This is a genomic window from Pseudomonas allokribbensis (assembly GCF_014863605.1).
In the GTDB taxonomy this organism is placed as follows: Bacteria; Pseudomonadota; Gammaproteobacteria; order Pseudomonadales; family Pseudomonadaceae; genus Aquipseudomonas; species Aquipseudomonas allokribbensis.
Map to the genome: position 1 here is coordinate 6,129,904 of NZ_CP062252.1, position 55,527 is coordinate 6,185,430.

A 55,527-nucleotide genomic window follows, 5' to 3' on the forward strand; every position below is an offset into this window, starting at 1 on the left:
GGTTCTGGTTGAAGGCGTTGACCCGAAAACGCGCCACGCCGGGCACTTCGAAGGAAAAGTCGGTTTCCAGATGTTTCTCAAACTCCACCCGTTGGGTGTCGTTCATGATGTCGTAGATCAGCTCATGCACCTGCTTGTGATCCAGCGCCGGCAGATTGATCCGTCGCACATCGCCATCCACGCGGATCATCGGCGGCAGTCCGGCCGACAGGTGCAGGTCGGAAGCGCCCTGTTTGGCGCTGAAGGCCAGCAGTTCAGTGATATCCATAGCGTTCCTCAATTCCAGTAGAATGCCGCGAACCTACAGACCGCTGGCGCCTCTTGATGTCCACGATAGCAGACAACATCTCACTGGTTAGTTCGCGCATTCAGGCAGCCGTCAAAGCCGCCGGCCGCGATGAAAACAGCGTCCAACTGCTGGCCGTGAGCAAGACCAAACCCGCCGAAGCCCTGCGCGAAGCGTACGCCGCCGGCCTGCGCGACTTTGGCGAGAACTATCTGCAGGAAGCCCTGGGCAAACAGCTCGAACTGGCCGACCTGCCCTTGATCTGGCACTTCATCGGCCCCATTCAGTCGAACAAGACCCGCTCGATTGCCGAGCATTTCGCCTGGGTGCATTCCGTGGATCGCCTGAAAATCGCCCAACGCCTGTCCGAACAACGCCCGGCGGAGCTGCCGCCACTGAATATCTGCATTCAGGTCAACGTCAGCGGTGAAGCCAGCAAGTCCGGCTGCACCCCGGCCGACCTGCCGGCGCTGGCCCAGGCCATCAGCGCCCTGCCGCGCCTGAAGCTGCGCGGGCTGATGGCGATTCCCGAGCCGACCGACGATCGCGCCGAGCAAGACGCCGCATTCGCCGCTGTTCAGAAGCTGCAGGCCAGCCTCGATCTGCCGCTCGACACACTTTCCATGGGCATGAGCCACGACCTCGAGTCGGCCATTGCCCAGGGCGCCACCTGGGTCCGTATCGGTACGGCCCTGTTTGGCGCTCGCGACTACTCCCAATCTTGATGATTTCCAGATAAGGACCTGACATGAGCAACACGCGTATTGCCTTTATCGGTGCCGGCAACATGGCCGCCAGCCTGATCGGCGGCCTGCGGGCCAAGGGTCTGGAAGCCGCATCGATCCGCGCCAGCGATCCGGGCGAAGAGACCCGCAACCGGGTCAGCGCCGAGCACGGCATCGAAACCTTCGCCGACAACGCCCAGGCCATCGACGGTGCCGACGTTGTCGTGCTGGCGGTCAAGCCACAGGCCATGAAAGCCGTGTGCGAAGCGATCCGCCCGAGCCTGAAACCGAATCAACTGGTGGTGTCGATTGCCGCCGGCATCACCTGCGCCAGCATGACCGCATGGCTCGGCGAACAACCAATCGTGCGCTGCATGCCCAACACCCCGGCGCTGCTGCGTCAGGGCGTGAGCGGCTTGTACGCCACCAGCGAAGTGAGCGCCGAACAGCGCCAACAGGCTGAAGAGCTGCTGTCCGCCGTGGGCATCGCCCTGTGGCTGAACGAAGAGCAACAACTGGACGCGGTCACCGCTGTCTCCGGTTCCGGCCCGGCGTACTTCTTCCTGCTGATCGAAGCCATGACCGCCGCTGGCGTCAAACTCGGTCTGCCGAAGGAAACCGCCGAGCAACTGACCCTGCAAACCGCACTGGGCGCCGCGCACATGGCCGTGTCCAGCGACGTCGACGCCGCCGAACTGCGCCGCCGCGTGACCTCGCCAGCGGGCACCACTGAAGCGGCGATCAAATCGTTCCAGGCCGGCGGCTTCGAAGCCCTGGTGGAAAAAGCACTCGGCGCCGCCGCGCACCGCTCGGCCGAAATGGCCGAACAACTGGGCAAATAAGGAGCCTTACATGATTGGATTGAACACTGCAGCGGTCTACGTGCTGCAAACCCTCGGCAGCCTGTACCTGCTGATCGTGCTGCTGCGCTTTGTCCTGCAACTGGTGCGGGCGAACTTCTACAACCCGCTGTGCCAGTTCGTGGTCAAGGCTACCCAGCCGCTGCTCAAGCCACTGCGCCGGATCATCCCGAGCGTCTTCGGCCTCGACATGTCGTCGCTGGTGCTGGCAATCCTCGTGCAACTGGCACTGATGGCGCTGACCCTGCTGCTGACCTACGGCACCACCGGCAACCCGCTACAACTGTTCATCTGGTCGATCATCGGCGTGACCGCGCTGTTCCTGAAGATTTTCTTCTTCGCCCTGATCATCAGCGTGATCCTGTCGTGGGTCGCTCCGGGCAGCCATAACCCGGGCGCCGAGCTGGTGAACCAGATTTGCGAACCTGCCCTGGCGCCGTTCCGCCGCTTCCTGCCGAGCATGGGCGGTCTGGACCTGTCGCCGATCTTCGCCTTCCTCGCGCTGAAGCTGATCGACATGCTGGTGATCAACAACCTCGCGGCGATGACGATGATGCCGGAAATTCTGCGCCTGTTGATGTGAGCTGGTTTCGTTGGGACGGTGACGACTTGATCCTCGAGTGTCACCTGCAACCGGCAGCCCGCAGCGATGATTTCTGCGGGCTGCACGGCGACCGCTTGAAGATCCGCCTGACCGCGCCGCCGGTCGAGGGCAAGGCCAATGCGTACCTGATGGGGTTTCTGGCCAAGGCTTTTGGAGTCTCCAAGAGCCAGGTCAGCCTGATCAGCGGTGAGTTGAACCGGCAGAAACGTGTGCGCATCCACGCCCCCAAAAAACTGCCGGATTTGCCGGGGCTTCAACACCCCTGATCGTTGCTTGCCGCTGGGGGCAGCGGTCTTTAGACTTACGCCTCATTTCAACGAGAGCAGGGTCGATGCCAGCTGCCTTTCCCCCCGATTCTGTTGGTCTGGTGACGCCGGAAACGGCGCACTTCAGCGAACCGCTGGCCCTGGCCTGCGGCCGTTCGCTGGCCGCTTATGACCTGATCTACGAAACCTACGGCACGCTGAACGCGCAAGCGAGCAACGCCGTGTTGATCTGCCACGCCTTGTCCGGCCACCACCATGCCGCCGGCTACCACAGCGTCGACGACCGCAAGCCCGGTTGGTGGGACAGCTGCATCGGCCCCGGCAAACCGATCGACACCAACAAGTTCTTCGTGGTCAGCCTGAACAACCTCGGCGGCTGCAACGGCTCCACCGGCCCGAGCAGCCTCAACCCGGAAACCGGCAAACCGTTCGGCGCCGACTTCCCGGTGCTGACCGTGGAAGACTGGGTGCACAGCCAGGCACGCCTCGCCGACCTGCTCGGCATCGGCCAGTGGGCCGCAGTGATCGGTGGCAGCCTCGGCGGCATGCAGGCGCTGCAATGGACCATCACGTATCCGGATCGCGTGCGCCACTGCCTGGCCATCGCCTCGGCCCCCAAGCTGTCGGCGCAGAACATCGCCTTCAACGAAGTGGCGCGCCAGGCGATTCTCACCGACCCGGAATTCCACGGCGGCTCGTTCCAGGAACAGGGCGTGATCCCCAAGCGCGGGCTGATGCTGGCGCGGATGGTCGGGCACATCACCTACCTGTCCGACGACTCCATGGGCGAGAAATTCGGCCGTGGCCTGAAGAGCGAAAAGCTCAACTACGACTTCCACAGCGTCGAGTTCCAGGTCGAAAGCTACCTGCGCTATCAGGGCGAAGAGTTCTCCGGGCGCTTCGATGCCAACACGTATCTGTTGATGACCAAGGCGCTGGATTACTTCGATCCGGCGGCGAACTTCGACGATAACCTGGCGAAAACCTTCGAAGGTGCCAAAGCGAAGTTCTGCGTGATGTCGTTCACCACCGACTGGCGCTTCTCCCCGGCCCGATCGCGGGAACTGGTGGACGCGCTGATGGCCGCGCGCAAGGACGTCAGCTACCTGGAAATCGATGCGCCGCAGGGCCACGACGCCTTCCTGATTCCGATCCCGCGCTATTTGCAGGCGTTCGGCAATTACATGAACCGCATTACGTTGTGAGAAAGCCATGAGAGCTGATCTGGAAATCATCCAGGAATGGATCCCCGCCGGCAGCCGCGTGCTCGACCTCGGCTGCGGTGACGGCGAGTTGCTGACCTGGCTGCGCGACCACAAGCAGGTCACCGGTTATGGCCTGGAAAACGACCCGGACAACATCGCCGAGTGCGTGGCCAAGGGCATCAACGTCATCGAACAGGACCTGGACAAGGGCCTGGGCAACTTCGCCAGCAACAGCTTCGACGTGGTGGTGATGACCCAGGCCCTGCAAGCCGTGCACTACCCGGACAAGATCCTCGACGAAATGCTGCGGGTCGGTCGCCAGTGCATCATCACCTTCCCCAACTTCGGCCACTGGCGCTGCCGCTGGTACTTGGCGAGCAAGGGCCGGATGCCAGTGTCCGAGTTCCTGCCGTACACCTGGTACAACACGCCGAACATTCACTTCTGCACCTTCGAAGACTTTGAAGAACTTTGCCGCGAACGTGAGGCGAAGGTCATTGATCGGCTTGCCGTGGATCAACAGCACCGCCACGGGTGGGCCAGTAAGCTATGGCCTAATCTGTTAGGTGAGATCGGTATCTACCGCGTCAGCAGCCCGGGGCTGCAGGATCACAGAATCGCGGTCTGAACCACGACATTGCGAGGAGAACGAACATGGGACGCTTGATTACCGCGCTATTGGCCGCCTGCCTGAGCCTGTCGGCCATCGCTGCCGACGTCATCAAGGGCGAGCGCCAGGAAACCTTCGGCGACGTGACGGTGCACTACAACACCTTCAACTCGACCTACCTGCAACCGGACATTGCCAAGGCCGCCGAGCTGATTCGCAGCAAGAATCAGGGCGTGATCAATGTCTCGGTGATCAAGGACGGCAAGCCGTTGATCGCCAATGTCACCGGCACGGTCAAAGACCTGACCAGCCAGAGCGTGCCGCTGAAATTCCGCCAGATCACCGAACAGGGCGCGATCTATTACATCGCCCAGTACCCGGTGGAACAGCAGGAAACCCGCACCTTTGAAATCAAGGTGCAGAACGGCGACAAGATCAACACCATCAATTTCAACCAAGAGCTTTTCCCCGGCGAATGATGAACCTCAAGCAACTCGTACTGGCCAGCCATAACGCCGGCAAACTCAAGGAACTCCAGGCCATGCTCGGCGAATCGGTGCAATTGCGCTCGATCGGCGAGTTCAGCAGCGTGGAGCCGGAAGAGACCGGCCTGTCGTTCGTCGAGAACGCGATCCTCAAGGCCCGCAATGCCGCGCGCATCTCCGGGCTGCCGGCGCTGGCCGACGATTCGGGGCTGGCGGTGGATTTCCTCGGCGGTGCGCCGGGCATCTACTCGGCGCGCTACGCCGACGGCAAGGGCGACGCGGCGAACAACGCCAAGCTGCTCGACGCCTTGAAGGATGTGCCGGAAGCCGAGCGCGGCGCGCAGTTCGTCTGCGTGCTGGCCTTGGTGCGTCACGCTGACGATCCGCTGCCGATTCTTTGCGAAGGCCTGTGGCACGGGCGCATCCTGACCGCCGCCAGCGGTGAACACGGTTTCGGCTATGACCCGCTGTTCTGGGTCCCGGAGCGTAACGTGTCCAGTGCCGAGCTGAGCCCGAGCGACAAGAACCAGATCAGCCACCGCGCCCGTGCAATGGATCTGCTGCGCCTGCGTCTGGGCTTGAAATGACCGATAGCTCCTCCGCGTCGTCGCTGATCATCGGCGGCGCCGCCTCCTCGTCTCGGGCGCCGTTGCCGACGCTGCCGCCCCTGGCGCTGTACATCCACATCCCGTGGTGTGTGCGCAAATGCCCGTATTGCGACTTCAACTCCCACACCGCCAGCCCGGTGCTACCAGAGCAGGAATACGTCGACGCGATGCTGGCCGACCTCGACCAGGATCTGCACGCGGTGTATGGCCGTGAGCTGAGTTCGATCTTCTTTGGCGGCGGCACACCGAGCCTGTTCAGTGCCGAAGCCCTCGGCCGCTTGCTCGAAGGCGTGAAACAGCGCATTCCGTTTGCCGATGACATCGAAATCACCCTGGAAGCCAACCCCGGGACTTTCGAGCAAGAGAAGTTCGTCGCCTACCGCAAACTGGGGATCAATCGCCTGTCGATCGGTATCCAGAGCTTCCAGCAGGAAAAGCTCAAGGCCCTCGGCCGCATCCACAACGGCGACGAAGCCATCCGCGCCGCCGGCATGGCGCGCCAGGCCGGGTTCGATAACTTCAACCTCGACTTGATGCACGGCTTGCCGGATCAGTCGCTGGACGATGCCTTGAGCGATCTGCGTCAGGCGATCGAGCTGAAGCCAACGCACATTTCCTGGTATCAGCTGACACTGGAGCCGAACACCGTGTTCTGGAACCAGCCGCCAGTGCTGCCGGAAGACGACACGCTGTGGGACATTCAGGAGGCCGGACAGGCGCTGCTGGCCGAACACGGTTACGCGCAGTACGAAGTCTCCGCCTATGCGCAGCCCGGTCGCCCGGCGCGGCATAACCTCAATTACTGGAGCTTCGGCGACTTCATCGGTATCGGCGCCGGCGCTCACGGCAAACTCAGCCACCCGGACGGGCGGATCGTGCGCACCTGGAAGACGCGCTTGCCGAAGGACTACCTCAACCCGGCCAAAAGCTTTCAGGCCGGCGAGAAAGCCCTGACTAACGACGAGATGCCGTTCGAGTTCCTGATGAACGCCCTGCGCCTGACTGCCGGCGTCGAATCACGCCTGTACCCCGAGCGCACCGGCCTGCCGCTGGAGAGCCTCGACGAACACCGCCGCGAGGCCGAACAAAGCGGTCTGTTGCAGGTCGAACCGTCACGTCTGGCGGCCACCGAGCGCGGACAACTGTTCCTCAATGACTTGCTGCAGAAATTTCTGAACTGAGCCCAACGCCCAACGGCAGCCCCAAGGAAAAACCATGGATTTGATTCTCGACCTGCTCGCCACCGTGTCCCGCTGGAGTCGCAGCAACCTCTCGGAAATCGCGCTGGCCCTGGTGGGCTGCCTGCTGGTGCTGTTCGGCGCTGACTTCAAGGCCTGGGTCGACCAGCGCCTGGGCAGCATCGCCGGCGCCCTGCGCGTCCCGCTGATGGCCCTGCTCTGCCTGATCGGCAGCGGCGCGGCACTGATCTACGCCACGCCTTGGGTGGTGAAGGGCTTGAGCCAGTTCAACAACTACAGCCTGGCACCGGTGTTGTTGGTGGTGCTCGTTTTGATCGGCGTAGTCGCGGATCGCCGCTGACCGCGCATTGAAAACAGACAGGGAAGTTCATGAGCAAGAAACTGTTGGACGAAACAAGCAAATTTCTCAGCTTCGTGCTGCGTCATGAGCCACAGGCGATCGGCCTGACGCTGGATTCCGAAGGCTGGGCAGACATCGACGCCTTGATCAATGGCGCGGCGCGGGACGGCAGAACGCTGGATCGCACGCTGATTGAAAACGTCGTGGCGAGCAGTGACAAGAAGCGCTTTTCGATCTCCGCCGACGGTCAGTCGATTCGTGCGGTTCAGGGACACTCGACGAAAAGCGTGGAGCTGCAGTTCGAAGAAAAGCAGCCTCCGGAAACGCTGTATCACGGCACGGCGACACGTTTCATGGACTCGATCAACGAGCAGGGATTGATCCCGGGATCACGCCATCACGTGCACCTTTCTCAGGAAACCGCTACCGCCTCGGCGGTTGGGCAACGTTACGGAACGGTGGTGATTCTGAAGGTTGCAGCGCGGCAGATGCAGGAACAGGGTTTCAAGTTCTATCAGGCCGAGAATGGCGTCTGGCTGACCGAGCGGGTTCCGGCTGAATTTCTTTCAACGGTGTAACTTCCGAGTACCGCTAAAACAACTGTGGGAGCCAATGGCTCCCACAGTTTTATTGCGTGATGCTTAAGCGAGCTTTTCGAACTTCAGATCCCACACGCCATGCCCAAGACGTTCGCCGCGGCGTTCGAACTTGGTGATCGGGCGTTCGGCCGGGCGTGGCACGCACTTGCCGTCTTCGGCGAGGTTGCGATAGCCCGGGGCGACGTTCATCACTTCCAGCATGTATTCGGCGTACGGTTCCCAGTCGGTGGCCATGTGCAGAATGCCGCCAACCTTCAGCTTGCTGCGCACCAGCTCAGCGAAGGACGCCTGAACGATGCGGCGCTTGTGGTGACGGCTCTTGTGCCACGGGTCCGGGAAGAACAGCATCAGGCGATCGAGGCTGTTGTCGGCGATGCAGCGATTGAGCACTTCGATCGCGTCGCAATCGTAGACCCGCAGGTTGGTCAGGCCCTGCGTCAGCACGCCATTGAGCAGCGCACCGACACCCGGACGGTGAACTTCGACACCGATGAAATCCTGTTCCGGCGCAGCGGCTGCCATTTCCAGCAGCGAGTGGCCCATGCCGAAACCGATCTCCAGCGAACGCGGCGCGGAACGGCCGAACACCTGGTCGTAATCCACCGGCGCATCGGCCAGCGGCAGGACGAACTTCGGCGCGCCCTGATCCAGGCCGCGCTGCTGGCCTTCGGTCATGCGCCCGGCGCGCATCACGAAACTCTTGATGCGGCGGTGTTGGCGCTCGTCGCCTTCTTCCGTCTGGATTGGCGTGTCGTTCGATTCAGTCATCAATAGCTCTTACTTGATCAGACCATCCAGCGGCGAAGAGGCGCTGGCATAGAGTTTTTTCGGCATGCGGCCGGCGAGGTAGGCCAGGCGGCCCGCGACGATCGCGTGTTTCATGGCTTCAGCCATCATGATCGGCTGCTGGGCGTGGGCGATGGCCGAGTTCATCAGCACCGCATCACAGCCCAGCTCCATGGAGATGGTGGCGTCGGAAGCGGTGCCGACACCGGCATCCACCAGCACCGGAATTTTTGCTTCTTCGAGGATGATCTGCAGGTTGTACGGGTTGCAGATCCCCAGGCCCGAACCGATCAGACCGGCCAGCGGCATCACTGCGATGCAGCCGATTTCAGCCAGTTGACGGGCGATGATCGGGTCATCACTGGTGTAAACCATCACGTCGAAGCCTTCCTTGACCAGCACTTCGGCGGCCTTGAGGGTTTCGATCACGTTGGGGAACAGGGTTTTCTGGTCGGCCAGCACTTCCAGCTTCACCAGGTTATGGCCATCAAGCAGCTCACGGGCCAGGCGGCAGGTGCGCACAGCCTCGACAGCGTCGTAGCAGCCAGCGGTGTTCGGCAGGAAGGTGTAGCGATCCGGTGACAGCACATCGAGCAGGTTCGGCTCGCCTTCGATCTGGCCCAGGTTGGTACGGCGCACGGCGAAGGTGACGATCTCGGCACCCGAGGCTTCGATGGCCAGACGGGTTTCTTCCATGTCACGGTACTTGCCGGTACCGACCAGCAAACGCGACTGGTAAGTACGACCGGCCAGAACGAAAGGCTTGTCGCTACGAACGATGCTCATGGGAAATCCTCTGTTGGGGTGAGGGTCTTGCAGAATTCTCGGCCCATACAGGCCTGGCGACTAGCCGCCGCCGATGGCGTGCACCACTTCGACGTTGTCGCCGTCGTTCAAAGTCGTGTCGGCATGCTGGCTGCGCGGGACGATATCCAGATTGAGTTCGACCGCCACCCGGCGTCCGGTCAGGTCCAGACGGGTCAGCAGGGCCGCAACGGTTTCACCGTCGGGCAGTTCAAGGGATTCGCCGTTCAACTGAATGCGCATGCCGGATGCCGCCATCATTTTTAGGGGGTGGCATTCTAGCCCGATCATGACCTAAAGGTCAGCACCAAGCGTCAAGCGGTTGGCTGCAGGCGCCAGGCGGCGAGTCCGAGGCACAACCAGCCGATCAGGAACGCCAGGCCACCGAACGGGGTGATGATGCCGAGCTTGCCGATGCCGACGGTGGTCAGCAGGTACAGGCTGCCGGAGAACAGCAGGATGCCGATGCTGAACGAGATACCGGCCCAGGCAACCAGTCGCCCCTGAAGCTGCGTGGCCAGCAGTGCCACGCCGAACAACGCCAGCGCATGCACCAGTTGATAGGTGACGCCGGTGTGGAAGATCGCGAGGTACTCGGGGGTCAGGCGGTTTTTCAGGCCATGGGCGGCGAATGCGCCGAGGCCGACACCGGTAAAACCAAAGAAGGCAGCCAGCATCAGAAAGCTACGCAGCATGTAGAACTCCAGTCAGACTCGATCGGCAGGGTCTGTATAATGGCCCGCTCAACCGGTTCGGCCAAGCCATCTCTATGCTGCGTTTATTTCTCCGTCGTTTCACGAAGGCTCTGCTCTGGTTCGCGGGCGGCAGCGTATTGCTGGTGTTGGTGTTTCGTTTCGTGCCGCCACCGGGCACGGCGCTGATGGTCGAGCGCAAGATCGAATCCTGGGTCGACGGCGAGCCGATTGATCTGCAGCGCACCTGGAAGCCGTGGGACGAGATCTCCGATGACCTGAAGGTCGCGGTGATTGCCGGCGAAGACCAGAAATTCCCCGAGCATTGGGGTTTTGACCTGAGCGCGATCAAGGCCGCACTGGCCCACAACGAACTCGGCGGCTCGATTCGCGGCGCCAGCACCTTGAGCCAGCAAGTGTCGAAGAACCTGTTCTTGTGGTCGGGTCGCAGTTATCTGCGCAAAGGCCTGGAAGCGTGGTTTACCGCGCTGATCGAAGTGTTCTGGCCCAAGCAGCGGATTCTTGAGGTGTACCTGAACAGTGTCGAGTGGGATGACGGCGTGTTTGGTGCCGAAGCGGCGGCAAGGCATCACTTTGGCGTAGGCGCCAAGTCTTTGTCCCGGCAGCAGGCGAGTTATCTGGCGGCTGTATTGCCCAATCCCCGGGTCTGGAGCGCCAGCCACCCGACCTCCTATGTTTCACGCCGGGCGGGATGGATTCGCCAGCAGATGAGCCAACTGGGTGGCGACAGCTATTTGCTGACACTCAATGATTCGCGGCGGGCACCCTGGGCTCAATGACTTACTGACAGGCAAACAAAAACGCCCCGATCATCACTGATCGGGGCGTTTTTTATTGTCGGACTACCGGTTACGCGGCAATCGACAACTTGAGCTTGTTCATCGCGCTCTTCTCGAGCTGACGGATCCGCTCGGCCGACACGTTGTACTTCTGCGCCAGGTCGTGCAGCGTGGCTTTCTCTTCTGCCAGCCAGCGCTGGTAGAGGATGTCGCGGCTGCGTTCGTCCAGCACTTCCAGCGCTTCGTGCAGGTTGTGATTGGAGTTGTCGCTCCAGTCGGCATCTTCCAGCTGACGCGCCGGGTCGTACCGGTGGTCTTCCAGGTAGTTGGCCGGCGACTGGAAAGCACTGTCGTCGTCCGCTTCGGCAGCCGGGTCGAAGGCCATGTCATGGCCGGTCAGGCGACTTTCCATCTCACGCACTTCACGCGGCTCGACGCCGAGGCTTTCCGCCACACGGTGGACTTCCTCGTTGTTCAGCCAGGCCAGACGTTTCTTCTGGCTGCGCAGGTTGAAGAACAGCTTGCGCTGGGCCTTGGTGGTCGCGACTTTCACGATCCGCCAGTTGCGCAGGATGAACTCGTGAATTTCGGCCTTGATCCAGTGCACCGCGAAGGACACCAGACGCACGCCCATTTCCGGGTTGAAACGCTTCACGGCCTTCATCAGGCCGACGTTGCCTTCCTGGATCAGGTCAGCCTGAGCCAGACCATAGCCGGAATAGCTACGGGCAATGTGTACGACAAAACGCAGGTGGGCGAGCACCATCTGCCGAGCCGCCCCCAAATCCTGCTCATAGTAGAGACTCTCGGCCAGTTCACGCTCCTGCTCCGGCGTCAGCAATGGAATGCTGTTGACGGTGTGTACATAGGCTTCCAGGTTTGCGCCCGGAACCAATGCATACGCAGGTTGCAAAGAATTGGTCATACGAAAAAACCTCCGACTTACATACTCGCGCCTTTCGGCACTGCGAAAAATTGACCGGGAACTCAAGTACAAGTTCCCTAAAAACCGTAAGGTCAATCACGCGCAAAAAAAGATTCTACTTCGGCGCCAGCTCCCTGAGATGACGTGCGACTGCAATCCATGCACCGATATAACCCAACAGCACCGCGCCAAGCAAGAGCGACAGACCGTCGGCAACTGGCACTCCGGCCAGCGCAAAATCACTGCCGTACAAGCCGGCCAGCCCAACCACCGCGTCGTTCAGCCAGTTCAGGCCGAACGCCAGCACACCCCAGGACAGCAGCCCCGCACCGAAACCATACAACGCGCCCATATAAAGGAAGGGACGACGTACATAGCTGTCAGTGCCGCCGACGAGTTTAATCACTTCTATCTCGGTGCGGCGGTTTTCAATATGAAGACGAATGGTATTGCCTATCACCAAAAGTAATGCGGAAACCAGCAACACCGTCAGACCGAAGACAAAGCGGTCGCCGAGCTTGAGGATGGCAGCCAGACGCTCGACCCAGACTAGATCAAGTTGCGCCTGTTGTACCTTGGGCAGCTCGGAAAGTTTTTGTCTTAATGCTTCCAGCGTCGACTTGTCGACCTCGTTCGGCGTGACCAGCACCACGCCCGGCAGCGGGTTTTCCGGCAGCTCGCGCAGGGCTTCGCCCAATCCGGACTGCTGCTGGAACTCTTCCAGTGCCTGATCGCGGCCGACATATTCAGCATCAGCTACACCAGGCATGCCTTTGATCTGATCGCGCAGTTTCTCGCCCTGAGCCGGACTGGCTTCGAGCTCCAGGTACAGCGAGATCTGTGCCGCACGCTGCCAAGAACCACCCAGGCGCTCGACGTTGTTCAGCAACAGCGACAGCCCCATCGGCAGACTCAGTGCGACCGCCATCACCATGCAGGTGAAGAAGCTGCCGATCGGCTGCTTGCCGAGGCGGCGCAGGCTGTCGAGCAGACTGGCACGGTGGTTTTCCACCCAGGCACGGAACAGCGTGGCGAAATCCGGGCCATCGTCATCGTCGTGCTTTTTCTTTTTTGGCGGCTGCGGATCGGCGGCTTTCGGGGCCACACGCTCGGAAACCTTCGGACTACGTGTCGCACTCATTCGCCAGCCTCCCCGTCACCGATCAATCGGCCGCGTTGCAGGGTCAGCATGCGATGGCGCATGCGCGCAATCAGGGCCAGGTCGTGACTGGCGATCAGCACGCTGGTGCCCAGACGGTTGATGTCTTCGAACACACCCATGATTTCGGCTGCCAGACGCGGGTCGAGGTTACCGGTCGGTTCGTCCGCCAGCAGCAGGGCCGGACGGTGAACGATGGCGCGGGCAATGCCGACGCGCTGTTGCTGACCGGTGGACAGGTCGCCGGGGTACAGATCGGTCTTGTCCGACAGCGCCACGCGCTCCAGCGCCGAATCGACGCGCTTGGCGATTTCCGCCTTGGACAGCCCGAGGATCTGCAACGGCAGCGCGACGTTGTTGAACACCGTGCGATCGAACAACAGTTGATGATTCTGGAACACCACGCCGATCTGCCGGCGCAGGAACGGAATCTGCGCATTGCTGATGGTGCTCAGGTCTTGCCCGGCCAGCAGCAGTTTGCCGCTGGTCGGACGCTCCATCGCCAGCAGCAGGCGCAACAACGTGGATTTACCGGCACCGGAATGGCCGGTGACAAACAGGAACTCGCCGCGACGGACTCGAAAGCTCAGCTCATGCAAGCCGACGTGACCGTTCGGGTAGCGTTTACCGACCTGTTCGAAACGAATCATGAACGCTCCCGCTCGGCAAACAGTGCCTGGACAAAGGGTTCGGCTTCAAAGGTACGCAGATCGTCGATGCCTTCACCGACGCCGATGTAGCGGATCGGCAGGCCGAATTGCTTGGCCAGGGCGAAAATCACCCCGCCCTTGGCGGTGCCGTCGAGCTTGGTCAGCGCCAGGCCAGTCAGTTCGACGGTCTGGTTGAATTGCTTGGCCTGGTTGATGGCGTTCTGACCGGTACCGGCGTCGAGCACCAGCAGCACTTCGTGCGGCGCATCGGCGTCGAGCTTGCCGATTACCCGGCGAACCTTCTTCAGTTCTTCCATCAGGTTGTCTTTGGTGTGCAGACGACCGGCGGTGTCGGCGATCAGCACATCGATGCCACGGGCCTTGGCGGCCTGCACGGCGTCGAAGATCACCGAGGCCGAGTCAGCGCCAGTGTGCTGGGCGATCACCGGAATCTTGTTGCGCTCGCCCCAGACCTGCAACTGCTCGACCGCCGCCGCACGGAAGGTGTCACCGGCGGCGAGCATGACTTTCTTGCCTTCCAGTTGCAGCTTCTTCGCCAGTTTGCCGATGGTGGTGGTTTTGCCGGCACCGTTGACGCCGACCACGAGGATCACGAACGGCTTGTTCTGCGAAACGATCTTCAGCGGCTGCTCGACCGGCTTGAGCATCGCAGACAGCTCGGCTTGCAGGGATTTGTACAGTGCGTCGGAATCGGCCAATTCCTTGCGTGCGACCTTCTGGGTCAGACGCTGGATGATCACCGACGTGGCTTCGACGCCGACGTCAGCGGTCAGCAGACGGGTTTCGAGGTCGTCGAGCAACTCGTCATCGATGGCTTTCTTGCCGAGGAACAGACTGGCCATGCCCTCGCCGATGCTGGCACTGGTCTTCGACAGGCCTTGCTTGAGACGGGCGAAGAAGCCGGCCTTGGTTTCTTCGGTGCGAGGCGCAGCGACCGGAGTTTCGACGACCGCGACAGGCGCAACGACGACCGGTGCAGGTGCAGGTGCAGGTGCAGGTGCAGGTGCAGGTGCAGGTGCAGGTGCAGGCTCGGGGATTTCGATAGCCGGAGCAACCGGAGCAACCGGAGCAACTGCGACAGGCTCTGCAGGAACCGGTGCGGTCTCGATCACAGGCTCGGCCGCCGGAACGGGAACCGGCTCAGGCACCCAAGCAACCGGCGCAGGAATTACCGGCGTCACATGCGGTGCAGCCTCTTCAACCAGTGCCACCGGCTCTTCGGCCACCGGCAAGGTCAGCCACGGCTGGGCAACCGGAGTCAGCGGCAGTTCGGCGGCAGCCGGCATTTCAGGTTCGGCCTCAGCCACCGGTTGCAACACAGGCTCGGCAATCGGCAGCACAACCGGTGCCGGCACTTCTTCTATGACAGGTGCTGGTGCCGGGGAAGGCTCAGGAATGGCCGTCGGCTGTTCGACGACGGGTTCCTGCGGTTTCTTGCGCAGCCATCCGAACAGGCTTTTCTTCTCGCCAGCCGCAGCTGGGGTCTTCTTGTCGTCGTTGGAACCAAACATGGAGGACGGCTATCTCACGGTAGCGACGCGCCACAGGGGCGCCCCGGCAAATAAATATTCGATGCAGAACAGACTGCGTTTCACCCAGCTTGTTCACGCGCAACATTTTGTCGAAGCGCCAACGGCACCTCAAAGGAATCGTTTTAATGAAGGACTAGCCGGCAAAATCGGCGAAAAAGCGAAGTTTAGCTGATAAACCAAGGCCTTCTGCCGCAAACCCATACAACCTGATCAAGTTTCAAAACCGGATAGGCGTGGTCGCCGGTAAAACGGATCAGTATCCTAGCACCTCCTCGCCCGCCTAGGCTAAGACCAAGCGGGCAGCCGAACAGGTTTAAAAACGAATGAATGCTCTAGCCCGCCGCGCCGCAGGCCTGCTGCTCAGCACAGTCTGCCTGCCCCTTTCGGCCCTGGCGGCCGACCCGCAACCGACCCACGAATTCACCCTCGACAACGGCTTGAAGGTCGTCGTGCGCGAAGACCATCGCGCACCAGTAGTGGTCTCGCAGGTCTGGTACAAGGTTGGTTCCAGCTACGAAACACCGGGCCAGACCGGTCTGTCCCACGCCCTTGAGCACATGATGTTCAAGGGCAGCGAGAAAGTCGGCCCCGGTGAAGCCTCGCTGATCCTGCGCGACCTCGGCGCCGAAGAGAACGCGTTCACCAGCGATGACTTCACCGCCTACTACCAGGTGCTGGCCCGTGACCGCCTGGGCGTAGCCTTTGAACTGGAAGCCGACCGCATGGCCAATCTGCGTCTGCCGGCCGACGAGTTCGCCAAGGAAATCGAAGTCATCAAGGAAGAGCGCCGCCTGCGCACCGACGACAAACCGATGTCCAAGGCTTACGAGCGCTACAAGGCCATGGCCTACCCGGCCAGCGGCTATCACACGCCGACCATCGGCTGGATGGCCGACCTCGACCGGATGAAGGTCGAAGAGCTGCGCCACTGGTACCAGTCCTGGTATGTGCCGAACAACGCCACGCTGGTGGTGGTCGGTGACGTGACCCCGGACGAGGTGAAAACCCTCGCCCAGCGCTATTTCGGGCCGATCCCGAAACGCGACGTGCCACCGGCGAAAAAACCGCTGGAACTGGCCGAACCCGGCGAACGCCAGATCACTCTGCATGTGCAGACCCAACTGCCCAGCCTGATGCTCGGTTTCAACGTGCCAAGCCTGGCCACCGTCGAGGACAAGCGCTCCATCAATGCCTTGCGCCTGATTTCGGCGCTGCTGGACGGCGGCTACAGCGGTCGTATCCCGACCCAACTGGAGCGCGGCGAAGAACTGGTGTCCGGCGGTTCATCGAGTTATGACGCCTACACACGCGGTGACAGCCTGTTCACCCTGTCCGCCACACCGAACACCCAGAAGAAAAAGACCATGGCCCAGGCTGAAGCCGGTCTGTGGAAACTGCTGGAACAGTTGAAAACCACCGCACCGTCCGCCGAAGAACTGGAGCGCGTGCGTGCGCAAGTCATCGCCGGCCTGGTCTTCGAGCGTGACTCGATCACTGCCCAGGCCACCGCCATCGGCCAACTGGAGACGGTCGGCCTGTCGTGGAAATTGATGGACACCGAACTGGCCGATCTGGAAAGCGTCACCCCGCAAGACATCCAGAACGCCGCCAAGCTGTATTTCACCCGCGAACGTCTCAGCGTCGCCCACGTCCTGCCACTGGAGACGACTCATGAGTGAGCGCAAAACCCCACGCCTGTTGCTGCTCGGCCTGATCACCGTGGCGGTGATCGGCTCCGCCGCGTTCTACCTCGCGCCGAGCGACAACAGCAAGGCCAGCGAAGCACTGGATAACGCCAAGACCAGCCAGAAGCTGCAATCGCTGGCAGAACTCGACGGCAAGGCCCCGGCCAGCCGCAAGCTCGACGTGCAGACCTGGAACACCGCCGAAGGCGCCAAGGTGCTGTTCGTCGAAGCTCGCGAACTGCCGATGTTCGACATGCGCCTGATCTTTTCCGCCGGCAGCAGCCAGGACGGCAACGCGCCAGGCCTGGCCCTGCTGACCAACGCCATGCTCAACGAAGGCGTGGCCGGCAAGGATGTCGGCGCCATCGCCCAGGGCTTTGAAGGCCTGGGCGCGGATTTCGGCAACGGCGCCTACAAGGACATGGCCATCGCATCACTGCGTAGCCTGAGTGCCGCCGACAAACGCGAACCGGCGCTGAAGCTGTTCTCCGAAGTGATCGGCAAACCGACCTTCCCCGCCGACTCCTTCGCCCGCATCAAGAACCAGATGCTCGCCGGTTTCGAATACCAGAAACAGAGCCCCGGCAAACTCGCCAGCCTGGAATTGATGAAGCGCCTGTACGGCGATCACCCGTACGCGCACTCCAGCGATGGCAGCGCGCAAAGCGTACCGAAGATCACCCTGGCGCAACTGCGTGAGTTCCACGCCAAGGCGTATGCCGCCGGCAACGTGGTGATTGCGCTGGTCGGCGACTTGTCCCGTGCCGAGGCCGAGGCAATTGCCAATCAGGTTTCTGCCGCCCTGCCAAAAGGCCCGGCGCTGGCGAAGATCGCCCAGCCGCAGGAGCCGAAGGCCAGCGTCGGCCATATCGAGTTCCCGTCCAAGCAGACCAATCTGATGCTTGCGCAACTGGGCATCGACCGTGACGACCCGGACTACGCCGCACTGTCGATGGGCAACCAGATCCTCGGCGGTGGTGGTTTCGGCACTCGTTTGATGAGTGAAGTCCGCGAGAAACGTGGTCTGGCCTACACCGTGTATTCGGCGTTCAGCCCGATGCAGGCGCGCGGCCCGTTCATGATCAATCTGCAGACCCGCGCGGAAATGAGCGAAGGCACCCTGAAACTGGTGCAGGATGTGCTCGCCGACTACCTGAAGACCGGCCCGACCCAGAAAGAACTTGACGACGCCAAGCGTGAACTGGCCGGCAGCTTCCCGCTGTCCACTGCGAGCAACGCCGATATCGTCGGCCAACTCGGCGCCATGGGTTTCTACAACCTGCCGCTGAATTATCTGGACGACTTCATGCGTCAGTCCCAGAGCCTGACCGTCGAGCAGGTTCGCGACGCCCTGAACAAACACCTGAGCACGGACAAACTGGTCATCGTCAGCGTTGGCCCGACCGTGCCGCAAAAGCCGTTACCGGCCCCATCTGATAAACCTGCCGAGCAGCCGCTCGGGGTTCCGGAGCATTAATGGCCAGTCCAAAGAAACCTGTACAAAAACTGCACAACGGTGTGAACCAGTTGCGCATCATCGGCGGCGAATGGCGCAGCCGCAAACTGAGCTTCCCTGATGCGCCGGGCCTGCGTCCGACGCCGGACCGGGTGCGTGAAACCCTGTTCAACTGGCTCGCGCCGTACGTTGCCGGGGCCAAGGTGCTCGATCCGTTTGCCGGCAGCGGCGCGCTGTTCCTGGAAGCGCTGTCTCGCGGCGCGTCCATGGGCCAGGCGCTGGATGCCAGCCATGTCGCGGTCTCCAGCCTGAAAGAACACCTCGGCACGCTGCGCTGCACCAACGGCCACGTGCAGACCGCCGATGCCTTGCGCTATCTGGAGACCCAGACCGCGACCGCGTTCGATCTGGTGTTCCTCGACCCGCCGTTCAACCAGAACCTGCTGCCCGCCGTGTGCACGCTGCTGGAAGAACGCCAATGGCTGGCCGATGATTCGTGGATCTACACTGAAAGCGAAACCGCGCCATCGACCCTCGGCCTGCCAGGCAACTGGCGCCTGCACCGCGAGCAGAAATCCGGGCGGGTGTACTACGCGTTGTGGCAACGTATGGCAGTGATCGCCGGTTAACCGACCGGCCTGAAAAAGCGGCGAGCTTCAGCCGAGGCTCGCTGCGCTGCATCGAGAGCAATCGTGTCCCCTTCGTCAAAACCGTTCATCCCCGCCTTCGGCCTCGGCAATCCGCACCTGCAAACCTTGTGGGGGCCGCTGTGGCGCAAAACCGTGCACCTTGATCGCCAGCGCGAACGACTGTGGCTGGACGACGGCGATTTCCTCGACCTTGACTGGCACGGCCCCCACAGTGCGGAAGCGCCGTTGGTATTGGTGCTGCACGGGCTGACTGGTTCTTCCAATTCGCCGTACGTCGCCGGAATCCAGGCAGCGCTCGCCGCCCAAGGCTGGGCCAGTGTTGCGCTGAACTGGCGTGGCTGCTCGGGCGAGCCGAACCTGTTGCCGCGCAGCTACCATTCCGGCGCCAGCGAAGACCTCGCCGAAACCATCCGTCATCTGAAAGCCAAGCGGCCACTGGCGCCGCTGTATGCGGTCGGCTACTCCCTCGGTGGCAACGTGCTGCTCAAACATCTGGGGGAAACCGGCAGCGCCAGCGGCGTGCTCGGCGCGGTGGCGGTGTCGGTGCCGTTTCGTCTGGATCAGTGCGCCGATCGTATCGGCCAGGGTTTCTCGAAGGTCTATCAGGCGCACTTCATGCGCGAGATGGTGGCCTACATCAAGAACAAGCAGCGCCAGTTCCAGCACGACGGCCGCGAGGAGGGTCTTGCCGCATTGGCCGCCCTCGGCTCGCTGGAAAACATGCGCACCTTCTGGGATTTCGACGGCCGGGTGACGGCGCCACTGAATGGCTTTGCCGATGCCGAGGATTACTATCGCCGGGCATCAAGCCGCTACTTTCTTGGCGAGATCCGTACACCGACCCTGATCATTCAGGCGGCGGACGATCCGTTCGTGTTCCCCCACAGCCTCCCTTCGGCCAGTGAGCTGTCGAGCTCGACCGCGTTCGAATTGCAGGCCCGGGGCGGGCATGTCGGCTTCGTCGATGGCTCGTTCCGCCAACCGGGTTATTACCTGGAACGGCGCATTCCCCAATGGCTGGCCGACTCGGGGCGCGGGTGACGTCATGAGCGAACAGGGCGAGTCGATCCGTTTCTGGCAAACCGCGCCACTGGCCGGGGTCGAATTACTGTCGGCGCGCTACATCGAGCATCGCTTCGCCCCGCATGTCCACGACGGCTACGTGATCGGCATGATCATGGCCGGCGCCCAGCGCTACCGCTATCGCGGCGCCGAACACCTGGCCGGCAGCGGCACGCTGGTGCTGATCAACCCGGACGAATTGCACACCGGCCACAAAGGCACCGAGGACGGTTGGCTGTACCGGGCGTTTTATCCGGATACCGGCAAGATTGTCTCGCTGCTCGAAGAACTGGAACTGCCGACTGCGCCGATGCCGGCTTTTGGCGCGACGCTCTATCGCGATCCGGATCTGGTCAACGGCTTCAGCCAGTTGCACCGCTTGCTGGAAAGCCCCGCCACCGCGCTGCAACAGCAAACGGTGTGGCGCGAAATGATGATGCTGCTGTTGCAACGCCACGCGGCGGTGCAGATCAACGGCAAACCCGGCAAGGAACATCGTGCGGTGGTGATGGCCAAGGAATTGCTGCACGCACAACTGGCGGCGCCACCCTCGCTGGAAGAACTGGCGGCAGCGGTGAACCTGTCGCCCTTCCACTTCGCCCGGGTGTTCCGCCGCGCCACCGGCATGCCGCCGCACACCTGGCTGATGCAACAGCGGATTGCCTGCGCGCGGGGCTTGTTGCAGAGCGGCTGCCTGCCAGTGGAGGTCGCCACACAGTTGGGCTTTGCCGATCAGAGTCATCTGAGTCGGCAATTCAAACAGGTATATGGCGTGGGACCAGCGGCCTATCGCAGTGCGCGGCTGGACCGCTGAACGCGCTTACTCGCCGGTGGCGATACCGCGCGAAGGCTCATTGATCCACTCGCTCCACGACCCGGCATACAGCGAACCCAACGGATAACCCGCCAGGCACAGGGCGAACAGGTTGTGACACGCCGTCACCCCCGAGCCGCAATACGCCACCAGATCGGCCGGCGACCGCGCGCCGAGTTTCGCGGCAAAGCGCTGCTTGAGCTGGTCGGCCGGCAGGAAACGCCCGTCGCTGCCCAGGTTGTCGGTGAACGCCGCGCATTGCGCGCCTGGGATGTGCCCGGCGATCGGGTCGATCGGCTCCACTTCACCCTTGAAACGCGGCAAGGCGCGGGCATCGAGCAGAGTCAGAGCCGGTTGACCGAGGCGTTGCTGCAATTGCTCGGCGCTGAGCAGCAGCAGTTTGTCCGGATGCCCGCTGAACGTCCCGCGAGTCACCGAAGGCGCATCCAGGCTCAGCGGCAGACCGGCCGCGTGCCAGGCCTTGAGCCCGCCATCGAGAATGAACACGCCGTCGCGCTTGCCCAGCCAGGCCAGCAACCACCAGGCCCGCGCCGCGTAGGCACCGGGGCCGTCGTCATACAGAACCACGTCGCTGTCGTTGTTGATGCCGAAGGCTTGCAGGCGCTCGATCAGCGCTGCCGGCTCCGGCAACGGATGACGCCCGGTCACGCCCTTGGTCACCGGGCCGCTGAGGTCTCGCTCAAGATCGGCATAGCTCGCCCCGGCAATGTGTCCTTCGGCATAGCTGCGCTGGCCGTAGTCCGGGTCTTCGAGGGCAAAACGGCAGTCGAGAATCACCAGCCCCGGTTGCTCCTTGCGGGCATCCAGCGTGGTCGGGCTGATCAGTTGCGCAATCGGCATAGCGAACGACTCCTGTGAGCGGATGGGTCAGGACCTTTCTTCGAGGGCCTGGGCCAACGGTACGTAGAACTCTTCGAACAGTGCGTTGACCTCATCGCGGGCCTGCTCGGTGACAAACCCCGCTTCCAGCACCAACACCTGATACACGCCACGTTTAATGGCCTGCTCGCTGAGGTGATTGGAGTTTTCCCGGGTCGTGCACAGAAAACGCACCCAGGAGGTAAGGATGATCCACGCGTTGAGGGTCAGGGATTCGATCTGCACCCGGTCCATCTTCAGGATGCCGGCGGCGACGAAGCCTTCATAGATTGCTGCCCCCTGAATCACACAGCGCTGGGAAAAGCGCCGGTAACGCCCGGCCAGGTCCGGGTCGCTGTCGAGCAGGTGCTCGAGATCGCGATGCAGGAAACGGTAGCGCCACATCGCCGACAGCAGTTCCTTGAGATAGAAACGCTTGTCTTCGACTGTCGCCGCACGCCCCTGAGGCGGGCGCAGGAAGCTGTCCACCAGGCTTTCGTACTCACTGAACAGCACGGAGATGATCGCCTGCTTGTTGGGGAAGTGGTAGTACAGGTTGCCCGGAGAAATCTCCATGTGAGCGGCGATGTGGTTGGTGCTGATGCTGCGCTCGCCCTGCTGATTGAACAGCTCGAGGCTGTTCTGCACGATGCGCTCGCTGGTTTTGATCCGTGGGGCCATGGCTTGAGCTTTAATTCAGAGTGCGTTGGGGGGCATCTTACGACCTAACCGGAATGGGATAAAACCATGACGCACAAGGAAGTCATTTGACTTTCTAGAGCATAGACTCTAAAAAGTTCCTCACGACAACAAATCCGGAGCCGACAATGACCGCCGATATTGCCTACCTGCAATCGTTGCAACAGCCGCTGGAAGAGCTCAACCGGTTGTTCAACGCGCAGCGCGCCGCCTACGCCGCCAACCCGATGCCGCCGGCCGCCCAGCGTCAGCAGTGGCTCAAGGCGTTGCGCGATCTGCTGAGCAGCGAACGGCAGGCGCTGGTCGAAGCGATCAGTTCGGACTTCAGCCATCGCAGCGCCGATGAAACCCTGCTCGCCGAGTTGATGCCAAGCCTGCATGGCATTCATTACGCCAGTCGGCATATCAGCCAGTGGATGAAGCCTTCGCGGCGCAAAGTGGGTGTCGCCTTCCAGCCGGCGTCGGCGAAAGTCGTGTACCAACCGCTGGGCGTGGTTGGCGTTATCGTGCCGTGGAACTACCCGCTGTTCCTGGCCATGGGCCCGTTGACCGGCGCGCTCGCAGCGGGCAATCGGGTGATGCTCAAACTCAGCGAATCGACCCCGGCCACCGGCCTGCTGCTCAAGGAATTACTGGCGCGGATCTTCCCGGAAGACCTGGTTTGCGTGGTGCTGGGCGAGGCCGATGTCGGCGTGGCGTTCTCGAAACTGCGCTTCGATCACCTGCTGTTCACCGGCGCCACCAGCATCGGCAAGCACGTGATGCGCGCAGCGGCGGAAAACCTCACGCCAGTGACTCTCGAACTGGGCGGCAAATCCCCGGCCATCGTCTCCCGCGATGTGCCGCTCAAGGACGCCGCCGAACGCATCGCCTTCGGCAAGACGCTCAACGCCGGCCAGACCTGCGTGGCCCCGGACTACGTGCTGGTGCCGGAAGACCGGGTCGGCGGTTTCGTCGAAGCCTATCGCCAGGCCGTGCGCGGGTTTTATCCGACACTCGCCGACAACCCGGACTACACCGCCATCATCAACGAGCGCCAATTGGCGCGGCTGAACAGCTACCTCAGCGACGCCACCAGCAAGGGCGCGCTGCTGATTCCGCTGTTCGATCAGGGCCAGGGCCGACGCATGCCTCACAGCCTGCTGCTGAATGTCAGTGACGAGATGACGGTGATGCAGGACGAAATCTTCGGCCCGCTGCTGCCGATCGTGCCGTATCAGGATCTGGATCAGGCATTTGCTTACATCAATCAACGGCCACGTCCTCTGGCTCTTTACTACTTCGGCTACGACAAACGCGAACAAAAACGCGTGCTCCACGAAACCCATTCCGGTGGCGTCTGCCTCAACGATACGTTGCTGCATGTGGCCCAGGACGACATGCCCTTCGGCGGTATCGGCCCATCGGGCATGGGCCATTACCACGGACACGAAGGTTTCCTGACCTTCAGCAAGGCCAAGGGTGTGCTGGTTAAACAGCGCTTCAACGCGGCGAAGCTGATCTATCCGCCGTACGGCAAATCCATTCAGAAACTGATCCAGAAACTGTTCATTCGCTAACGTCACCGCCGGGTAATAACAACAATGCACCCAAGCCTGACCGAAACACCTGCACTGTCGCGCCGTGGCCTGCTGAAATTCAGCCTGGGCGCCACGGCTTTCCTCGCCACCGCCGGCCTCGGCGCCAGCCTCAGCGGCTGTTCGTCGAGCGTATCGGCCAACGGATTCACCACGTTGCGCAGCGGTGACCTGCTGTTTCTGCGCGCGCTGATTCCGGTGATGCTCGATGGCGCTGTCGCAGTGGAGAAGATGCCCGCCGCTGTCGACGGAGCGCTGAAGTCCCTGGATTACAGCCTCGATCACCTGTCGCCGGAAATGCTCAAACTCACCCGGCAACTGTTCGACGTACTGGGCATGTCCGTGACCCGAGGACCGCTGACCGGAATATGGGGCAGCTGGGAAAACGCCAGTCCCGAGGCGATCCGACACTTCCTCGATCGCTGGGAAAACAGCTCGTTGAGCCTGCTGCGCATGGGCCACAGCTCCCTGCAGCAAATGGTGATGATGGCCTGGTACACCCGCGCCGAATCCTGGGCGCACTGTGGTTATCCCGGCCCACCCACCGTCTGAGACGCGCGCCTCCCCCGAACAATAATAAGAGAGCCTGATTGATGCCCGTACCTGACCCGTTTCGCGAAGGCCTTGCCCGTGGCTGGAAAACCTACAACGGCGCACAACTGACCGACGACCTGACTCTGGAAGCCGACGTGGCCATCATCGGCAGCGGTGCCGGCGGCGGCACCACGGCGGAAATCCTCAGCGCCGCCGGTTATAAAGTGCTGCTGATCGAAGAAGGTCCGCTCAAGACCAGCAGCGACTTCAAGATGCTGGAGGACAAGGCCTACAGCAGCCTCTATCAGGAAGGCATCGGTCGCATGAGCAAGGACGGCGCGATCACCATCCTTCAGGGTCGCGCGGTCGGCGGTACCACCCTGATCAACTGGACATCGAGCTTCCGAACCCCCGAGCCGACCCTCGAACACTGGGCTAAAGAACACAACGTCAAAGGCCACAGCCCCGCCGACATGGCGCCGTGGTTCGAAAAAATGGAGCAGCGCCTCGGCGTTGCGCCATGGATGATCCCACCCAACGCCAACAACGACGTGATCCGCAAAGGCTGCGAACAACTGGGCTACAGCTGGCACTTGATCCCGCGCAACGTGCGCGGCTGCTGGAATCTGGGTTATTGCGGCATGGGCTGCCCGACCAACGCCAAGCAATCGATGATGGTCACGACCATTCCGGCAACCCTGGAAAAGGGCGGCGAACTGCTCTATCTGGCCCGCGCCGAGAAGCTGTTGATCAGCGGCGACAAAGTGACCGGGCTGCAATGCGTGGCGATGGACGAACGCTGCGTCGAGCCGACCGGACGCAAGATCACGGTCAAGGCCCGCCATTACGTGCTGGCCGGCGGCGGGATCAACAGCCCTGCCCTGCTGCTGCGCTCGGATGCGCCGGATCCCCATCAGCGCCTCGGCAAACGCACCTTTCTGCACCCGGTGAACATGTCCGCCGGGCGCTTCGACGAGGTCATCAACCCGTTTTATGGCGCGCCGCAGTCGATCTACTCCGACCACTTCCAGTGGAAGGACGGCACCACCGGGCCGATGGCCTTCAAACTCGAAGTGCCGCCGCTGCACCCGGCGCTGGCCGCCACCCTGCTCGGCGGCTTCGGCCAGGAAAACGCGCAGCACATGGCGGATCTTCCGCACACCCACGCCATGCTGGCGTTGCTGCGTGACGGCTTTCATCAGGACAGCCAGGGCGGCAGTGTCGAATTGCGTGGCGACGGCTCGCCGGTGCTCGATTATCAGGTGTCGTCCTACGCCTGGGACGGTTTGCGCCGGGCCTTCCACGTCATGGCCGAAATCCAGTTCGCCGGTGGCGCCAAAGCGGTGATGCCGATGCACGCCGATGCGCGCTACGTGAACAGTCTGGCCGAGGCACGCAAAATGATCGACGGCTTGAGCCTTGAGCTGTACCGCACACGCCTGGGCAGCGCCCACGTCATGGGCGGTTGCGCGATGGGCGAAGACCCGAAAACCGCCGTCACCGATAGCCTTGGCCGGCATCATCAACTGCGCAATCTGTCGATTCATGACGGCTCGCTGTTCCCCACCAGCATCGGCGCCAACCCGCAGCTGTCGGTGTATGGTCTGACGGCGCAACTGGCGACATCCCTCGGCGAACGGCTGAGAAACCCGTGAAAAAGCCGAAGATTCGTACCGTCTATAGTGCTTTCTTACCCAAAAGGCGACTTGGCCGACCGGGACGGCTGCGATACCATCCGACTCCCCAACGGATTCCCGCCAGGACGACGCGATGAACCGAGTGTTGTACCCAGGTACCTTCGACCCTATTACCAAGGGCCATGGCGATCTGGTCGAACGCGCCTCGCGCCTGTTCGACCATGTGATCATCGCCGTCGCCGCCAGCCCCAAGAAGAATCCGCTGTTCCCGCTGGAACAACGGGTCGAGCTGGCTCGCGAGGTCACCAAACACCTGCCGAACGTGGAAGTGGTCGGCTTCTCGACGCTGCTGGCGCATTTCGCCAAAGAGCAGAACGCCAACGTGTTCCTGCGTGGTTTGCGCGCGGTGTCGGACTTCGAATACGAATTCCAGCTGGCCAACATGAACCGCCAACTGGCACCGGATGTGGAGAGCCTGTTCCTCACCCCGTCCGAGCGTTATTCGTTCATTTCCTCGACGCTGGTGCGGGAAATTGCAGCCCTGGGCGGCGATATCAGCAAGTTCGTCCACCCGGCAGTGGCTGACGCACTGACCCTGCGCTTCAAGAAGTAACGACCGTTCAAACGGCGCCCGCGTGCACTGCGGGCGCCAATGCGGCACAATTGCGCGCATTGATTTATTGCGCCCGGGCCCGCCGCCCCGGCTGGAGTTAGCATGTCCCTGATCATCACCGACGATTGCATCAACTGCGACGTCTGCGAACCTGAGTGCCCGAACGCCGCCATTTCCCAGGGCGAAGAGATCTACGTGATCGACCCGAACCTCTGCACCCAGTGCGTCGGCCACTACGACGAGCCGCAGTGCCAGCAGGTCTGCCCGGTGGATTGCATTCCACTGGACGAAGCCCATCCGGAGACTGAAGAACAGTTGATGGAGAAGTACCGCAAGATTACCGGCAAGGCTTGAGCCTCTGACCCCGATCGCAGCGCCAGGCTGCGATCGCGTCATTCACGCTGCTCGAATCCTTCCCCGGTACAGCCCAGGCAGCGCACGAACGCCGCTTTCGCCGGTGCCACCACCAGCGCCTCCCCCGCATCGCCGACGCCGCCACCCAGCGCGGTAAACGGCAAAGACACCACAAACGCCCCCGCACCGATCACTGTCGCCGCTACCAGCAAGGGGCGGGCAATCAGCAGATCGCCGAGCATGGCGTAGGCCGGTGGGTTCTGGATCGCGTATCGCGGGTCACCGCTGCCGCCTTCCGTGGCATGAACGGTCAGGCCGGAACACAGCAGCAGTGCGAGGAACAGGGCTTGCGAGGATTTCATGGCACGATCCTTCGGGCTGAACAGTGAGACAACTCACTATAGACCGTAGGACTTTTTCAGCTTTTACGCTCAGCTTTGGCAGCGCGGACAGAAGACGCTGGCACGCTGACCCAGTTTCACTTCCCGCAAACCGGTGCCGCAGACTTTGCAGTGCTCGTTACCACGCCCGTAGACAAACAATTCCTGCTGGAAATACCCCGGCTGCCCATCACCGCCGATGAAATCACGCAACGTGGTGCCGCCACGTTCGATGGCGGCGGCGAGGATGCGCTTGATCTCGATTGCCAGCTTCAGATAGCGCGCCCGGGAAATGCCCTTGGCTTCGCGACGCGGATCGATACCGGCGGCGAACAGTGCTTCAGTCGCGTAAATATTGCCGACGCCCACCACCACTGCGTTATCCATGATGAACGGTTTGACCGCCATCGACCGCCCGCGTGACAACTGATAGAGACGCTCGCCATCAAACAGATCGGTCAACGGCTCAGGCCCCAGACGAATCAGCAATTCGTGATTGAGCGGGTCGGTACTCCAGAGCATCGCGCCGAAGCGCCGCGGATCGGTGTAGCGCAGGGCCAGGCCGGATTCCAGCTCGATGTCGACATGCTCGTGTTTGGCCGCCGGCAGCCCGACTTCAACCAGCCGCAGATTGCCCGACATGCCCAAGTGACTGATCAGCGTGCCGACCTCGGCGTTGATCAGCAGATACTTGGCGCGCCGCTCGACCAGCACGATACGCTGCCCGGACAGGCGCACATCGAGGTCTTCGGGAATCGGCCAGCGCAGCCGCCGGTCACGCACAATCACCCGGCTGACGCGCTGGCCTTCCAGGTGCGGGGCGATGCCGCGACGGGTGGTTTCGACTTCCGGCAATTCAGGCATGAGTTCCTCGAATCATTAACTACTTGAATCAGTGCGCGCCAAGTTCGCGGATCGTCTGCTTCAACGTTTCGAAGTCGTAATCCGAGAGGCCGATGTATTCGAGCACCAGCGGCCCGACGGCCTGCCATTCGAAGTCTTCGGTCTGGTTGCCCAGCACCCGATACGACGCGCAGATGTGCTCGGCCATTTTCAGGATCGCCAGCAGGTTTTTCATCTGGCTGTTGCGCGAAGTCTCGTCGCTGAAGATCGCCATCGCATTGTGGTGGTTGGCGATGGCCGCGCTGACGTGTTCCGGCAGGCGCCAGGACTTGGCGGTGTAGTAACCGACCACCGAGTGATTGGTGTTGTAGACATCGTTCTCGGTGTCCACAACCCGGCGTTCGGCACCCGCGTTGGCATAGGCCTCTTCGAGTGTCTTCATGTAATCCGGGAAACGCTGGAGCATCAGCGGCACGCCGCAGTCATGGAACAGGCCCAATGCGTAGGCCTCGTCGCTCGCCTCGGTGCCGACGCGCTTGGCCAGGGTCAGGCAGGTCATGGCCACGTCCTGGGCGGTATCCCAGAAGCGGTTCAGGGTGACGATGGTGTCATCGTTCATCTCGCCCTTGATCGACATCGCGTTGATCAGGTTGATGATCGAACGACTGCCCAGCAGGTTCACCGCGCGCTTGATCGAAGTGATCTTGTTGCTCAGGCCGTAATACGGCGAATTGACGATTTTCAACAGAGAGCCGGACAGGCCGGGATCCTGGGAGATCAGCTTGGCGATCGTCTCCAGGTCCGGGTCGGGCATGTACTGCTCCATTTGCAGATCCACCATGATCTGCGGTTGCGCAGGCACGCTGATGCCTTGCAGGGACTGTTGAATCTGTTCGGTGGTCAGCTCTTGGGACATAAGTACACACTCTGGGACAGGCGGCGATTCTAACCCCTAAAAACCGACGAACGACACATCGGGGACAGATCGGCGGAAACTTTCATTCAAGACCATTTGGCCAATTCTGCCTTCATCCGCTGACAGGCCGGGCTTACGCGCCACATGTCCAGCACCGAACCCGCGTGCAGCGCAACACGGTATACTCCCGCTCTTTTTTCCGGAGCGACGTCATGTCCCTGCCTAGCTTGCGCCTCAAAGCCAACGCCGACCGTCGCCTGCGCGCCGGTCACCTGTGGATCTACAGCAACGAAATCGACGTGGCCGCGACCCCGTTGCACGGCTTCAAGGCCGGCGACCAAGCGATCCTCGAAGCCGCCGGCGGCAAGCCGCTGGGCATCGTCGCCATGAGCCCGAACAACCTGATCTGCGCCCGCCTGCTGTCGCGCGACATCAAGCTGCCGCTGGACAAGTCGCTGCTGGTGCACCGCCTGAACGTGGCCCTGTCCCTGCGCGATCGCCTGTTCGACAAGCCGTTCTATCGTCTGGTCTACGGTGATTCCGACCTGCTGCCGGGTCTGGTCGTCGACCGTTTCGGCGACATCCTCGTGGTGCAGATCGCTTCGGCGACCATGGAAGCCCATAAAGATGACGTGATCGCGGCGCTGACCCAAGTGCTCAAGCCAAGCGGCATCCTGTTCAAGAACGATTCCGCCGCCCGTGATGCCGAAGGCCTCGAGCGCTACACCGAAACCGTGTTCGGCCTGGTGCCGGAGTGGGTGGCGCTGGAAGAAAACGGCGTGAAATTCGAAGCCCCGGTGATTCAGGGCCAGAAAACCGGCTGGTTCTACGACCACCGCATGAACCGCGCGCGCCTGGCCCCTTACGCCAAAGGCAAACGCGTGCTGGACCTCTACAGCTACATTGGTGGCTGGGGTGTGCAGGCTGCCGCATTCGGCGCCAGCGAAGTGTTCTGCGTCGATGCCTCGGGTTTTGCCCTCGACGGTGTTGAGCGCAACGCCGCGCTGAACGGCTTCGCCGACAAGATGACCTGCATCGAAGGCGACGTCTTCGAAGCCCTGAAGGAACTCAAGGCCAGCGAAGAGCGCTTCGACGTGATCGTTGCCGACCCGCCTGCGTTCATCAAACGCAAGAAGGACATGAAAAACGGTGAAGGCGCCTACCGCCGCCTGAACGAGCAAGCCATGCGCCTGCTCAACAAGGACGGCATCCTGTTCAGCGCTTCGTGCTCGATGCACCTGCCGGAAGACGACCTGCAGAACATCCTGCTGACCAGCGCCCGTCACTTGGACCGCAACATCCAGCTGCTGGAGCGTGGTGGTCAGGGCCCGGATCACCCGGTGCACCCGGCCATTCCGGAAACTCGCTACATCAAGAGCATCACCTGCCGTCTGCTGCCCAACAGCTAACGGTATCGATGCATAAAAGAAGGGGAGCCAACAGGCTCCCCTTCTTTTTGCCTTCCGTTATTGGTTTTCCTACATTTATCGTCCGATCAACATGCAGGACTTTTCCTTACATCCATCATTTACCAATATCTAACTTACAAGACCTTTTCAAGCGAAAGACCACTCCGACAAAATTACTGGAATATTCCTACTTAATATCCACTTGCGATTAATCCATTACAAACTATTATTAAGTCGTCACCACGAGGTGGCACTCAACAAATAACGAAGCCTCAATGAACAAGGAGTTCAAACATGAAAGCAATTACTCTGGAATCCCGCAAAATCGCAAACCTGGCTTTTCTGGTTGCACCTAAAACCCGATAAGTAAGGCGGCGCTGGGTATTGCCGGCTACCCAGCGTCTTTGATGACCTATCCAGAGAGCCTTGCCTTAACATGCAAATAAATCCCTATCTATTCATATTGCCGCGCACGCCAGGACAAATAGTCTGGAACTATAAAGATCACACGCAACATGAACTCGATCTGGACTATTCATCTCGCCTGGCACAACTAATCCACAACCCCGAGCTGTACGACAACGACAACATCATAGATACACAATTACTCAATGCCGGAATACTGACAGTATCGGTAATAAACAACCCCGTCTGGGGCTGGGATGAACTGTCGAAGATTTATCACATCGGCACCCGCAACATTCCCTGCGAATATATTCCGGACAACATTCATGAATGGGCCAGACAATACCTGGAACATTGCAACGAAGTGCTCGCCTCCTCGCCCCCGGCCGATGACACGGCTGAGCGCCCCCCAGGCAGACGCATCGCTCTCCCCGCGCCGTCGACATTGAATGACGACAGTCTGTCGAACGCCTTGACCCGGCGAAAAACCTGCCGGTCCTTCACCGGTTCAGCCGTTCGGCTGAGTGATGTCGGCTCCTTGCTGTACCTGACTCTCGGCTATCTGCGCGAGCGCGAAGGCGATTGCGACGACAGCATCGCCGAAGGACTCGACGCCCGCCGCAGCAGCCCTTCCGGTGGCGGGCTCAATGCCTGCGAAGGTTACCTGCTGATCCAGAACGTCGAAGGACTGGCACCTGGCGTATATGCCTATCACCCGACCGAACACGCCTTGAGCCTGATCAACCCGTCGCCCGACACAGCGCTGGGCAATCTGCTGGGAGGCCAGCACTTCATCAACAACCTGCCACTGGGCCTGTTCATCACCGCCCGTTTCGACAGGCTCTGGTGGAAGTATCCCCACTCGCGCGCCTACCGAATGGCGTTCGTCGAGGCCGGGCATCTTTCACAGACGTTTCAACTGGCCGCCACCGCGCTAGGCATGAACACCTGGCTGACAGGCGCATTCGCCGACGATCAGGTCGACACATTGCTGCAACTGGAGAACGCTACCGAGCAACCGTTGTTCTTTGTCGGTTGCGGCGAAAGCGACGGTCAGGCGATGTGCCAGGAAATGCGCGACCTGTTGCGCGAGACGCCAGCATGAGCCTTCTCCCCCTGGCCCCGGCCTTCGAGTTTTCACTGGGCGACTGGAACACCCGCGCTTCGGTGCGTACCAGCGCCCACGATTACCGCTTGCCGGCTGACATCGCGCAACAACTGGAAACCCGTCATTGGTTCCCGCCGGCATTTCTGCCCTATCTCGCCCACCCGGCCATCGAAGCGGCGGGCCGTTCGGTAGTGCATCGGCTCACGGCCAGTCATCTGGTGCATTTTCTCGACTACACCACGTTGCTTGAACACCGCATCGTCAATCGCGCCGTGGAAGTCATCGTCCACGGCGAACTGCCGGTCGATCTTCTGCCATCCATGAAAACCGCCGCACTGCAGCTCTACACCGATGAGGGCTACCACGCCCTGTTTTCCCATCAGGTCGCGGAACAGATCGCCGGGTTCTACGCCATCACCGGGCGCCCGGTGATGCCCAGGCGCATCACGCGGATGGACGGGCTGATCGCCAGAACACCTCAAGAGCAGCGACCGCTGACGTGGTTCCTGCTTGGCTTCGTCTCGGAAACCATCATTGCCCGGGAACTGCTCGACGTCTGCCGGGACAGCCTGGTGTCCGGGGTCAACGACATGCTGCGCGATCACCTCACGGACGAAGCGCGCCACAGTCGCTACTTCACTGAAGTGTTCCACTACCTCTGGCTGCACCTGGGCGCGCAACAACGAACCTTCGCCGCCGCCACCCTGCTTGAGATCCTCGGGATCTTCTTCGAAATCGATGAACCGTGGCTGCGGCAAAGCCTGTACAACGCCGGGATCGCAGACAGCGTCGTGACGGAGATACTCGGCAAGCTGGTAACGGTGCAAGCCACCCGATCGCGCGCACGGGCAGGCAGCGTCGCCACGTTGAATGCACTGAAGAAAGCCGGATTTTTCACTGAACCTCAAAACCAGATACTTTTCGCCAAGGCAGGATTGATCGATGGATAAAGGAAAATCCGGGGTGACGACCCGACAACGTCGCGGGGCCGTCAGCCTGTTGCTGGCGATGGTGTTGCTGGGTGTATTTCCGCTGGATGTTCTGCTGCCTTCGTTCCCGGCGCTGGCCGAACACTTTCGCAGCACTCCGGCGGACATCGCACTGTCCATCAGCCTGTTCGCCGTCGGCATCGCCTTCGCCCAGTTGCTGATCGGGCCGTTGTCGGATGTGATCGGTCGCAAGGGGCTGCTGCTCGCCGGCATGAGCGTTTCAATGCTCGGTGCCCTCGGGTGTGTAATGACCTCGGACTATTCGCTGTTCCTGATATTCCGGGTCGTTCAGGCGCTGGGTTGCGGTTGCTTCGTGCTGTCCCAGGCATTGGTCCAGGATCTGTTCGAGGGCGAGGAGCGCGATCGCCTGCGAATCCTGATGGTCACCGCCGGCGGGATTTTCATCTCGGTATCGCCGCTGGCAGGCACGTTCATTCAGGCAACGCTGGGGTGGCGTGGCAGCTTCTGGGTGTTCATCGCATTATCCGCCGTGGTGTTGATCAAGGCCTGGCTGTTTCTGGAGAACACTCGGCCAACCGTCAGTGGCACACATACAAACTTCCTCACGGCTTACCGACGGGTGCTGGGAGATTTCGACTTCGTCAGCTACTGGCTGATTTCGGCATTTGCGTTCGCCTGCCACTTTTCATTCATCGTGATCTCGCCGCTGATCTTCATGGACCGGCTGCAATTGTCCGCTTACGAATTTTCCTTGATCCTGCTGATCTACGGGGCGGCGTACGTCACGGGGGGCATTCTCGCCAGCGTGCTGAGCAGGCGCATCACCAGCGGCCAGCAGATGGTCGTCGGCCTTAGCCTGATTCTGTGCGCCGGTGTGACCATGCTGTACCTGTCATCGAACTTTGCACTGGCTCCGGCGACGGTGCTGATCCCGATGCTGATCTGCACCGCCGGCACCACCATTGCCCGACCGGCCGCCACCTCCCGGGCCATGAGCCTGTTTCCGGACAACGCCGGCACCTCGGCCTCTGCCGGCAGCACGATCATTTTCATCTGCGGCGGTTTGATCAGTGCCTTGATCAGTCTGAGCCCGACCAACCTGCAATCCACCCTGGGCTACAGCTTTGTCTTGCTCAGTGGTGTGGCGCTCGCCTTGAACAACCGGATCAGCCGTCGCGCCAGAATCCTGCAAACCGGTGCCATCGCACAGCCGGGCGGCGATTAAACCTGCCAGTCGTCATTCCGCACGGGGCGTCAGCGCTGGAACAACGTTTTGCGCCATTCCCTCCTGACGCCAGCGGTGTAGAATCGCGAGATTCATCGCCATTCATCCCCGGCGGGTTTATGAGCTCAGGCTGAGACCAGCGGCGATCCCGCAACGTCATCGGCAACTTCAGGACACACGGCCATTTCTGAGTGTTCCAGACGTCAATAGAAGCTCACTCCCCTTTTGCACCTGATTAGTAAGTGATTAGCCGCCCGGAGTGTTCCATGCCAGATTACCGTTCGAAAACATCCACCCACGGCCGCAACATGGCCGGCGCCCGCGCACTGTGGCGCGCCACCGGGATGAAAGATGACGACTTCAAGAAGCCGATCATCGCGATTGCCAACTCCTTCACCCAGTTCGTACCGGGCCACGTTCACCTGAAGGACCTGGGCCAACTGGTTGCCCGTGAAATCGAACGCGCCGGTGGCGTGGCGAAAGAATTCAACACCATCGCCGTGGACGACGGCATCGCCATGGGCCACGACGGCATGCTGTATTCGCTACCGAGCCGCGAGATTATCGCCGACTCCGTCGAGTACATGGTCAACGCCCACTGCGCCGACGCCATCGTCTGCATCTCGAACTGCGACAAGATCACCCCGGGCATGCTGATGGCCGCCCTGCGCCTGAACATTCCGGTGATCTTCGTCTCCGGCGGCCCGATGGAAGCCGGCAAGACCAAACTGGCCAGCCACGGTCTCGACCTCGTCGACGCCATGGTCATCGCCGCCGACTCCAGCGCTTCTGACGAGAAGGTTGCCGAGTACGAGCGCAGCGCCTGCCCGACCTGCGGTTCGTGCTCCGGCATGTTCACCGCCAACTCGATGAACTGTTTGACCGAAGCCCTGGGCCTCGCACTGCCGGGCAACGGTTCGACCCTGGCCACCCACAGCGACCGCGAACAGCTGTTCCTGCAGGCCGGCCGCACCATCGTCGAACTGTGCAAACGCTACTACGGCGAGAACGACGAGTCGGTACTGCCGCGCAACATCGCCAACTTCAAGGCGTTTGAGAACGCGATGATGCTCGACATCGCCATGGGCGGCTCGACCAACACCATCCTGCACCTGCTGGCCGCTGCCCAGGAAGCCGAGATCGCGTTCGACCTGCGCGACATCGATCGCCTGTCGCGCGTAGTGCCACAACTGTGCAAAGTCGCGCCGAACATCCAGAAGTACCACATGGAAGACGTGCACCGCGCCGGCGGCATCTTCAGCATCCTCGGTTCGCTGGCCCGTGGCGGCCTGCTGCACACCGACCTGCCGACCGTGCACAGCCGCAGCATGGAAGAAGCCATCGCCAAGTGGGACATTACCCAGACCGACGATGAAGCCGTACACCACTTCTTCAAGGCCGGCCCGGCAGGCATTCCGACGCAAACAGCGTTCAGCCAGTCGACCCGTTGGGAAACCCTGGACGACGACCGCGAAAACGGCTGCATCCGCAGCTTCGAGCACGCCTATTCGAAAGAAGGCGGCCTGGCCGTGCTGTACGGCAACATCGCCCTGGACGGCTGCGTGGTGAAAACCGCCGGCGTCGATGAATCGATCCACGTCTTCGAAGGCAACGCGAAGATCTTCGAAAGCCAGGACAGCGCCGTGCGCGGCATCCTCGCCGACGAAGTAAAGGAAGGCGACATCGTCATCATTCGCTACGAAGGCCCGAAAGGCGGCCCGGGCATGCAGGAAATGCTCTACCCGACGTCGTACCTGAAATCCAAAGGCCTGGGCAAAGCCTGCGCCCTGCTGACCGATGGCCGTTTCTCCGGCGGCACCTCCGGCCTGTCCATCGGCCACGCTTCGCCAGAAGCTGCAGCCGGCGGCGCGATCGGTCTGGTGCAGGACGGTGACAAGGTGCTGATCGACATTCCGAACCGCTCGATCAACCTGTTGATCAGCGACGAAGAACTGGCGGCACGCCGGGTCGAGCAGGACAAGAAGGGCTGGAAACCGGTGGAAATACGTCCACGCAAAGTGACCACCGCCCTCAAGGCCTACGCCCTGCTGGCGACCAGCGCCGACAAGGGTGCGGTGCGTAACAAGGCGATGCTCGACGGGCTGTGATACTTAACCGTCGCGCATAAAAATGCCCCGCCAAGTGCGGGGCATTTTTTTGCCTTGAGGATTACTGAATCTCTTCCGGCTTCACGATCACCCAGTTCTTGTCCGCCGTCACCGGCAAACCTTCCTTCGCCTGAGCTGCTGCGTGCTTGGCCATCATGCCGTTGAGCTGGGTCATGTACTTGTCCTTGCGGTTGACCCACAGGTGAATGCCGCCCTTGGCCACGTCGACGCTGTGGAACAGCATGTAGCCGTCGCTGCTCGGGGTGTCGCCGCCCACCAGCACCGGTTTTTTCCATTCGTCGATGTAGGTCAGGATCGCCGCGTGCTTGCCGGCCATCCAGGTCGCCGGGGTCCACAGGTAAGGCGTCAGTTCCAGGCCGAGATTGGCCTTCTCGTCATACTTGCCGGCGGTGATCTGCTTGCGCGCGGTGGTCAGTTCGCCGGTCTTTGGATCCTTGAGCAGCAGCGATACACCGATCACGTTCTGCGGTTTGACGTTGTAGCCGTACTTCGGATCGGCCGCGACCATCCGCACCAGTTCTTCGGAGGCGGCGGTCATCACGTAGACCTCGATGCCGTTCTCCATCAACTTGTTGTACAACTCGGCCTGACCGGCGAAGACTTTCGGCGGCTGGACGTCGAGGTTCTTCACCACATCGCCATCGTAATAAGTCGCCGGCACCGGTTTGCCCGACGCCATCAGCTCATCGACGTAGCCTTTGAGTTCCTTGAGGGTGAAACCGGAGAACACCTGCGCGACCCATGGGTAGCAGACCATGTCGTCGACTTCGCAGAGGCGATAGTAGTAGCTGAACAGGCTTTCCTTGTGGTCGGCGGTGTCCTTGAACGGCATCAGTTTCAGGGAGGGGTCGAGCTTGTCGCGGGTGATCAGGCCCTTGTTTTCCATGAACGGCAGCAACGACTCTTCGAGGTCGTAGCGGTAGCTGGTGTTGTCCATGTCGAACACCGCGTAGTTACCCTTGTTGGCATTGGCGGCGATCATCGCGTCCAGCGCCTTGGCCTGATCCGCCGGCCAGTGTTTCAGGTCGGTGGCAAAAGCCTGAGTGGCCAGGCCCATCCCCACAGTCAGCGCGACAGCCAGAAATTTCGGTGCAAACTTCATGGACACTTCTCCCTGAGTCAAAGAAATCGACGCTAACAAATAAATGTGACAGTCCTCGTCTGTCAGCGACCGTCCGCGTCCCTTCCGCGCCAGTTGCATCCCCGAGAGCGACACACGCTTATTCCAAAAACGACGGACGACCTTCGATTTCGGTATTAATTCATTGGAAATCAAACTGTTAGGCTTGCCGGTTCGCAACAGCCCCGGAAGGTTGTTGGCACAGTCTTTTCTGGAGTCCTCATGAATCTGCCTCTGATTCTCAACTTGCTGGTGTTCCTCGCCCTGCTCTTCGGCCTGGCGCAAACCCGTCACACCTCGTGGAGCCTGGCGAAAAAAGTCTTGCTCGCGCTGGTGCTGGGCGTGGCATTCGGCGTCGCGCTGCACACGATTTACGGTGCCGGCAACCCGGTGCTGAAAGCCTCGATCGGCTGGTTCGATCTGGTCGGCAACGGTTACGTGCAACTGCTGCAAATGATCGTGATCCCGCTGGTGTTCGCCTCGATCCTCAGCGCCGTGGCCCGCCTGCACAACGCTTCGTCGCTGGGCAAGATCAGCTTCCTGACCATCGGCACACTGCTGTTCACCACCGCGATTGCGGCGCTGATCGGCATCGGCCTGACCAACCTGTTCGGCCTGACCGCCGAAGGCCTGGTCGCCGGCACTCAGGAAATGGCCCGTCTGCAAACCATTCAGACCGACTATGCCGGCAAGGTCGCCGACCTGAATGTGCCGCAACTGCTGCTGTCGTTCATCCCGCAGAACCCGTTCGCCGACCTGGCCCGGGCCAAGCCGACGTCGATCATCAGCGTGGTGATCTTCGCCGCGTTCCTGGGGGTTGCCGCGCTGCAACTGCTCAAGGATGACGTCGAGAAAGGTCAGAAAGTGATCAACGCCATCGACACCCTGCAAGCCTGGGTGATGCGTCTGGTGCGTCTGGTGATGAAGCTGACCCCGTACGGCGTGCTGGCGCTGATGACCAAAGTGGTGGCGGGTTCCAACCTGCAAGACATCATCAAACTCGGCAGTTTTGTGGTGGTGTCGTACCTCGGTCTGGGCCTGATGTTCGTGGTGCACGGCCTGCTGGTGTCGGCGGCCGGGATCAACCCGCTGCGCTTCTTCCGCAAGATCTGGCCGGTGCTGACCTTCGCGTTCACCAGCCGTTCCAGCGCCGCGAGCATCCCGCTGAGCATCGAAGCGCAGACCCGTCGTCTGGGCATTCCGCAATCGGTTGCCAGCTTCGCCGCATCGTTCGGTGCGACCATCGGCCAGAACGGCTGCGCCGGTCTGTACCCGGCAATGTTGGCGGTGATGGTTGCGCCAACAGTCGGCATCAACCCGCTGGATCCGCTGTGGATCGCGACGCTGGTGGCGATTGTGACCTTAAGTTCGGCCGGTGTGGCGGGCGTGGGTGGCGGTGCGACTTTCGCGGCACTGATCGTGCTGCCGGCCATGGGCTTGCCGGTTTCGCTGGTGGCGTTGCTGATTTCGGTCGAGCCGCTGATCGACATGGGTCGTACGGCGTTGAACGTGAGTGGTTCGATCACCGCTGGCGCGATTACCAGCCAGGTGATGCAGCAGACCGACAAGGCCCTGCTGGATGCCGATGAGCATGCGGAGCTTGCTCAGGCTTGATTGACGTTGTAGCGAGGGAGCGTGCTCCCTCGCTACAGATTCAGGCTTTTTCCCAGACTTCGAAGTTGTAAGCCGGTTTGTCGCCTTCAGCCGGATTCGGCACGTTCGACACCAGTTTCCACTGGTTGAGATCGAACTCCGGAAACCACGCATCGCCTTCCGGGCTCAGTGCCACACGGGTCAGATACAAGCGATCCGCCTGCGCCAGCCCCTGCGCATACAGTTGCGCCCCGCCAATCAGCATCAACTCGTCGACGCCCTGCTCTTTCGCCCACTCTTCGGCGCGAACCACGGCAGCTTCCAGCGACGGATAGACTTCCGCGCCTTCCAGCACCAGACCGGCCTGACGGCTGACCACGATATTCAAGCGGCCCGGCAACGGACGGCCGAGGGAATCCCAGGTCTTGCGGCCCATGATGATCGGTTTGCCGAGCGTCGTGGCCTTGAAGTATTTGAAGTCCCCCGGCAGGTGCCAGGGCATGCTGTTGTCGACGCCGATCACACGGTTTTCACCGAGGGCTGCGATCAGGCTGAGGGGGAGTGATTTAGTCATGCCGGCGAGGATACCAGAGCCGCCCTTACCCCGATAAGCGCCACAGCGGTTATGCTCACGACTCAATCAAGCAACGGGATGCCGCGTGACTGAACTGACTCCACTGCAAAACCTCTGGCTCACCGAAACCGTGCGCCTGCGCGAAGAACACGCAGGCCCGCTGGACGATCTGGAAGCCAATCGCCTGGCCCGCGCGGCCGGCGGCGATCTGCCGAGCCGCATTCAACGCCGGGCCTTGTGGCTGGCCGAGCGCGATGGCCTGACCTCTGCGCTCAAGCATTGGCTGCAAGGCGCGCGCCTGGCGCTGCTGTTGATGGTGCTGCTGGCCTGCGTGACCGGTGCCGGGATGGCCTTTTCCACACTGGGCGACGGCACGCGAGCGGTGAATATTTTCTGGGCGCTGGGCACATTGCTCGGGGTGAATCTGATCCTGCTGCTGAGCTGGCTGTTCGGCCTGCTGTTCGCCGGTGAACACGGCGCAGCACTCGGCCGGCTGTGGCTATGGCTCAGCGAAAAATTTGCCCGGGATGCCAAAGCCGCGCAACTACCACCCGCGCTGCTGGTGTTGCTGCAACGGCACAAACTCAACCGCTGGGCGCTCGGTACGCTGGTCAATGGCCTGTGGCTGCTGATTATGCTCAGTGCCTTGAGCATGCTGGTACTGATGATGGCCGCCCGACGCTATGACTTCATCTGGGAAAGCACGTTATTCGGTGCCGACTTCTTCACCGCCCTGACGGATGCATTGGCGGTCATTCCCAATACGTTGGGTTGGTCTGCGCCACGTGTGGACATGATTCGCATAACGCTGGATACCGATTACAACCGCGAACTGGTTCGCCAGTCCTGGGCGATCTGGCTGGTCGGTGCGGTGTTGATCTATGGGGTTCTGCCACGGCTGGCCTTGATGCTGTTCTGCCGCTGGCGCTGGAAACGCGGGCGCGATCGCTTGCGTCTGGACCTGAACCTGCCCGGCTACGCCCAGTTACGCGAACGGCTGATGCCGACCAGCGAACGCCTGGGCATTACCGACCCTGAGCCTGCGCAACTGCACCGCGTCGAAATCGCCGTCGGCGAACACGCCAGCGATGGCGCCCTGCTGGTGGCGATCGAGCTCGACGATCAGCACCCATGGCCGCCGGCGCTGCCGAAGAACGTCAGCAACGCCGGCATCCTCGACAGTCGTGAATCACGCAACAAACTGCTCGAACAGCTCAGCCGTTTTCCGCCGGCACGCCTCGCGATTGCCTGCGATCCGAGACGCTCCCCGGATCGCGGCAGCCTTGCGCTGATCGCCGAGCTGGCGCGCAATGCCGCCGCGACCCGAATCTGGCTGTTGCAGGCGCCGCCGGGACAAGGACTGGACGCCGAACGCCTCGGCGACTGGCACGTGGCGCTGCAACAACTCGAACTGCCGTTCGCCGATTGCGCCCCGTTGAACTGGCTGGAGCACGGACATGACTGATGCCTGGAAAGCACCGCTGAAACTGGCCGTGGTCGGTCACACCAACGTCGGCAAGACTTCGCTGCTGCGCACTCTGACCCGCGATGTCGGTTTCGGCGAAGTCTCCCATCGCCCGAGCACCACGCGGCATGTCGAAGGCGCGCGGTTGTCGGTGGATGGCGAACCATTGCTTGACCTCTACGACACGCCGGGCCTGGAAGACGCCATCGCCCTGCTGGATTTTCTCGAGCGCCTGGAACGCCCCGGCGAACGCCTCGACGGCCCGGCGCGGTTGGCGCGGTTTCTCGACGGCAGCGAAGCGCGCCAGCGTTTCGAACAGGAAGCCAAAGTGTTGCGGCAACTGCTCGACTCCGACGCCGGCCTGTATGTGATCGACGCCCGAGAACCGGTACTGGCCAAGTACCGTGATGAACTGGAGGTGCTGGCCAGTTGCGGCAAGCCGTTGCTACCGGTGTTGAATTTCGTCAGCAGTGCCAACCACCGCGAGCCGGACTGGCGTGAAGCACTGGCGCGCCTGGGACTGCACGCGCTGGTGCGCTTCGACAGCGTCGCCCCGCCCGAGGATGGTGAGCGACGACTGTACGAAAGCCTCGCGTTGCTGCTGGAAAATGCCCGCCCCCAGCTTGAACGGCTGATCGCCGATCAACAGGCCCAACGCCTCGCCCGTGAGCAAAGTGCCGCACGCCTGATCGCCGAATTGCTGATCGACTGTGCTGCGTGCCGGCGCAGTGTGGCGAGCAATGCTGAACAGGAACAACAGGCCATCAGCGAACTGCGCAAGGCCGTGCGCCAACGCGAGCAGAAATGCGTCGAAGCGCTGCTCAAGCTCTACGCCTTCCGACCGCAAGACGCCGCGGCCAGTGATTTGCCGCTGCTCGACGGGCGTTGGGGCGATGACCTGTTCAATCCGGAAACCCTCAAGCAACTGGGGGTGCGGGTCGGCGGCGGGATTGCGGCCGGCGCAGCGGCCGGTGCAGGTGTGGATCTGCTGGTGGGCGGCATCACCCTCGGCGCCGCCGCCCTGGCCGGCGCAATTGCCGGCGGCGCCCTGCAAACCGCCCGCAGCTACGGCAATCGCCTGCTGGGCAAGATCAAGGGACAAAGGGAACTGACGGTCGACGACAACGTGTTGCGCCTGCTGGCGCTGCGTCAGCGGCAACTGTTGCAAGCGCTGAATGCCCGTGGTCATGCGGCGATTGATGCCGTTCAAGTGGCGACGCCACAGGACAAGACCTGGCGCGAAGGCAAGTTGCCGGAGGCGCTGAACATCGCCCGGGCCCACCCGCAATGGTCGTCACTCAATCCGCATCCGAAGCTGAATCAGGCCCAGCGCCAGGAACAGATCGAAGGACTGGTGGGCAAGGTGCTCGAACTCTAGAGCCAGCCAACCTTGAGGAACTGCTTGACCAGCGCCGTCACGCGGCTGCGATCCGTGCGATTGGCGCGCCCGTCGTTGTCGACGTCCGAACACAGGACAACCTCAAAGCCACCATCGTTATCCAGATCATGAACGGCAGCTTTGTAAGCGATGGTTTCACCCTGGTGAAAGTGCAGCCTCACTGACTCCGGCGTTCCATCGCTGCCGGGGTTCAGGGCAAAGATCCGTAGATGACGGGTGTCCTCATCGGCCGCGTTGAACCAGGCGCATTTCAGATAGGTGCTGGAGAAGCTGCGCAGTTGCGCGACTTCACGGGCCGAGGCTTCGCGCCAGTCCTGTTCGCTGTCATGAAAACGCAGCTGGACACTGTCCCCTGCGCCGCTGCCCGATCGATCCCGGGCAATCACTTTCAAAAAACGCATCCGTGCGCTCCTTCGGCAAAAAACCAGTCTGTGCCGAAGGAGCAACACGCGCCATGCACCGTTTCCCGGTTTGGCGTAAGAAGGTTCAGCGCGCCTCGCGGGACAGCAATGTGAAAGCCTTGTGCTTCAACACCGCAAGATCCATCACCGGCACCGCCATCTCCTTCGCCAGCTCATCCCACTGGCGCATCCGCAAACTCACAGCGCACAACGGATCCCGCTCGAACGCATCGGCTTCAGCCTCCGTCATCACCCCGCCCTGATATTCCAGAGTGCGTCGGCTGGCTTCGCTCAAGCGCTCGTAATAACCCGAATCCCTGAGTGTCAGATAGCGCTTGGCCTGGACGTGATACTCCACCAGACGCGCCATGCGTTCGCTGAATCCGGCCTCACGCAAATAATCGGCACCGAGGCGTTCGTGGCTGACGACGCCGTAACCGCCCATGTTCTCCGCGCCTTCGGCACACAAGTGGCCGATGTCATGGAAGAACGCGGCGAGCACCACTTCATCGTCAAAACCTTCGGCGATGGCCAGTTGCGCCGCCTGGGACATGTGCTCGATCTGCGACACCGGTTCGCCGATATAGTCGCTGGCACCAAACCGCTCATAGAGCCCGAACACCCGGTCGATGACTTGCTCGTGACTCAACATCAGTTCTCTCCAAAAAGCTGTGCGACATTGCGCTCGGCCATGGCCGGGCCGACGCTCATGCCGACGCCGCTGTGCATCAGCGCCACACTCAGCCCCGGCGCCGGACGCAGGAACGAAAACGGCCCCGGCCCCCGAGAACCATAGACACCCTGCCAGCGCTCGACCACTTGCACCTTGCAGCCGAGGGTCTGTTCGGCCAGCTCGAGCATCCAGTTGTCGACCTGCTCGGCGTTGAACGGCGACGGATCGCTGCCGTAATGGTGCGAGTCGCCGATGATCAGTTCGCCATACGGCGTCGGGCTGATCAGCAGGTGAATGCCGTTTTCCTGCAGGTGCGGTTGCTCGCGCAGGATTTGCGCCTGCACCGCTGCGGCTTCCGGCAAGTCGGCGAAGGCGCCGTAGTGCACGCAGCTGAGGCCGGTGAGCAAGGCGTGTTGCAGGTTCAGGTCAATTTGCGGCCGGGCGCGGAGCATTTGCAGGCGGCAGATCTGCGGGTCGAGGGCGGCAATCGGCTCGGCCAGCAAGGTCTGATAATCGTGGCCGGAACAGACAATGATCTGCTCGGCGGTAAAAGTGCCGGCAGTGCTTTGCAGCCTCCCCGGCTCGACGTCGCGCACCAGCGTCGAGAAGTGGAACTCGACGTTGAGTTCGCGACGCAGGTAATCGATCAGCGCCGGAATCGCTTCCCGGGAATACAACTGTTGATCGTCCATCCCGTGCAGCGCGGCGCGGTGATGACTGAACTGGCCGCCATACAGATCTCGTAATGCGGCACCGCGCAACAGGTTGACGCGATAGTCGTGCTCCACGGCGCGCCCGGCGCAGAAGGCTTCGAGCAAGTGCTCTTCGGCCTCGGTACGGGCGAACAGGTACGAGCCGTTGCGCTTGAGTTGCAGGCCGGCGAGCTGCGCCCACTGACCCCAGATCTCGCGGCTGGCCTTGGCCAGTTCGAGCATCGGGCCCGGTGGCTGACCGGTGACCAGTGCCTGGCCGAAGTTGCGAACCGACGCGCCGAGTGGCGTAGCGGTGCGCTCGAAAACCGTGATTTTGAGACCACGCCGGGCGGCGGCATAGGCGTGGGACAGGCCCAGGATGCCGGCGCCGACGATCAGCAAGTCTTTGTGTTGTGTCATTGAGAGGTGCTCTGAATAAGAGACCGCCATCGCTGACAAGCCAGCGATGGGGCCCTGTCAGTCGATGAAGATTTTACTTGGCGACCACTTTCTCGGACTTGCCGTCATAGCGCTTGCGCCATTCGGTCAGGATCTCGTCGCGGTTCTTCGAGGCCCAGGCAAAGTCGTTCTTGATCAGGCGCTGCTCGTAGTCGGCCGGCAGTTCGGTCTGCGGCTTGGCGATGCCCGGCTGGGCGAGGACGGCGAAGTTTTCCTTGTACAGATCCATCGCCGGGGCGCTGGCGGAGAAGTCAGCCAGTTTCTTCGCAGCCTCTTCGTGCGGCGTGCCTTTGATCACGGCAGTCGCTTCGATCTCCCAGCCCAGGCCTTCCTTCGGCAGGATGATGTCCAGCGGTGCACCCTGGCGTTTCAACTGTACGGCCGGGTATTCGAAGGAAATCCCGATCGGGAATTCGCCAGCGGCCGCCAGTTTGCAAGGCTTGGAACCGGAGTGAACGTATTGGCCGATGTTCTGGTGCAGACCGTCCATGTAAGCCCAGCCCTGCTTCTCGCCGAAGGTTTGCAGCCAGGCGCTGACGTCGAGGAAACCGGTGCCGGACGAGGCCGGGTTCGGCATCACGATCTTGCCTTTGTACTCAGGCTTGGTCAGGTCCTGCCAGCTCACCGGTTTGGTCAGGCCTTGTTTCTCGGCCTCGACAGTGTTGAAGCAAATGGTTGCGGCCCAGACGTCCATGCCGACCCAGGCTGGCGGGTTGGCGGCGTCGCGGTAGTTCGCACCGATCTTGCCCAGATCCTTCGGCGCATAGCTTTGCAGCATGCCTTGCTGATCGAGGATCGCCAGGCTCGATGCTGCCAGGCCCCACACCGCGTCAGCCTGTGGACGCTCTTTTTCGGCCAGCAGTTTGGCGGTGATGATCCCGGTGGAATCGCGCACCCACTTGATCTCGACGTCCGGGTTGGCCTTTTCGAACGCTTCCTTATAGCTCTTAAGCTGTTCGGCTTCGAGGGCGGTGTACACCGTCAACTCGGTTTTTGCCGCGAAGGCATTCAGGCTGAAAGTAGCGAGCACAGCAGCGGCCAGGGCCATAGGCTTGAACATGATCGTTTTCCTGTAGGTGAGTTGAGGCGATAGGGATAAGTCGTGAATCAGTGACCGGGCGCCGTTTGCCGCCAGGCCTGGGAACGGCGCAGCAAGCCGCGCGAAGCCCACGCCAGCAGCAAGGACACGCCCGCCGAGGTGAACAGAATCAGGGTCGACATCGCCGCCGCGCCGCCGACGTTGCCGGCGTCATCCATGTTCAGCACCGCCACCGCCGCGAGGATGGTGTCGGGGCTGTAGAGGAAGATCGCCGCCGACACAGTGGTCATGGCCGAGACGAACAGGTAGCGCACGATGTCCAGCAGCGCCGGCAGGCAGATGGGCACGGTAACCCGCAGGTAATGCCGGTACAGCGGCGCTTTCAGCGACAGCGCGGCGGCTTCGAACTCGGCATCGAGCTGGCGCAGCGCGGTGGTGGCGGTCATCTGCGCGGTGGTCAAATAGTGAGCAATGGTGCAGACGATCAGCAGGGTCATGGTCCCGTACAGCACGTGCAGCGGGTTGCCGGTGAGGTTGAAGAAGAAGACGTAACCCAGCCCCAGCACCAGCCCCGGCACCGCCATCGGTACGAAACTGAGCATGCGCAAGGTCAGATTCAGCCCGCGCTGGCTGCGGGTCTTTTCCATCAGGTAGGCGCCGGTGAAGATCAGTACGCTGCCGATCAACGCCGTGCCCAGCGCCATTTTCAAACTGTTGCCGTAGGCCAGCCAGCCACCGCCGGCGGTCTCGTTGAACTGATAGTGGTTGAGTGACAGCGACAGGTTGTACGGCCAGAACTTCACCAGCGACGAGAACACCGCCATGCCGAACACCAGTAGCAACGCCGCACTGATCAACAGGACGATGGCCAGATAACAGGCGTCGCGCTTCTTCGACGGTGCCGGTTTGAACACCTGGGCGCGACCGCTCATGGAGTCGCCGTGACGCCGACGCAGCCAGGCATCGACGCCGAAGCTGAACAGCGCCGGCAGCAGCAGAACCATGCCGATCAATGCGCCGCGACCGAATTGCTGTTGGCCGACCACCGCTTTGTAGGCTTCCAGCGCCAGCACCTGATAGTCGCCACCGACCACTACCGGCACACCGAAATCGGTGATGGTCAGGGTGAACACCAGACAGAACGCGGCGAACACAGCCTGGCGAGTCGCCGGCCAGGTGATGCTGCGGAAGGCTTTCGCAGGACTGGCGCCCATGCTCGACGCGGCGTCGAACAGTCGCGCATCCGCCAGCGACAGGGCTGACAGCAAAATCATCAAGGCGTGTGGGAAGGTGTAGATCACCTCACCCAGAACAATCCCCCAGAAACCGTAGATGTTGTCCGACAGCAGCCCGCGCAACATGCCCTGATTGCCGAACAGATAGACCAGGGCAATCCCCGGCAACATCGACGGCGCCATCAGCGGCAGCAGGGAAATCCCGCGCCAGATGCCTTTGGCGGGAATCAACGTGCGTTGCAACGCGTAGGCAAACAGGTAGGCCAGCGGTACGACGATGGCCGCGACGCTGAGGGAAACCTTCAGGCTGTTACCGAGCAACCAGTGAAAATTGTCGCTGGTCACCAGTTCCTTCGCCGCCAACCAGCCACCGCCCTGCCCGGCTTCGCTGCTGAAACCACGCCAGAAGATCGCCAGCAACGGCAACAGCACCGCCACACCGAGCAGCACCAGCAGCAGGAGTTTGCCGCCGAGGACGAAGATCCGGTCGCCGACCTCGGCCCCGGACACCTGCCGCGCCTGCTTTTGCGGTAGCGGCAGTGCGAGGTTGCTGTTCATCAGGCAAACACCTGCAGGCTGCGTGGCGGCAAGGCGACCATGATTTGCTGGGCGCCGAGGCGCGGCATGGCTTCCGGTGCCAGTTCGGCGAGCAAGGCGTGGCCGGGCAATTGATCGAGCTCGAAGCTCATGCGGCAGCGGTTGCCGAGGAAAGTGATCTCGCGGACCTTGGCCGGGAACAGGTTTTCTTCGTGCACCAGCGGATTGACGTTGATCGCTTCCGGACGGCAGAACAGTCGGCCCGACGGGCTGTGGACGCTGCCGTCGGCCAGACGCAGGTTCATCCCGCCGACCTTGGCGTGGCTGTCGCTGCTGCGCTGGAACGGCAGCCAGTTGCCCTGGCCGACGAACTCGGCCACAAATGGCGTGGCCGGGCGGTTGTAGATTTCCTGCGGGGTGGCGTACTGCTCGACCTTGCCGTTGTTCATCACGGCGATGCGGTCGGCCATCAGCATGGCTTCGTCCTGATTGTGGGTGACCATCAGGGTGGTGATGCCGAGGTTGCGTTGCAGCTGACGCAACTCGGTGCACAGATGCTCGCGGACGCGGGCGTCGAGGGCCGACATCGGTTCGTCGAGCAGCAACAGCGACGGCGCGGGGGCCAAGGCTCGGGCCAGTGCGACCCGTTGCTGCTGGCCGCCGGACAACTGGCCCGGGTACTTTTTCTCACTGCCGGTGAGGCCGACCAGTTCCAGCATCTGACCGACGCGACGGCGCACTTCATCACGGCCGCTGCCGGCGAGGCCGTAGGCAATGTTCGCTTCGACGGTCAGATTGGGGAACAGCGCGTAGGACTGGAACAGGATGCCGTAGTCCCGAGCCTGCGGCGCGAGGTGGGAAACATCGCGATCGCCGAGGTACAACTCGCCACTGTCCTGCTTCTCCAGACCGGCGATGCAGCGCAACAGCGTGGTCTTGCCACAGCCCGACGGGCCGAGCAGGCACACCAGCTCACCGGCCGCGACATCGAGGGAGACGTTATCCAGCGCGGTGAAGGCGCCGAAGCGCTTCTGCACGCCGCGCACTTTCATCGGGGCGCCGGGGTTGGTCAGGGCAGTTGCGATTGCAGGGTTCATGGACAGACCTCATCAAGCAGATGAGGCAAATCCTAGAGTTGTAATGCGTCGGTCATATGGCAACAAGGCAAAATCGACCGATAGTGGTATTCAGGGATTTGGGTTGATCAGGCCGGGGACATTTCCTGCGCCAGCCCGAGAAACGCCGCCGGCAACCGGGCGTTCTTGCGCTCCTTGAGGCAGTAGAGGTATTCGGGAATCTGCGGCGCATTCTCCAGGGTCAGCACCCGCAACTGCGGATCATGCGGCACTTCCTGTCGGGCGATGATGCTGATGCCGATGTTGCGCAGCACCGCTTCGCGGATCGATTCACGGCTGCCGATCTCCAGCAACGGGCCGAAACTGACCCCGGCACCGGCCAGCAATTCTTCGGTCAAGCGACGGGTGGTCGAACCCGGTTCACGCATCAACAGGGTATGCCCGGCCAGTGCACTCAGCGTCACATGGTCATGCGCCGCCAGCGGATGATTGCGATGCACCGCCAGCACCAGCGGATCGCTTCCAAGCACCCGGCGGATCAGCCGTGCATCGTCGAGCAATTGCGACGATGCCGCGACATCCACCCGGTAATCCTCCAGCGCTTCGAGCACTTGCTGCGAGTTGCCGATTTCCACCGACACTTCCACCTGCGGCAGCCGTTCGCGGAAGGTCTTCACCAGATCGAGGATGTAATACGGCGCGGTGGCGGCGATGCGCAGGGTGCCCTGAACCTGACCACTGTTGCGCAGGAAGAACTCGATATCGGCCTCCTGCTGCAACAGCGCCTTGACCATCGGCAACAGCCGCGCACCTTCATCGCTGACACTCAGGCGCCGGCCGCCACGGTAGAACAGCTCCACCGAGTACTGGCTTTCCAGATTGCGGATCTGGGTGGTCACGGTCGGTTGGCTGAGGCCGAGCTTTTTCGCCGCCAGCGTGATGCTGCCCAGGCGGGCCACCATGTAAAACGCTTTCAGCTCGGCACTCAGCACAACCGCCCCTCTTCCTCTATTTGCGCAACAGGCGCAAACCGTTGAACACCACCAGCAGGCTCACGCCCATGTCGGCAAACACCGCCATCCACATGGTGGCGAGCCCGGCGAAGGTTACCCCAAGAAAGATAGCCTTGATCACCAATGCCAACGCAATGTTCTGTTTCAGGATGCTGGCCGTGTTGCGGGACAAACAGATGAACGCCGGAATCTTGCGCAGATCGTCGTCCATCAGGGCGACATCGGCGGTTTCAATCGCCGTATCGGTGCCAGCCGCCGCCATCGCAAAACCGATCTCCGCCCGAGCCAGTGCCGGCGCATCGTTGATACCGTCGCCGACCATGCCGACCCGACGGCCCTGCGCGTACAGTTCTTCGATGGCTTGCAGTTTGTCGGTGGGCAGCAAGTCGCCCTTGGCCTGATCGATCCCGACCTGCGCCGCAATGGCCTGCGCGGTGTGGACGTTGTCGCCGGTGAGCATCAGGGTTTTCACGCCCAGATCGTGCAACTGGCGAATCGCTTCGCGGCTGGTTTCCTTGACCGTGTCGGCCACGGCAAACAATGCCAGCGGGCCGGAACGGTCGAGCAGCAGCACCACGGACTTGCCCTGTTTTTCCAGCGCGAACAGTTTTTCTTCCAGTTGCGGCGAGCAAAGGCCCAGTTCTTCCACCAAACGATGGTTGCCCAGGTGGTAGGCCTGGCCGTTGACCTCACCCTTCACACCACGCCCGGCCAGCGCTTCGAAGTTATCCACAACCAGCGTGGTGAAACCTTTATCCACAGCTGCGTTGGCGATGGCCAGCGACACCGGGTGATCGGAACGCCCGGCCAGCGCGGCGGCAATCGCCGGCGCCGTGGCGTCGGCGGTCGGATCGAGGGACAGGTAGTCGGTCTGCACCGGCTTGCCGTGGGTGATGGTGCCGGTCTTGTCGAGGGCCAGATAGTCGAGTTTGAAACCGCCCTCCAGGTACACGCCGCCTTTGACCAGAATGCCTTTGCGCGCCGCTGCGGCGAGGCCGCTGACGATGGTCACCGGGGTGGAAATCACCAGTGCGCACGGGCACGCGACGACCAGCAGCACCAGCGCGCGGTAGATCCAGTCGAACCACACGGCGCCCATGAACAGCGGCGGGATGATCGCAACGGCCAGGGCCAGGACGAAGACCACCGGGGTGTAGATTTTCGAGAACTGATCGACAAAGCGCTGGGTGGGCGCCCGCGCGCCTTGCGCCTGTTCCACGGCGTGGATGATTCGCGCCAGGGTGGAATTGTTCGCCGCTGCCGTCACCGCATACTCCAGCGAACCGGCCTGGTTGATGGTGCCGGCGAACACTTTGTCGCCGACGGTTTTTTCCACCGGCAGGCTTTCACCGGTGATCGGCGCCTGATCGATAGTCGAACTGCCGCTGACGACTTCACCGTCCAGCGCAATACGCTCGCCGGGTTTTACCCGCACACGGGCGCCGAGATCGATGCTTTTCACATCCAGTTCGACCCAGTTGCCGTCAGCCTGCAACACAGTCGCCTGCTCCGGGGTCATCTGCATCAAACCGCTGATGGCGTTGCGTGCGCGATCCAGCGAGCGCGCTTCGATCAGCTCGGCCACGGTGAACAGGAACATCACCATCGCCGCTTCCGGCCATTGGCCGATCAACACGGCGCCGGTCACGGCGATGCTCATCAGGGCGTTGATGTTGAGGTTGCGGTTCTTCAGGGCGATCCAGCCCTTCTTGTAGGTGGTGAGGCCACCGCTGAGGATCGAGATCAGCGCGATGATCGCCACCACCCAGGTCGGCGCGGCGCTGGTGAAGTGGATCACTTCGGCAGCGAGCGCACCGACGCCGGACAGCGCCAGCGGCCACCAGTGTTTTTTCACCGGGGCGGCGGCCGGGGAATCAACGCCCGCCTCGAGCGGCTCGGCCTGCATGCCGAGGGATTTGATCGCGTCGATGATCGGCGCGGTGTCCGGCAGATTGTGGGTCACGCCGAGCACGCGGTTGATCAGGTTGAATTCCAGCTGCTGGATCCCGGCGAGTTTGCCGAGCTTGTTCTGGATCAGCGTCTGCTCGGTCGGGCAGTCCATCGCCTCGATGCGGAAACTGCTCAGCCGGGCGTCGGCGCTTTTCGCCTCACTCAGTTGTACCAGCGCCGGCGCAGCGGCTTTCGACGAACAGCAGGAATCGCCGCCGTGGGAATGCTTATGCACAGGCTGCAATTTATGACTGTGATCGTGCCCGTCGCCCGGTTTGTGGGTGTGAGGGTGGGTGTGCTGGGAATCGCTCATTGGTCGCGTCCATGAAGGTGCCTGTTGCCAAGTAAAGACCCTGTAGCCACTATAGGGTCAAGCACCCCTTTGGAGATCGCTGTCATGAAGATCGGAGAACTGGCGAAACAGACCGATTGCGCCGTAGAAACCATCCGCTACTACGAGCGCGAAAACCTGCTGCCGGAACCGGCCCGCAGTGACGGCAACTACCGCGTCTACACTCAGGCCCACGCCGAGCGCCTGACCTTCATCCGCAACTGCCGCACCCTCGACATGACCCTCGAAGAGATCCGCAGCCTGCTCGCCTTGCGCGACAGCCCGCAGGATCAGTGCGAAAGCGTGAATGCGCTGATCGACGAGCACATCCAGCACGTCAAGGCGCGAATCGATGGGTTGTTGGCGTTGCAGACGCAACTGCTCGACCTGCGCCAGCGTTGTGGCGAAGGGCCGGAAGCGGATCAGTGCGGGATCCTGCAACGGCTGGAAGTGAGTGGCGGAGTTGTGGCTGCGGAGGTCGAGCATTCGCATGTGGGCCGCAGTCACGGCCATTAAGAACGCCAGAAACGACTGAGGGAGCCATTTGGCTCCCTCAGTGTTTTGATCACCCTGCTTCAGACCGCCATCGGCGCGGTCATCGGCGCATGGTGCTCGTAGCCTTCCAGCGAGAAGTCGCTCGGCTCCACCAGCTCCAGCCATTCCGGCTGATAAACACCCGTCTTGGCAAACTCCGGCACGCGATCCGAAATCTTCAACTTCGGCATGGCGAACGGCTCGCGCTTGAGCTGTTCGTTGAGCATGTCGAGGTGGTTCTCGTAGACGTGGGCGTCACCGATGAAATAGGTGAACCAGCGCGGCGTATAACCGGTCAGGCGACCGATCAGGCTCAGCAGTGCAGCGCCTTCGGTGAGGTTGAACGGCGTGCCCAGACCCAGGTCGTTGGAGCGGATGTAGAGGGTCAGGGAAATCTCTTTGGTCTCGACATTCGGGTGGAACTGGTACAGCAGATGGCACGGCGGCAAAGCCATTTCATCGAGCTGGGCGCAGTTCCAGCCGTGGAACAGGATGCGGCGGCTGCCCGGGTCCTTGATGATCGTGTCAACGCACTGGCGCACCTGATCGATGGCTTTGTACAGCACCACGTAGGCCTGGCCGTCTTCTTCGCCCTGGGCAATCTGCTTGTAGCCGTTGCTCAGGGTTTGTTCGATGGCGGCGGTGTTGCTCAGCGGGATCTGCTTGTACGCCGGCCATTTGCGCCATTGCACGCCGTAGATTTCGCCGAGGTCGTCTTCGCCCTGGCGGAACGGGTTGGCCAGCCACTGGGCGTTTTCGTTGGCGTTCTGATCCCAGACCTTGCAGCCCAGCGCACGGAATTCCGCAGCATTGTTCACGCCACGCAGAAAGCCGCACATCTCGCCGATGGCCGATTTGAAGGCCATCTTGCGGGTGGTGATCGCCGGGAAACCTTCCTGCAGATCGAAGCGCAGCATCGCGCCCGGAAAGCTGATGGTGTTCACGCCGGTACGGTTGGCCTGTTTGGTGCCGTTGTTGATGACGTGCGACACCAGATCGAGATATTGCTTCATGAGTTACCTGTGTCCTTGAGCCCCGGCCAACCGCGCCGGGGTTCGAATATTTAAGCCGTCGGTGCAACCGGTGCCGCCGGGGCACGACGGTAGGCCAGCCAGATCAGGAACAGCCCGCCGATGATCATCGGTACACACAGTACCTGACCCATGGTCAGCCAGTTCCAGGCGAGGTAGCCCAGTTGCGCGTCCGGCACGCGGACGAATTCGACGATGAAACGGAAGATGCCATAGAACAGGGCGAACATGCCCGAGACCGCCATGGTTGGACGCGGCTTGCGCGAGAACAGCCAGAGGATCAGGAACAGCGCGACGCCTTCGAGCGCGAACTGGTACAGCTGCGACGGGTGACGCGGCAGTTGCGCCGGGTCGCTGAACGGCGGGAACACCATGGCCCACGGCACGTCGGTGGCCTTGCCCCACAGCTCGGCGTTGATGAAGTTGCCGATGCGTCCGGCCCCCAGGCCGATCGGCACCATCGGCGCGACGAAGTCCATCAACTGGAAGAACGACTTGCCGTTACGCTTGCCGAACCACAACGCCGCCAGCATCACGCCGATGAAGCCGCCGTGGAACGACATGCCGCCCTTCCACACTTCGAAAATCAGCGTCGGGTTGGCGATGTAGGCGCTCAGATCGTAGAACAGCACATAGCCCAGTCGCCCGCCGACAATCACGCCCATCGACAGCCAGAACACCAGATCGGAGAGTTTCTCCTTGGTCCAGGTCGGGTCGAAACGGTTGAGCCGGCGCGACGCCAGCAGCCACGCACCGCCAATGCCGACCAGATACATCAGGCCGTACCAGTGGATTTTCAGCGGACCGATGGCCAGGGCCACCGGGTCGATCTGCGGGTAAGGCAGCATTGCGACTCCTCGTTAGAGTTCAAATCTTCAAAATTCCCGGGCGACGCTGCCACCTCAGGATTAAGCCAGGATTGTGGCCTGCTCAGAACAAAAAGCTCAGCCCCACGCAGAACAGCAAAGCGGCGAACAGCCGTTTCAGCAACTTCGGCGACAACTTGTGCGCCAGCCGCGCGCCGAGACGGGCGAACACCATGCTGGTCAACGCAATGCCCAGCAGCGCCGGCAGATACACAAACCCGAGACTATGGGCCGGCAGCAACGGATCATGCCAGCCCAGAATCATGAAACTTATTGCACTTGCCACGGCAATCGGCAGGCCACAGGCCGACGATGTCGCCACCGCCTGCTGCATCGGCACGCTGCGCCAGGTCAGGAACGGCACGGTCAGCGAGCCGCCGCCAATCCCGAAAATCGCCGACGCCCAGCCGATCACACTGCCGGCCATGGTCAGACCAAGCTTGCCGGGCACCGTTCGGCTGGCCTTGGGTTTGACGTCCAGCGCCAACTGCGCCGCGATCACCAGGGCGAATACACCGATGATTTTCTGCAGATTGGGCCCGGAGATCGCTTCGGCCGTCAGCGCGCCGAAACCGGCGCCGAGCAGAATCCCGACGGTCATCCACTTGAAGATCGGCCAGCGCACCGCACCACGTCGATGATGTTCACGCACGGCGTTGACCGAGGTGAAGATGATCGTCGCCAGCGACGTGCCGACGGCCAGGTGGGTCAGGATCGACGGATCGAAGCCCTGCAAGGTGAAACTGAACACCAGCACCGGAACGATGATGATCCCGCCGCCAACCCCGAACAGCCCGGCCAGCACGCCTGCACAGGCACCCAGCGCCAGATAGAGCAGAAATTCCATGCTGCCTCCAAGGCGCATCCCCAAAACCGGAGCGGCATGGTAACGGATGCATGGCCTTCGGCTCCACTGGCGATGGATGCACGGACGATGTCTGCGTAGAGTGGGCAGAAAACACACAGGACCACCTTATGTGCCTGATCGTTTTCGCCTGGCGGCCGGGGCATGCCCAGCCGCTGATCGTCGCGGCCAACCGTGACGAGTTCTACGCCCG

60 protein-coding genes (2 of these 60 cut by a window edge) are annotated in these 55,527 nt (G+C 61.8%); 33 read left to right on the forward strand and 27 right to left on the reverse strand.

The window, feature by feature from the left end:
• Positions 1-268 carry the start of a type IV pilus twitching motility protein PilT gene (locus IF199_RS28190; RefSeq protein WP_114886090.1) on the reverse strand. Its footprint begins 767 nt before the window's first position, so 268 of the gene's 1,035 nt are visible here — the first part of the coding sequence; the start codon lies at positions 266-268; its stop codon lies beyond the left edge, outside the window.
• Positions 269-324: 56 nt separating this feature from the next.
• Between IF199_RS28190 and IF199_RS28195 the strand changes: the two genes are divergently transcribed.
• The 11 genes from IF199_RS28195 (at position 325) to IF199_RS28245 (ending at position 7,766) form a co-directional block, all read left to right on the forward strand.
• Positions 325-1,011, forward strand: coding sequence for a YggS family pyridoxal phosphate-dependent enzyme (locus tag IF199_RS28195; RefSeq protein ID WP_192559212.1), 687 nt, complete (start codon positions 325-327; stop codon positions 1,009-1,011).
• Between the two features lie 23 nt (positions 1,012-1,034).
• Complete coding sequence (gene proC / locus IF199_RS28200) at positions 1,035-1,853, forward strand: pyrroline-5-carboxylate reductase (protein WP_192559213.1); 819 nt, start codon at positions 1,035-1,037, stop codon at positions 1,851-1,853.
• Between the two features lie 10 nt (positions 1,854-1,863).
• Positions 1,864-2,454 (forward strand): YggT family protein, encoded by a 591-nt coding sequence (locus IF199_RS28205; protein ID WP_096817605.1) that lies wholly within the window; start codon positions 1,864-1,866, stop codon positions 2,452-2,454.
• The gene (locus IF199_RS28210) at positions 2,451-2,741 is read left to right on the forward strand and encodes a DUF167 domain-containing protein (RefSeq protein ID WP_096817603.1); all 291 of its coding nucleotides are present in this window, start codon (positions 2,451-2,453) and stop codon (positions 2,739-2,741) included. The genes IF199_RS28205 and IF199_RS28210 overlap by 4 nt, the downstream gene beginning before the upstream one ends.
• A 65-nt stretch (positions 2,742-2,806) precedes the next feature.
• Entirely contained in the window at positions 2,807-3,946 is a 1,140-nt protein-coding gene (gene metX, locus IF199_RS28215) for a homoserine O-succinyltransferase MetX (RefSeq protein WP_192559214.1), read from the forward strand.
• Positions 3,947-3,953: 7 nt separating this feature from the next.
• Complete coding sequence (metW, locus tag IF199_RS28220) at positions 3,954-4,574, forward strand: methionine biosynthesis protein MetW (RefSeq protein ID WP_096817600.1); 621 nt, start codon at positions 3,954-3,956, stop codon at positions 4,572-4,574.
• 26 nt (positions 4,575-4,600) lie between these two features.
• Positions 4,601-5,035 (forward strand): DUF4426 domain-containing protein, encoded by a 435-nt coding sequence (locus tag IF199_RS28225; RefSeq protein ID WP_096817597.1) that lies wholly within the window; start codon positions 4,601-4,603, stop codon positions 5,033-5,035.
• Entirely contained in the window at positions 5,032-5,628 is a 597-nt protein-coding gene (gene rdgB / locus IF199_RS28230; protein ID WP_102619693.1) for an RdgB/HAM1 family non-canonical purine NTP pyrophosphatase, read from the forward strand. The genes IF199_RS28225 and rdgB overlap by 4 nt, the downstream gene beginning before the upstream one ends.
• Positions 5,625-6,830, forward strand: coding sequence for a radical SAM family heme chaperone HemW (gene hemW / locus IF199_RS28235; protein ID WP_244142418.1), 1,206 nt, complete (start codon positions 5,625-5,627; stop codon positions 6,828-6,830). Before rdgB ends, hemW begins: the two co-directional genes overlap by 4 nt.
• 34 nt (positions 6,831-6,864) lie before the next feature.
• Positions 6,865-7,188 carry a DUF3392 domain-containing protein gene (locus IF199_RS28240; RefSeq protein ID WP_102619691.1) on the forward strand — a complete coding sequence of 108 codons (324 nt, stop codon included), beginning with the start codon at positions 6,865-6,867 and terminating at the stop codon, positions 7,186-7,188.
• A 29-nt stretch (positions 7,189-7,217) separates the two neighbouring features.
• Positions 7,218-7,766 carry an RNA 2'-phosphotransferase gene (locus IF199_RS28245; protein ID WP_192559215.1) on the forward strand — a complete coding sequence of 183 codons (549 nt, stop codon included), beginning with the start codon at positions 7,218-7,220 and terminating at the stop codon, positions 7,764-7,766.
• A 63-nt stretch (positions 7,767-7,829) separates the two neighbouring features.
• Here IF199_RS28245 and trmB read toward each other — a convergent pair whose 3' ends face one another.
• From trmB to IF199_RS28265, 4 genes are all read right to left on the reverse strand, one after another.
• Positions 7,830-8,555, reverse strand: coding sequence for a tRNA (guanosine(46)-N7)-methyltransferase TrmB (gene trmB, locus IF199_RS28250; protein WP_085646976.1), 726 nt, complete (start codon positions 8,553-8,555; stop codon positions 7,830-7,832).
• 9 nt (positions 8,556-8,564) lie between these two features.
• Positions 8,565-9,359, reverse strand: a complete 795-nt coding sequence (locus tag IF199_RS28255; RefSeq protein ID WP_085731561.1) for a thiazole synthase — start codon at positions 9,357-9,359, stop codon at positions 8,565-8,567.
• Between the two features lie 60 nt (positions 9,360-9,419).
• The gene (gene thiS, locus IF199_RS28260; protein WP_167394879.1) at positions 9,420-9,620 is read right to left on the reverse strand and encodes a sulfur carrier protein ThiS; all 201 of its coding nucleotides are present in this window, start codon (positions 9,618-9,620) and stop codon (positions 9,420-9,422) included.
• A gap of 71 nt (positions 9,621-9,691) precedes the next feature.
• Complete coding sequence (locus IF199_RS28265) at positions 9,692-10,072, reverse strand: DUF423 domain-containing protein (RefSeq protein WP_085709061.1); 381 nt, start codon at positions 10,070-10,072, stop codon at positions 9,692-9,694.
• 74 nt (positions 10,073-10,146) lie between these two features.
• Between IF199_RS28265 and mtgA the strand changes: the two genes are divergently transcribed.
• Positions 10,147-10,869, forward strand: coding sequence for a monofunctional biosynthetic peptidoglycan transglycosylase (gene mtgA, locus IF199_RS28270; RefSeq protein WP_096817587.1), 723 nt, complete (start codon positions 10,147-10,149; stop codon positions 10,867-10,869).
• Between the two features lie 70 nt (positions 10,870-10,939).
• Here the strand turns inward: mtgA and rpoH are convergent, their stop codons facing one another.
• The 4 genes from rpoH to ftsY form a co-directional block, all read right to left on the reverse strand.
• Complete coding sequence (gene rpoH / locus IF199_RS28275) at positions 10,940-11,794, reverse strand: RNA polymerase sigma factor RpoH (protein ID WP_003229146.1); 855 nt, start codon at positions 11,792-11,794, stop codon at positions 10,940-10,942.
• A gap of 115 nt (positions 11,795-11,909) precedes the next feature.
• On the reverse strand, positions 11,910-12,935 hold the full coding sequence (ftsX, locus tag IF199_RS28280; protein ID WP_096817585.1) for a permease-like cell division protein FtsX: 1,026 nt from the start codon (positions 12,933-12,935) through the stop codon (positions 11,910-11,912).
• Complete coding sequence (ftsE, locus tag IF199_RS28285) at positions 12,932-13,603, reverse strand: cell division ATP-binding protein FtsE (RefSeq protein WP_008065082.1); 672 nt, start codon at positions 13,601-13,603, stop codon at positions 12,932-12,934. The genes ftsX and ftsE overlap by 4 nt, the downstream gene beginning before the upstream one ends.
• Positions 13,600-15,135, reverse strand: a complete 1,536-nt coding sequence (gene ftsY / locus IF199_RS28290; RefSeq protein WP_192559216.1) for a signal recognition particle-docking protein FtsY — start codon at positions 15,133-15,135, stop codon at positions 13,600-13,602. The genes ftsE and ftsY overlap by 4 nt, the downstream gene beginning before the upstream one ends.
• On the opposite strand from ftsY, the gene IF199_RS28295 reads away from it, so the two are divergent.
• From IF199_RS28295 to IF199_RS28320, 6 genes are all read left to right on the forward strand, one after another.
• Entirely contained in the window at positions 15,134-15,328 is a 195-nt protein-coding gene (locus tag IF199_RS28295) for a hypothetical protein (protein WP_096817581.1), read from the forward strand. The two genes, ftsY and IF199_RS28295, sit on opposite strands and share 2 nt — an antisense overlap.
• 151 nt (positions 15,329-15,479) lie before the next feature.
• Positions 15,480-16,835, forward strand: a complete 1,356-nt coding sequence (locus tag IF199_RS28300) for a M16 family metallopeptidase (RefSeq protein ID WP_096817578.1) — start codon at positions 15,480-15,482, stop codon at positions 16,833-16,835.
• Entirely contained in the window at positions 16,828-18,318 is a 1,491-nt protein-coding gene (locus IF199_RS28305) for a M16 family metallopeptidase (protein WP_192559217.1), read from the forward strand. The genes IF199_RS28300 and IF199_RS28305 overlap by 8 nt, the downstream gene beginning before the upstream one ends.
• A complete protein-coding gene (gene rsmD, locus IF199_RS28310) occupies positions 18,318-18,926 on the forward strand; it encodes a 16S rRNA (guanine(966)-N(2))-methyltransferase RsmD (protein ID WP_096817575.1) in 609 nt (202 codons plus the stop codon). Before IF199_RS28305 ends, rsmD begins: the two co-directional genes overlap by 1 nt.
• 63 nt (positions 18,927-18,989) lie before the next feature.
• The gene (locus IF199_RS28315) at positions 18,990-19,988 is read left to right on the forward strand and encodes a hydrolase (protein WP_192559218.1); all 999 of its coding nucleotides are present in this window, start codon (positions 18,990-18,992) and stop codon (positions 19,986-19,988) included.
• A gap of 4 nt (positions 19,989-19,992) precedes the next feature.
• Positions 19,993-20,823, forward strand: coding sequence for an AraC family transcriptional regulator (locus tag IF199_RS28320; protein WP_085731553.1), 831 nt, complete (start codon positions 19,993-19,995; stop codon positions 20,821-20,823).
• Between the two features lie 6 nt (positions 20,824-20,829).
• On the opposite strand, the gene IF199_RS28325 is transcribed toward IF199_RS28320, so the two are convergent.
• Positions 20,830-21,684, reverse strand: a complete 855-nt coding sequence (locus tag IF199_RS28325; RefSeq protein WP_192559219.1) for a sulfurtransferase — start codon at positions 21,682-21,684, stop codon at positions 20,830-20,832.
• A 27-nt stretch (positions 21,685-21,711) separates the two neighbouring features.
• Positions 21,712-22,383, reverse strand: a complete 672-nt coding sequence (locus IF199_RS28330; protein ID WP_096817567.1) for a TetR/AcrR family transcriptional regulator — start codon at positions 22,381-22,383, stop codon at positions 21,712-21,714.
• 146 nt (positions 22,384-22,529) lie between these two features.
• On the opposite strand from IF199_RS28330, the gene IF199_RS28335 reads away from it, so the two are divergent.
• The 5 genes from IF199_RS28335 (at position 22,530) to IF199_RS28355 (ending at position 27,116) form a co-directional block, all read left to right on the forward strand.
• Positions 22,530-23,960, forward strand: coding sequence for a coniferyl aldehyde dehydrogenase (locus IF199_RS28335; RefSeq protein WP_096817565.1), 1,431 nt, complete (start codon positions 22,530-22,532; stop codon positions 23,958-23,960).
• Positions 23,961-23,984: 24 nt separating this feature from the next.
• Positions 23,985-24,530 (forward strand): twin-arginine translocation pathway signal protein, encoded by a 546-nt coding sequence (locus IF199_RS28340; protein WP_192559220.1) that lies wholly within the window; start codon positions 23,985-23,987, stop codon positions 24,528-24,530.
• A gap of 41 nt (positions 24,531-24,571) precedes the next feature.
• Positions 24,572-26,167: a GMC family oxidoreductase gene (locus tag IF199_RS28345; RefSeq protein WP_192559221.1), complete on the forward strand. Its 1,596-nt coding sequence runs from the start codon at positions 24,572-24,574 to the stop codon at positions 26,165-26,167.
• Between the two features lie 115 nt (positions 26,168-26,282).
• Entirely contained in the window at positions 26,283-26,762 is a 480-nt protein-coding gene (coaD, locus tag IF199_RS28350; RefSeq protein WP_003229157.1) for a pantetheine-phosphate adenylyltransferase, read from the forward strand.
• Between the two features lie 102 nt (positions 26,763-26,864).
• Entirely contained in the window at positions 26,865-27,116 is a 252-nt protein-coding gene (locus IF199_RS28355; protein WP_003195146.1) for a YfhL family 4Fe-4S dicluster ferredoxin, read from the forward strand.
• A gap of 38 nt (positions 27,117-27,154) precedes the next feature.
• Here IF199_RS28355 and IF199_RS28360 read toward each other — a convergent pair whose 3' ends face one another.
• From IF199_RS28360 to IF199_RS28370, 3 genes are all read right to left on the reverse strand, one after another.
• The gene (locus IF199_RS28360) at positions 27,155-27,478 is read right to left on the reverse strand and encodes a multidrug transporter (RefSeq protein WP_096817559.1); all 324 of its coding nucleotides are present in this window, start codon (positions 27,476-27,478) and stop codon (positions 27,155-27,157) included.
• 69 nt (positions 27,479-27,547) lie between these two features.
• Positions 27,548-28,360 (reverse strand): bifunctional DNA-formamidopyrimidine glycosylase/DNA-(apurinic or apyrimidinic site) lyase, encoded by an 813-nt coding sequence (gene mutM, locus IF199_RS28365; protein WP_192559222.1) that lies wholly within the window; start codon positions 28,358-28,360, stop codon positions 27,548-27,550.
• Positions 28,361-28,388: 28 nt separating this feature from the next.
• Positions 28,389-29,201 carry an HDOD domain-containing protein gene (locus IF199_RS28370; protein ID WP_173861305.1) on the reverse strand — a complete coding sequence of 271 codons (813 nt, stop codon included), beginning with the start codon at positions 29,199-29,201 and terminating at the stop codon, positions 28,389-28,391.
• A gap of 266 nt (positions 29,202-29,467) precedes the next feature.
• Between IF199_RS28370 and IF199_RS28375 the strand changes: the two genes are divergently transcribed.
• The 5 genes from IF199_RS28375 (at position 29,468) to ilvD (ending at position 36,460) form a co-directional block, all read left to right on the forward strand.
• A complete protein-coding gene (locus IF199_RS28375) occupies positions 29,468-30,664 on the forward strand; it encodes a class I SAM-dependent rRNA methyltransferase (protein ID WP_096817544.1) in 1,197 nt (398 codons plus the stop codon).
• 436 nt (positions 30,665-31,100) lie between these two features.
• Positions 31,101-32,174 carry a SagB family peptide dehydrogenase gene (locus IF199_RS28380; protein WP_192559223.1) on the forward strand — a complete coding sequence of 358 codons (1,074 nt, stop codon included), beginning with the start codon at positions 31,101-31,103 and terminating at the stop codon, positions 32,172-32,174.
• Positions 32,171-33,127 (forward strand): diiron oxygenase, encoded by a 957-nt coding sequence (locus IF199_RS28385; RefSeq protein WP_192559224.1) that lies wholly within the window; start codon positions 32,171-32,173, stop codon positions 33,125-33,127. The genes IF199_RS28380 and IF199_RS28385 overlap by 4 nt, the downstream gene beginning before the upstream one ends.
• Entirely contained in the window at positions 33,120-34,352 is a 1,233-nt protein-coding gene (locus tag IF199_RS28390; RefSeq protein WP_192559225.1) for a multidrug effflux MFS transporter, read from the forward strand. The genes IF199_RS28385 and IF199_RS28390 overlap by 8 nt, the downstream gene beginning before the upstream one ends.
• Positions 34,353-34,618: 266 nt before the next feature.
• Complete coding sequence (gene ilvD, locus IF199_RS28395) at positions 34,619-36,460, forward strand: dihydroxy-acid dehydratase (protein WP_096817537.1); 1,842 nt, start codon at positions 34,619-34,621, stop codon at positions 36,458-36,460.
• A gap of 61 nt (positions 36,461-36,521) precedes the next feature.
• Here ilvD and IF199_RS28400 read toward each other — a convergent pair whose 3' ends face one another.
• On the reverse strand, positions 36,522-37,583 hold the full coding sequence (locus IF199_RS28400) for an HAD family hydrolase (RefSeq protein WP_096817534.1): 1,062 nt from the start codon (positions 37,581-37,583) through the stop codon (positions 36,522-36,524).
• A 240-nt stretch (positions 37,584-37,823) separates the two neighbouring features.
• Between IF199_RS28400 and IF199_RS28405 the strand changes: the two genes are divergently transcribed.
• On the forward strand, positions 37,824-39,215 hold the full coding sequence (locus tag IF199_RS28405; RefSeq protein WP_085689555.1) for an L-cystine transporter: 1,392 nt from the start codon (positions 37,824-37,826) through the stop codon (positions 39,213-39,215).
• A gap of 40 nt (positions 39,216-39,255) precedes the next feature.
• On the opposite strand, the gene IF199_RS28410 is transcribed toward IF199_RS28405, so the two are convergent.
• On the reverse strand, positions 39,256-39,768 hold the full coding sequence (locus tag IF199_RS28410; protein WP_007953436.1) for a dihydrofolate reductase: 513 nt from the start codon (positions 39,766-39,768) through the stop codon (positions 39,256-39,258).
• A gap of 85 nt (positions 39,769-39,853) precedes the next feature.
• On the opposite strand from IF199_RS28410, the gene IF199_RS28415 reads away from it, so the two are divergent.
• Positions 39,854-41,233, forward strand: a complete 1,380-nt coding sequence (locus tag IF199_RS28415) for a DUF2868 domain-containing protein (protein WP_192559226.1) — start codon at positions 39,854-39,856, stop codon at positions 41,231-41,233.
• On the forward strand, positions 41,226-42,611 hold the full coding sequence (locus IF199_RS28420; RefSeq protein ID WP_096817525.1) for a GTPase/DUF3482 domain-containing protein: 1,386 nt from the start codon (positions 41,226-41,228) through the stop codon (positions 42,609-42,611). The genes IF199_RS28415 and IF199_RS28420 overlap by 8 nt, the downstream gene beginning before the upstream one ends.
• On the opposite strand, the gene IF199_RS28425 is transcribed toward IF199_RS28420, so the two are convergent.
• The 8 genes from IF199_RS28425 to IF199_RS28460 form a co-directional block, all read right to left on the reverse strand.
• Complete coding sequence (locus IF199_RS28425) at positions 42,608-43,033, reverse strand: hypothetical protein (RefSeq protein ID WP_192559227.1); 426 nt, start codon at positions 43,031-43,033, stop codon at positions 42,608-42,610. The genes IF199_RS28420 and IF199_RS28425 overlap by 4 nt on opposite strands.
• A gap of 85 nt (positions 43,034-43,118) precedes the next feature.
• Positions 43,119-43,685, reverse strand: a complete 567-nt coding sequence (locus IF199_RS28430) for a phosphonate degradation HD-domain oxygenase (protein ID WP_096817521.1) — start codon at positions 43,683-43,685, stop codon at positions 43,119-43,121.
• On the reverse strand, positions 43,685-44,848 hold the full coding sequence (locus IF199_RS28435; RefSeq protein WP_192559228.1) for a TIGR03364 family FAD-dependent oxidoreductase: 1,164 nt from the start codon (positions 44,846-44,848) through the stop codon (positions 43,685-43,687). The genes IF199_RS28430 and IF199_RS28435 overlap by 1 nt, the downstream gene beginning before the upstream one ends.
• Before the next feature lie 43 nt (positions 44,849-44,891).
• On the reverse strand, positions 44,892-45,917 hold the full coding sequence (locus tag IF199_RS28440) for a putative 2-aminoethylphosphonate ABC transporter substrate-binding protein (RefSeq protein WP_096817517.1): 1,026 nt from the start codon (positions 45,915-45,917) through the stop codon (positions 44,892-44,894).
• A 47-nt stretch (positions 45,918-45,964) separates the two neighbouring features.
• Positions 45,965-47,689 (reverse strand): putative 2-aminoethylphosphonate ABC transporter permease subunit, encoded by a 1,725-nt coding sequence (locus IF199_RS28445; RefSeq protein ID WP_119427510.1) that lies wholly within the window; start codon positions 47,687-47,689, stop codon positions 45,965-45,967.
• Entirely contained in the window at positions 47,689-48,765 is a 1,077-nt protein-coding gene (locus IF199_RS28450; protein ID WP_096817513.1) for a putative 2-aminoethylphosphonate ABC transporter ATP-binding protein, read from the reverse strand. Before IF199_RS28450 ends, IF199_RS28445 begins: the two co-directional genes overlap by 1 nt.
• 107 nt (positions 48,766-48,872) lie before the next feature.
• Complete coding sequence (locus IF199_RS28455) at positions 48,873-49,736, reverse strand: LysR family transcriptional regulator (protein WP_102619666.1); 864 nt, start codon at positions 49,734-49,736, stop codon at positions 48,873-48,875.
• 16 nt (positions 49,737-49,752) lie between these two features.
• The gene (locus IF199_RS28460) at positions 49,753-52,020 is read right to left on the reverse strand and encodes a heavy metal translocating P-type ATPase (protein WP_192559229.1); all 2,268 of its coding nucleotides are present in this window, start codon (positions 52,018-52,020) and stop codon (positions 49,753-49,755) included.
• Between the two features lie 84 nt (positions 52,021-52,104).
• On the opposite strand from IF199_RS28460, the gene cadR reads away from it, so the two are divergent.
• Complete coding sequence (gene cadR / locus IF199_RS28465; RefSeq protein WP_007953454.1) at positions 52,105-52,554, forward strand: Cd(II)/Pb(II)-responsive transcriptional regulator; 450 nt, start codon at positions 52,105-52,107, stop codon at positions 52,552-52,554.
• Between the two features lie 59 nt (positions 52,555-52,613).
• Here cadR and IF199_RS28470 read toward each other — a convergent pair whose 3' ends face one another.
• The 3 genes from IF199_RS28470 to IF199_RS28480 all read right to left on the reverse strand — a co-directional run bounded on the left by IF199_RS28470 (position 52,614) and on the right by IF199_RS28480 (position 55,316).
• A complete protein-coding gene (locus IF199_RS28470) occupies positions 52,614-53,585 on the reverse strand; it encodes a thymidylate synthase (protein ID WP_011336420.1) in 972 nt (323 codons plus the stop codon).
• Between the two features lie 50 nt (positions 53,586-53,635).
• Positions 53,636-54,451 (reverse strand): prolipoprotein diacylglyceryl transferase, encoded by an 816-nt coding sequence (gene lgt, locus IF199_RS28475; RefSeq protein WP_096817506.1) that lies wholly within the window; start codon positions 54,449-54,451, stop codon positions 53,636-53,638.
• Between the two features lie 82 nt (positions 54,452-54,533).
• Positions 54,534-55,316 (reverse strand): sulfite exporter TauE/SafE family protein, encoded by a 783-nt coding sequence (locus IF199_RS28480; protein ID WP_096817504.1) that lies wholly within the window; start codon positions 55,314-55,316, stop codon positions 54,534-54,536.
• Between the two features lie 128 nt (positions 55,317-55,444).
• On the opposite strand from IF199_RS28480, the gene IF199_RS28485 reads away from it, so the two are divergent.
• Positions 55,445-55,527, forward strand: the 5' portion of a protein-coding gene (locus tag IF199_RS28485) for an NRDE family protein (protein ID WP_192559230.1). 664 nt of this gene lie beyond the right edge of the window; the window shows 83 of its 747 coding nt (coding positions 1-83); its start codon is at positions 55,445-55,447; its stop codon lies off the right edge, out of view.

Coding starts and splice junctions, on each gene's coding strand:
- IF199_RS28435 (WP_192559228.1), bottom strand. CDS start 44,848: ATGGCGGTCTCTTATTCAGAGCACCTCTCAATGACACAACACAAAGAC.
- IF199_RS28265 (WP_085709061.1), bottom strand. CDS start 10,072: ATGCTGCGTAGCTTTCTGATGCTGGCTGCCTTCTTTGGTTTTACCGGT.
- IF199_RS28410 (WP_007953436.1), bottom strand. CDS start 39,768: ATGACTAAATCACTCCCCCTCAGCCTGATCGCAGCCCTCGGTGAAAAC.
- IF199_RS28345 (WP_192559221.1), top strand. CDS start 24,572: ATGCCCGTACCTGACCCGTTTCGCGAAGGCCTTGCCCGTGGCTGGAAA.
- metW (WP_096817600.1), top strand. CDS start 3,954: ATGAGAGCTGATCTGGAAATCATCCAGGAATGGATCCCCGCCGGCAGC.
- IF199_RS28405 (WP_085689555.1), top strand. CDS start 37,824: ATGAATCTGCCTCTGATTCTCAACTTGCTGGTGTTCCTCGCCCTGCTC.
- thiS (WP_167394879.1), bottom strand. CDS start 9,620: ATGCGCATTCAGTTGAACGGCGAATCCCTTGAACTGCCCGACGGTGAA.
- IF199_RS28245 (WP_192559215.1), top strand. CDS start 7,218: ATGAGCAAGAAACTGTTGGACGAAACAAGCAAATTTCTCAGCTTCGTG.
- IF199_RS28380 (WP_192559223.1), top strand. CDS start 31,101: ATGCAAATAAATCCCTATCTATTCATATTGCCGCGCACGCCAGGACAA.
- trmB (WP_085646976.1), bottom strand. CDS start 8,555: ATGACTGAATCGAACGACACGCCAATCCAGACGGAAGAAGGCGACGAG.
- ftsY (WP_192559216.1), bottom strand. CDS start 15,135: ATGTTTGGTTCCAACGACGACAAGAAGACCCCAGCTGCGGCTGGCGAG.
- rsmD (WP_096817575.1), top strand. CDS start 18,318: ATGGCCAGTCCAAAGAAACCTGTACAAAAACTGCACAACGGTGTGAAC.
- IF199_RS28460 (WP_192559229.1), bottom strand. CDS start 52,020: ATGAGCGATTCCCAGCACACCCACCCTCACACCCACAAACCGGGCGAC.
- IF199_RS28445 (WP_119427510.1), bottom strand. CDS start 47,689: ATGAACAGCAACCTCGCACTGCCGCTACCGCAAAAGCAGGCGCGGCAG.
- IF199_RS28480 (WP_096817504.1), bottom strand. CDS start 55,316: ATGGAATTTCTGCTCTATCTGGCGCTGGGTGCCTGTGCAGGCGTGCTG.
- IF199_RS28330 (WP_096817567.1), bottom strand. CDS start 22,383: ATGGCCCCACGGATCAAAACCAGCGAGCGCATCGTGCAGAACAGCCTC.
- IF199_RS28325 (WP_192559219.1), bottom strand. CDS start 21,684: ATGCCGATTGCGCAACTGATCAGCCCGACCACGCTGGATGCCCGCAAG.
- IF199_RS28295 (WP_096817581.1), top strand. CDS start 15,134: ATGGAGGACGGCTATCTCACGGTAGCGACGCGCCACAGGGGCGCCCCG.
- IF199_RS28300 (WP_096817578.1), top strand. CDS start 15,480: ATGAATGCTCTAGCCCGCCGCGCCGCAGGCCTGCTGCTCAGCACAGTC.
- IF199_RS28305 (WP_192559217.1), top strand. CDS start 16,828: ATGAGTGAGCGCAAAACCCCACGCCTGTTGCTGCTCGGCCTGATCACC.
- IF199_RS28390 (WP_192559225.1), top strand. CDS start 33,120: ATGGATAAAGGAAAATCCGGGGTGACGACCCGACAACGTCGCGGGGCC.
- IF199_RS28440 (WP_096817517.1), bottom strand. CDS start 45,917: ATGTTCAAGCCTATGGCCCTGGCCGCTGCTGTGCTCGCTACTTTCAGC.
- IF199_RS28225 (WP_096817597.1), top strand. CDS start 4,601: ATGGGACGCTTGATTACCGCGCTATTGGCCGCCTGCCTGAGCCTGTCG.
- IF199_RS28320 (WP_085731553.1), top strand. CDS start 19,993: ATGAGCGAACAGGGCGAGTCGATCCGTTTCTGGCAAACCGCGCCACTG.
- IF199_RS28420 (WP_096817525.1), top strand. CDS start 41,226: ATGACTGATGCCTGGAAAGCACCGCTGAAACTGGCCGTGGTCGGTCAC.
- IF199_RS28450 (WP_096817513.1), bottom strand. CDS start 48,765: ATGAACCCTGCAATCGCAACTGCCCTGACCAACCCCGGCGCCCCGATG.
- IF199_RS28375 (WP_096817544.1), top strand. CDS start 29,468: ATGTCCCTGCCTAGCTTGCGCCTCAAAGCCAACGCCGACCGTCGCCTG.
- IF199_RS28335 (WP_096817565.1), top strand. CDS start 22,530: ATGACCGCCGATATTGCCTACCTGCAATCGTTGCAACAGCCGCTGGAA.
- coaD (WP_003229157.1), top strand. CDS start 26,283: ATGAACCGAGTGTTGTACCCAGGTACCTTCGACCCTATTACCAAGGGC.
- IF199_RS28255 (WP_085731561.1), bottom strand. CDS start 9,359: ATGAGCATCGTTCGTAGCGACAAGCCTTTCGTTCTGGCCGGTCGTACT.
- IF199_RS28470 (WP_011336420.1), bottom strand. CDS start 53,585: ATGAAGCAATATCTCGATCTGGTGTCGCACGTCATCAACAACGGCACC.
- mtgA (WP_096817587.1), top strand. CDS start 10,147: ATGCTGCGTTTATTTCTCCGTCGTTTCACGAAGGCTCTGCTCTGGTTC.
- IF199_RS28195 (WP_192559212.1), top strand. CDS start 325: ATGTCCACGATAGCAGACAACATCTCACTGGTTAGTTCGCGCATTCAG.
- IF199_RS28205 (WP_096817605.1), top strand. CDS start 1,864: ATGATTGGATTGAACACTGCAGCGGTCTACGTGCTGCAAACCCTCGGC.
- rdgB (WP_102619693.1), top strand. CDS start 5,032: ATGATGAACCTCAAGCAACTCGTACTGGCCAGCCATAACGCCGGCAAA.
- proC (WP_192559213.1), top strand. CDS start 1,035: ATGAGCAACACGCGTATTGCCTTTATCGGTGCCGGCAACATGGCCGCC.
- IF199_RS28360 (WP_096817559.1), bottom strand. CDS start 27,478: ATGAAATCCTCGCAAGCCCTGTTCCTCGCACTGCTGCTGTGTTCCGGC.
- ftsX (WP_096817585.1), bottom strand. CDS start 12,935: ATGAGTGCGACACGTAGTCCGAAGGTTTCCGAGCGTGTGGCCCCGAAA.
- ftsE (WP_008065082.1), bottom strand. CDS start 13,603: ATGATTCGTTTCGAACAGGTCGGTAAACGCTACCCGAACGGTCACGTC.
- rpoH (WP_003229146.1), bottom strand. CDS start 11,794: ATGACCAATTCTTTGCAACCTGCGTATGCATTGGTTCCGGGCGCAAAC.
- lgt (WP_096817506.1), bottom strand. CDS start 54,451: ATGCTGCCTTACCCGCAGATCGACCCGGTGGCCCTGGCCATCGGTCCG.
- IF199_RS28400 (WP_096817534.1), bottom strand. CDS start 37,583: ATGAAGTTTGCACCGAAATTTCTGGCTGTCGCGCTGACTGTGGGGATG.
- cadR (WP_007953454.1), top strand. CDS start 52,105: ATGAAGATCGGAGAACTGGCGAAACAGACCGATTGCGCCGTAGAAACC.
- IF199_RS28425 (WP_192559227.1), bottom strand. CDS start 43,033: ATGCGTTTTTTGAAAGTGATTGCCCGGGATCGATCGGGCAGCGGCGCA.
- IF199_RS28340 (WP_192559220.1), top strand. CDS start 23,985: ATGCACCCAAGCCTGACCGAAACACCTGCACTGTCGCGCCGTGGCCTG.
- mutM (WP_192559222.1), bottom strand. CDS start 28,360: ATGCCTGAATTGCCGGAAGTCGAAACCACCCGTCGCGGCATCGCCCCG.
- metX (WP_192559214.1), top strand. CDS start 2,807: ATGCCAGCTGCCTTTCCCCCCGATTCTGTTGGTCTGGTGACGCCGGAA.
- IF199_RS28385 (WP_192559224.1), top strand. CDS start 32,171: ATGAGCCTTCTCCCCCTGGCCCCGGCCTTCGAGTTTTCACTGGGCGAC.
- ilvD (WP_096817537.1), top strand. CDS start 34,619: ATGCCAGATTACCGTTCGAAAACATCCACCCACGGCCGCAACATGGCC.
- hemW (WP_244142418.1), top strand. CDS start 5,625: ATGACCGATAGCTCCTCCGCGTCGTCGCTGATCATCGGCGGCGCCGCC.
- IF199_RS28355 (WP_003195146.1), top strand. CDS start 26,865: ATGTCCCTGATCATCACCGACGATTGCATCAACTGCGACGTCTGCGAA.
- IF199_RS28240 (WP_102619691.1), top strand. CDS start 6,865: ATGGATTTGATTCTCGACCTGCTCGCCACCGTGTCCCGCTGGAGTCGC.
- IF199_RS28430 (WP_096817521.1), bottom strand. CDS start 43,685: ATGTTGAGTCACGAGCAAGTCATCGACCGGGTGTTCGGGCTCTATGAG.